Below are 56,226 nucleotides of genomic sequence, written 5' to 3'. Positions count from 1 at the left end.
AGATGGGCAGCACGATGCCGTTGGCGACCAGATAGCTGGTGAGCACCCAGGTCGATTCGTCGTAGCTGGCCGAGAGCGAACCGGCCACGTGCGGGAGCGCCACGTTGACGATGGTGGTGTCGAGGATCTCCATAAACACCGCCAGCGTGACGACAATCGCCACCGCCCAGGGATTACTGGCGGGCCGCCAGTTTTCGTGGCTGTGGTCCGTCATTCCAGTGTGACCTTCGGCGCAACGGAGAGCCCCAGCGGCAGAGGCATGTTCGGGTCCAGTCCTTTGTCGATGACGATTTTGACCGGAACGCGCTGCACGATTTTCACAAAGTTGCCGGTGGCGTTTTCCGCCGGGAAGGCCGAGAAGCGCGAGCCGCTCCCCTGCTGGATACTGTCGATGTGGCCTTCGAGTTTTATGTTCGGCCAGGCATCGACGGTGATCGCCACCTTATTACCGGGGCGCATGCGCTCAAGCTGAGACTCTTTGAAGTTGGCCACCACCCAGATGTCCGGCGACACCAGCGAAAACAGCGCCGTACCGGCCTGCACCAGGGTGCCCGTCTGAACGTTACGCTTGGTGACAAACCCATCGAACGGGGCGCGCACTTTGGTATAGGAGAGATTCAGGTTGGCGGTTTCGAGCTGGGCTTTCGCCTGATCGACCTGACGTTCACGCGCTTCGACGTTGGTCTCCTGCTGGCGGATCTGGAGCTGAACTTGCTCCGCTACTTCCAGCTGAGCCTGCGCACTGGCAAGCCCGGCCTGCGCGCTGCGCAGCTGGGCATTCGCGGAATCAATACTTTGTTGGGTGGTGGCGCGGGGATCGACACCGCGCTGGCGGCGATACTCGGCCTGCGCATTCGCCATATCCGCCTGCGCTTTCAGGACCTGAGCTTTGGCTTCATCGCGCTGGGCGGGATATTGCACCTTCGACAGCGCCAGCTGGGCCTGCGCCTGATGCAGCTGTGCCACGGCCAGGCCTAACTGCGCCTGGGCCTGATCGCGCTGAGCGGTAGTATCACGCGGATCGATGACTACCAGCAGATCGCCCTTCCTGACCCGCTGGTTATCGCGCACCCGCAGATCCGTGACGTAGCCTGCCGCTTTCGGGGCAATAGTCACCACGTTGGCATCGGTAAAGGCGTCATCCGTCGTCTCTTCGTTGCGGGTGAGAAACCACCACACCAGCGCCGCGACGACCATCACCACCACCACGATCCCAAGAATGATTAACGGTTTTTTCCCGGGACCTTTGCGCTCTGGTTTTTCGTTTTGTTCTGAGGTTTCGTTTTCGTCTGCCATATGCCAACAACGTTCCTGTCAGTGAACGGCATCACATTTATGCCGTTCACTAAAGTTAGGACGTTGCTATACATTTGCCAGGAAAACCTGACAATTAGCGCACTATATGAGAAGGAATAATCCGAAACCGACGGCGGCCGCCCAGACCAGCATTGGCAGGGACCAGAGGTGGAATCGCCACCAGATCCGGCGGTTGTTTGCCATGCGCAGAGCGATCAGATTGGCGAGCGATCCCGGCAGTAAGCCGAATCCGCCCACGTTCACAGCCCAGGCCAGCAGCGCGGTTGGCGGGACGTAGTTGATCAGCAGGATAGTCGACGGGACGTTGCTGATAAATTGCGACAGGCCAATTGCCGTCAGCCACAGGCCGAGCGGAGACAGTCCGCTGACGCTGTGCAGGGAATTCTGCAGGGCGGGAAGTTGAATCAGCAGATGCACGTCGATAAACATCGCCATGAATACCAGCAGCAGCGTCCAGTCAACGCTGATCAGCACCCGGCGCGCCAGGAGTAAAAAACCGCCCGCCACCAGCAGGGCGCCCCACAGCGCCAGCTTCAGTTCCAGCGCCGTCAGGAAAACGATATACAGGGCCAGACAACCCCACACCAGCCGCGGATTCCATGACGAGGCCTGGGTTCCGGTGTGGTAGTTGAGCGCTTTATTCGGAAAGGCGAACCAGCACACCGCCAGCAGGGAGAGCATCATCACCAGCGCCAGAGGCGCCATTTGCCAGGTGAACGCCGTGAACGACAGCCCGGAGCGCCCCCAGAGGAGTATGTTTTGCGGGTTGCCGATCGGCGTCAGCAGCGATCCGGCGTTAACCGCCAGCGCTTCGAAGATAATCAGCCGATTGACCGGGATCTCACACAGCTTGCGCAGCGTCAGAGTCAAAGGCACGACGATAAACAGCGCCACGTCGTTGGTCAGAAAGGTGGAGAGCAGCGCGGCGGCCAGCACCATAAACAGCGACAGCTTTCGCTCGGTGGCAAAGCGGCGCACCATTTTGCGCCCGATGACGTCGAAATAGCCGCTCTGCTCCACCCCTTTGGTAAGCATCATCAGCCCGCTCAGGGTAATGATGGTGTGCCAGTCGATAGCCGCCGGCCAGGCGGCGGGCGCAAAGGGCACGAAAAAGCTCAGCCCGACGCCAATCAGTAACAGAAGATGCAAAAAGCGATCGCGGGCGAGCGCCCGCAGCCCCGGAATGTTCATTCAGCAGCCGATCCGAATTTGAGCGTGAACTCGCGGAATTTCTCCAGCGTCTCTTCGCTGACGTGGTGTTCAATCCCTTCCGAATCGCGGCGAGCGATGTCTTCGCTCACGCCCAGCACCAGCAGGAAGTTTTCGACGATCTGATGGCGCTCGCGACTTTCCTGCGCCAGTTTTTCCCCTTCCGGCGTCAGGAACACCCCGCGCCACGGGATCATTTCAATCAGCCCGACCGAGGCCAGGCGTTTTAACATTTTGGCAACCGTGGGCTGCGACACGCCCAGGCGGGCAGCCATATCCACCTGACGCGCTTCCCCGACCTCGCGAAAGAGATCGGAAATCAGCTCAACGTAGTCATCAATCAGCTCGCGACGGTGCGCCTCACGCACCTGACGAAACCCTTCAACATGCTCTTCAACATTCACCAGTTGCGTCTTTTTTTTTGTAGTTGGCTTACCTGCGCGACGGTTCATTGCACTTCCTCAGTGGGTTGACGCCCCTGGCGTCCTGTAACGAGAGCGCACAGTGTAAACCATCCCTCTACAAGCACAAAAAATTAACGAATTAGCCATAGCTATACAATATAGCCTGTGCTATATCTGTATGTAATGCAGTCACCCTTCACGGATCGAAGGGATCCGAAATCAGGAGGTCACATGAACGAATTCAAGAGGTGTATGAAAGTGTTTAGCCACTCCCCCTTTAAAGTACGCTTAATGCTGCTGAACATGCTGTGCGATATGATCAACGGCAAACCACAGCAGAACGACAAGCCATCCCACTAAGCGGCGTCGCGGTACGCCGCTTTCATTTTTTCGTCACAATTCCCGCGCAAACTGCCCTGTTAGCCCCCAATTCCCGATCTTTTTTACGGATTTGTAATCCCTCTCGCAAAACATCTTCTTAGCAACTGTTGACCTGAATGCCGACTGGCTCTATCTTCTTGCAGCCCTGCACCATTTGCGGCTCGCTGAAGCGGACCCTCATTCCCTCTCCACGCACTGTCAGGCAGGCTTTGCCCTCGACGCCAGGGTGAGCACATGGCGTTTTCACGATAGTGACCTATGAATTTAACCCTGAAAGAAACATTAATTACCCGCAGTCGGGCCTTAAGCCCGTGGACGGGATTCTACTTTCTGCAATCGCTGCTCATTAACTTTGCGCTGGGCTATCCCTTTAGTCTGCTTTACGCCGTGGCCTTTACCTGTCTGCTGCATTTGATGTGGCGCAGCGCGCCGCGTGCACAAAAAGTGGTGGTCGGCATCTGCTCTGTCGTGGCGGCGATGTACTACCCCTTTGGTCAGGCCTATGGCGCGCCCAACTTCAACACCCTGCTGGCGCTGCACTCCACCAATATGGAAGAGTCCACGGAGATCCTGACGATCTTCCCGTGGTACAGCTACGTCATCGGCCTGTTTATTTTTGCGCTCGGCGTGATTGCCGTGCGCCGTAAGCCGCAAGAGAAAAAGCCGTGGAGCATGATTGAAAACCTGTGCCTGGTCATCGGCGTGGCGACATTCTTTGTCGCACCGGTACAAAACCTGGCCTGGGGCGGCGTGTTCAAGCTGAAAGACACCGGCTATCCGGTGTTCCGCTTCGTCAAAGATATTGTGGTCAACAATAAAGAAGTGCTCGACGAGCAGACGCGTATGGCTGAGCTTTCGAATATGAAAGACACCTGGAACGTGCTGGCCGTGAAACCGAAATATCACACCTACGTGGTGGTGATCGGCGAGAGCGCGCGTCGCGATGCGCTGGGCGCATTCGGCGGTCACTGGAATAACACGCCGTTTGCCAGCTCGGTGAACGGCACCCTGTTTACGGATTACGTGGCGGCAAGCGGCTCGACGCAGAAATCGCTCGGCCTGACGCTCAGCCGCGTCGTGGACGGTAAACCGCAGTATCAGGATAACTTTGTCACTCTGGCTAACCGCGCCGGTTTCCAGACCTGGTGGTTCTCGAATCAGGGACAAATCGGCGAGTACGATACGGCCATAGCCAGTATCGCCAAGCGTGCGGACGAAGCGCAGTTCCTGAAAAACGGAGATTTTGAGGCGGATAAAAATACCAAAGACGAAGCGTTGCTCAAGATGACGTCGCAGGTATTTGCCAGCCAGCGCACCCAGCCGCAGCTAATTGTCCTGCATCTAATGGGTTCTCACCCGCAGGCCTGCGATCGTACGCAGGGGAAATACGCGGAGTTTGTGCAGTCGAAAGAGACCTCCTGCTATCTCTATACCATGACCCAGACCGACGATCTGCTGAACAAGCTCTATACCCAGCTGCGTAATACCGGCGATAGCTTCTCGATGGTCTACTTCTCGGATCACGGTCTGGCATTCAAAGAGCGCGGCAAAGAGGTGCAGTACCTGGCCCACGACGATAAGTTCCAGCAGAACTTCCAGGTGCCGTTTATGGTGCTGTCGAGCGATGATAAAACCCATCGCATCATCAAAGCGCGCCGTTCCGCGAATGATTTCCTGAGCTTCTTCTCGCAGTGGACGGGAATTTCTGCCAAAGAGATCGCTAACAGCTACCCTTTCATGTCCAACAAGAAAGCGCCGCCGGTCTACATTACTAACTTCAAGCTACAGAAAGTGGAGTATACCCATTTGGGTACAGATCTTTTTGAGGTGAAAAGCAGATAGGTAAGGTGCGGCCTGATGCCCTCTCCCCATGGGAGAGGGTAAAAACATAAAAAAAAATCCGCCACATTGGGCGGATTTTTTACTGGCTCACCGAAGTGATTAGAAGCGGTAACCCACGCCTGCGATCCAGGTGCCAACGTCAACGTTGCGGATACGGCTCTGCTCATAGGAGAAGTCCAGAGCAACGTTTTCGATTGGGTTGAACTGCATACCTGCGCCGTAAGAGAAACCGTAGTCGCTGGTAGATGCAGTGCGGTTCAGACCCTGGTTTTCAGTCTGCTGGAATTTACCGTAGCCAACACCTACAACACCGTAGATGCTTGCCCAGTCGTTCAGGCGGTAAGCAGGACCAGCGGTCACACCGTAGTACTGAGCTTTGTTATAAGCGCCATCTTCAGTACGATCTTTCTCGGTGTAAGTGAAAGAACCGATCACGCCCAGCGGGTTGTTGTCCTGCTCGTAGCGGTACTTCAGGTTGAAACCGTTAGCTTTGTTTACTACGCCCTGCATATCGCTCTGAGCGTAACCACCGGTAACAGTGGAAGTAGCAGCTACAGCGGTACCTGCGGAAACAGCCAGAACAGCGGCCAGTGCTGAAAGACATGCAATTTTTTTCATAACCACCTCAAATGTGCTTCAAGTAAATCCGTAAGTTTTAAATATATCAAAAAATCTTGTGAAACTCTTTGTGATTCGTATTGTCTAACCCAGCCTTTGATGTAACAGAACATTTCAAGGCGCAGCTATCTCATTCAAAAAACGCGGAATTTCTACATTAATACGCTGATTCTGCGCGCCAATGGCGTTACATTCATCCAGATTAATCCTAATCTGTTAGCTGAATAAACCATCAATAAAGAGTCATTTTACGGATTTTCTGGCTTTTTTTTTCAACAAAGTCTCAACCGCTCGTCGTTTATTTCAATTACACTGCGAACCTTACGCCATTTGACAAAAATTGACAGGAGAAAGGATGCCGGGGATGTCTCGCAAGGCGCCAGTCTGGTTGCCCATCGTCGTAATACTCATCGCTATGTTGTCCATTCAGAGTGGCGCATCACTGGCTAAATCCCTCTTTCCGCTGGTCGGCGCGCCGGGTGTGACTGCCCTGCGTATTGCGCTGGGCACTCTGATTCTGGTGGTCATCTTTAAACCGTGGCGTCTGAGATTCAAAAAAGAGCAACGCCTGCCGCTGCTGTTTTACGGGCTGTCACTGGGCGGCATGAACTATCTCTTTTATCTGTCGATTCAGACTGTGCCGCTGGGCATTGCCGTCGCGCTGGAGTTCACCGGCCCGCTGGCCGTGGCCCTTTTCTCTTCTCGTCGCCCCGTGGATTTTGTCTGGGTGGTGCTGGCCGTTCTCGGTCTGTGGTTCCTGCTGCCGCTGGGGCAGAACATCTCTCACGTCGATTTAACCGGTGCCGCGCTGGCGCTGGGCGCTGGAGCCTGCTGGGCAGTATACATCCTCACCGGGCAGCGTGCGGGAGAAGAGCACGGCCCGGCCACCGTGGCGCTCGGCTCGCTGATTGCAGCCATCATCTTTGTGCCAATCGGCATGGCACAAGCGACGGAATCCATCTGGCAGTGGTCCATTTTGCCGATTGGTCTGGCGGTTGCGGTACTCTCCACCGCGCTGCCCTACTCTCTCGAAATGATCGCCCTGACGCGATTACCGACCCGTATCTTCGGCACCCTGATGAGTATGGAACCGGCGCTCGCCGCTATGTCCGGCATGGTTTTCCTCGGCGAAAGCCTGACCTTAACTCAGACGCTGGCGCTGTGCTCCATTATTGCCGCGTCGATGGGATCGACGCTCACCATGCGGCCTGAAACCAAAATCAAGAAAGTCGACGTCAATTAATGCTCTCTATTCTGCATGGTTTATTCAGCCATGCAGAATAGAGGCCAACTTGTCCATATTGTTATTTTCTTACATTTTTTGTCATCGATGTGAAATATCCCCTCACGTTCATAAAAAGATGAAGTAATTAAGACTCATCCGCATAAAATAAAATACAACCCTTCAATATCAACGAGTTACTAAAACTCACTCCATTGCACTATTAAACCGATAGGCACAGCCATTCCGGCAGATTATAAAAGCGGTGCTATACTTATTTCCGGTAATTACCTGGAACATAAAACATCAAGAGGATATGAGATTATGAGTACCGCTAAACTGGTTAAAACGAAAGCGTCTAATCTGCTTTATACCCGTAACGATGTCTCGGATAGCGATAAGAAAGCAACGATTGAGCTGCTGAATCGCCAGGTGATCCAGTTCATTGACCTGTCATTGATCACTAAACAGGCCCACTGGAATATGCGCGGCGCAAACTTTATTGCCGTTCATGAAATGCTGGATGGATTCCGAACCGCGTTAGTGACTCACCTGGACACCATGGCAGAACGTGCCGTGCAGCTGGGCGGCGTTGCACTGGGTACCACGCAGGTGATTAACAGCAAAACCCCGCTGAAAAGCTACCCGCTGGACATTCATACCGTGCAGGATCACCTGAAAGAGCTGGCGGATCGTTATGCGGTTGTCGCCAACGACGTGCGTAAAGCGATCGGTGAAACCAAAGACGAAGACACCGCAGATATCTTAACCGCGGCTTCCCGCGATCTGGATCAATTCCTGTGGTTTATCGAATCTAACATCGAATAATCCATACGAATTATCGATTAAACCCTCGCCACCCGGCGGGGGTTTTGCACGTTTATGGTGCACGCTTTGGCTCTCCCCTCCCGCAAAAGTAAATTAGTTGTAATAATCACCTCACAAAATCGTTAACGAAAGATTGTTTTATCGCCGTTATTTGCGCTTAATAGCCACCCGTCGGCTGTGCAAACCCGACTGCACCAAAACAGCGCTCCATTATGGTGCATCAAAAGGGGTTTGCATCGTTTATTGTGCAACACATGACATCATCCTCTTTGCAAAACAATGAGTTGCAATGTTGGCACGATTTTTTCATGTAGCCGTTTGTTCTCGCAGGGGATCGCCCCGTGGATATAAAAGGAAATGCTATGAAGTCTGTATTAAAAGTTTCACTGGCTGCACTTACCCTGGCTTTTGCCATGTCCTCTCACGCTGCAGATAAAAAACTGATTGTCGCGACCGACACCGCGTTCGTCCCGTTTGAATTCAAACAGGGCGACCAGTACGTTGGTTTTGACGTGGATCTGTGGGCGGCTATCGCGAAGGAACTGAAACTGGACTACACCCTGAAGCCGATGGACTTCAGCGGCATTGTCCCGGCACTGCAAACCAAAAACGTTGACGTGGCGCTGGCGGGTATCACTATCACTGACGCACGTAAAAAAGCGATCGACTTCTCCGATGGCTACTACAAAAGCGGCCTGCTGGTGATGGTGAAAGCGGACAACAACGACGTAAAAAGCGTGAAAGATCTCGACGGTAAAGTGGTTGCAGTGAAAAGCGGCACCGGCTCTGTTGATTACGCCAAAGCAAACATCAAAACCAAAGACCTGCGTCAGTTCCCGAACATCGACAACGCTTACATGGAACTGGGCACCAACCGCGCTGACGCGGTACTGCACGACACACCAAACATCCTGTACTTCATCAAAACTGCGGGCAACGGCAAGTTCAAAGCCGTGGGCGACTCTTTAGAAGCGCAGCAGTACGGCATCGCCTTCCCGAAAGGCAGCGACGATCTGCGTACCAAAGTGAACGGCGCGCTGAAAACCCTGCGTGAGAACGGCACGTACAACGAAATCTACAAAAAATGGTTCGGCACTGAGCCAAAATAATTATTCTTAAAACAAGAAGTACGCTCAGGGGCGACCTTTCGCCCCTGCACTTTTAGAACCACGGTAACAGGAAATTATCATGCAGTTTGACTGGAGCGCCATCTGGCCTGCCATTCCTCTCTTGCTTGAAGGCGCCAAAATGACCCTGTGGATTTCGGTCCTCGGTCTGGTTGGCGGGTTGTTTATCGGCCTCGTGGCTGGTTTCGCTCGCACCTACGGCGGCTGGATTGCTAACCACATCGCACTGATTTTCATCGAAGTGATCCGCGGGACGCCTATCGTCGTGCAGGTCATGTTCATCTACTTTGCCCTGCCAATGGCCTTCACCGATCTGCGCATTGACCCGTTCAGTGCCGCCGTGGTGACCATTATGATCAACTCCGGCGCCTACATCGCGGAAATCACGCGCGGCGCGGTGCTGTCGATTCATAAAGGCTTTAGCGAAGCGGGTCTGGCGCTGGGTCTGTCTCGTCGTGAGACCATCCGCCACGTGATCCTGCCGCTGGCGCTGCGCCGCATGCTGCCACCGCTCGGTAACCAGTGGATTATCAGTATCAAGGATACCTCGCTGTTTATCGTTATCGGCGTGGCCGAATTGACCCGTCAGGGCCAGGAGATCATTGCCGGTAACTTCCGCGCACTGGAAATCTGGAGTGCCGTGGCGGTGGTTTATCTGATTATTACGCTGCTGCTGAGCTTTGTTCTGCGTCGCCTTGAAAGAAGGATGAAAATCCTGTGATTGAATTTAAAAACGTCTCCAAGCACTTTGGTCCAACCCAGGTGCTGCACAATATCGATCTGGATATCAAACAGGGCGAAGTGGTCGTGATTATCGGGCCGTCAGGCTCGGGTAAATCGACCCTGCTGCGCTGCATCAACAAGCTCGAAGAGATCACCAGCGGCGATCTGATCGTCGATGGCCTGAAGGTCAATGACCCGAAAGTGGACGAGCGCCTGATTCGTCAGGAAGCTGGCATGGTGTTCCAGCAGTTTTATCTCTTCCCGCACCTGACGGCGCTGGAAAACGTGATGTTCGGTCCTCTGCGCGTGCGCGGAGCCAACAAAGCGGCGGCTGAGAAGCTGGCGAAAGAGCTGCTGGCGAAAGTCGGCCTTGCCGAGCGTTCTCACCACTACCCGTCTGAGCTGTCCGGCGGCCAGCAGCAGCGCGTAGCTATCGCCCGTGCGCTGGCCGTGAAACCGAAAATGATGCTGTTCGATGAACCTACCTCCGCGCTCGACCCGGAACTGCGTCACGAAGTATTAAAGGTTATGCAGGACCTGGCGGAAGAAGGGATGACGATGGTCATCGTGACCCACGAAATCGGCTTTGCCGAGAAAGTGGCCTCCCGACTGATCTTCATCGACAAAGGGCGTATTGCGGAAGATGGTAATCCGCAGGAGCTGATTGCGAACCCGCCAAGCCAGCGCTTGCAGGAGTTCTTGCAGCACGTCTCCTGATCATCGCTTTGCTTGCTACCTGCCGGGCCTCTCAATGGCCCGGCTTTTTTATGCCGGATTGTTCCCAAAAACTTCCCTCCCCCGCCTGCCATCTATACTTATCATTTTGCTGAACATTTTCTTCACCGGAGGAAGCCGTGCCGTGGATCCTGCTGCTTTTGCTTTGCCTGTTCGGTGCGCCCGCCCAGGCAGTCACCATCCCTGGCGTCACCACCAGCGCGTCCTCCTCTCAGCCGCCAGCCACCGCGCCGGAACCTGACGTTGAGCAAAAGAAAGCGGCCTATGGCGCGCTGGCGGATGTGCTGGAGAATGATACCTCGCGCAAAGAGCTGATCGATCAGCTACGAACCGTGGCGAAAACACCGCCGCAGGAGCCAGTCCCAAGTATTACGCCGCCGGAAGTGACCAGCGACAAAACCGTGCTGGAGAACGTCACTGACGTCAGCCGCCACTACGGCGAAGCCCTCTCCGCCCGCTTCGCGCAGCTCTACCGCAATCTGATTGGCTCTCCGCATAAAGCCTTTAATCCGCAAACCTTCGGCAATGCCGCCAGCCATTTTCTGATGCTGGCTGGGGCGATCTTCGCTTTTTACTGGCTGGCGCGGCTGTGTGCCTGGCCGCTGTATCGCAAGATGGGGGAGTGGGGGCGCAGAAAAAATCGGGAAAAAAGCAGCTGGCTGCATCTGCCGCTGATGATTGCAGGCGCCTTTGTGATTGATTTACTCCTGCTGGCACTGACGCTGTTTGTCGGTCAGCTCCTGAGCGACAACCTGAACGCCGGAAGTAAAACTATCGCCTTCCAGCAAAGCCTGTTCCTTAACGCCTTCGCGCTGATCGAGTTTTTCAAAGCCCTTTTACGTCTGATCTTCAGCCCACGCGTGCCGGATTTGCGTCCGTTTTCGGTCAATGATCAGAGCGCAAAATACTGGGCGCTGCGCCTCAGCATTCTGAGCGGGTTGATTGGCTACGGCCTGCTGGTCGCGGTACCCATTATCTCGAATCAGGTCAACGTGCAGATCGGCGCACTCGCCAACGTGCTGATTATGCTCTGTATTACCGTCTGGGCGCTGTATCTGATTTTCCACAATAAGAAAGCCATCACCGCCGGGCTGCTGCATCTGGCCGACCGCTCCCTCTCCTTCTTTAGTTTGTTTATCCGCGCCTTCGCGCTGGTCTGGCACTGGCTCGCCAGCGCCTATTTTATCGTGCTGTGCTTCTTCTCCCTGTTCGATCCGGGTAACAGCCTGAAGTTTATGATGGGCGCCACCTTCCACAGTCTGGCGATCATTGGCATCGCGGCTTTTGTCTCCGGCCTGCTCTCGCGCTGGATTTCAAAAACCATCACCCTTTCGCCGCAGGTGCAGCGCAATTATCCCGAGCTGCAAAAACGGGTGAACGGCTGGATCTCCGCCTCGCTGAAAGTGGCGCGCATCCTGACCGTCTGCATCGCTATTATGCTGCTCCTCAGCGCCTGGAGCCTATTTGATTTCTGGAACTGGATGCACAACGGCGCTGGCGAGAAGACGGTGGATATTCTGATCCGCATCGCGCTGATCCTCTTCTTCTCGGCCATCGGCTGGACGCTACTCGCCAGCCTGATCGAAAACCGTCTGGTCTCCGATATTCACGGACGCCCGCTCCCCAGCGCTCGCGCCCGCACGCTGTTAACCCTGTTTCGCAACGCGCTGGCAGTCATTATCAGCACCATCACCATCATGATTGTGCTCTCGGAAATCGGCGTGAATATCGCCCCGCTGCTGGCGGGGGCCGGTGCCCTGGGTCTGGCCATCTCCTTCGGGTCGCAAACCCTGGTGAAAGATATTATTACCGGGATCTTTATCCAGTTTGAGAACGGGATGAATACGGGCGATCTGGTGACGATTGGGCCATTAACCGGCACGGTCGAACGGATGTCGATTCGGTCGGTCGGCGTGCGCCAGGATACCGGGGCGTATCACATCATCCCGTGGTCATCGATTACGACCTTTGCGAACTTCGTGCGCGGGATTGGTTCAGTAGTGGCGAATTATGACGTGGATCGTCATGAGGATGCGGATAAAGCGAAACAGGCGCTGAGAGCAGCGGTTGAGGAGCTGATGGAGATGGAAGATATCCGCGGGCTGGTGATCGGCGAACCGTCGTTCGCCGGGATTGTCGGGCTGACGAATACCGCCTTTACCCTGCGCGTGTCGTTCACCACGCAGCCGCTCAAACAGTGGACGGTGCGATTTGCGCTCGACAGCATGGTGAAAAAACATTTCGATCTCGCCGATGTACGGCCGCCGGTGCAAACCTACCAGGTGCTGCCTGCGCCAGGGTCACCGCCGCCGCTGCAAGAACCTACGCTATAAGCCCGGTAAGCGCAGCGCCACCGGGCAAAACCTGTCAGAACGGACGGCGGCGTTTCGCATCATCCATAAAGGACCACGCGATAAAGCGGCTCTGTTTCTGCCCCTGGGCCATCTCTTTTTTCACCACTTTCACTGCGCCGACGTTCGTCAGTGCGCGGTAAAGAGGCGGCAAATTATCCCCGCGAGAGACCAGGGTCGTAAACCACTTCACCTGACGGCCAAACTGCTGGCTTTCAGCGATCATCTTCTCGATGAAAGCCACTTCGCCGCCTTCGCACCACAGTTCGTGCTGCTGGCCGCCAAAGTTGAGCGCGCCATCTTCTGCCTGACCGAGGTTACGGCGCTTGCGCTCGCTCCCCGCGCGGGCAGTGGCTGCTGAATCATGGAACGGCGGATTGCACATCGTGGCATCGTAGTTTTCATTCTTATGAATGATGCCGTTGAAAATCAGGGAGGCATCTTTCTGACGACGCAAACGGATGGCGCGGGTTAACCCCACGTTGCCGTTGATAATCGCCTGCGCGCTGGCGAATGCTTCCGGGCCCGTTTCGCTGCCGGTAAAGCGCCAGCCATATTCATGTGCGCCAATCAGGGGATAAATCAGGTTCGCGCCGGTGCCGATATCCAGCACCGTGGCCTGTTTCGGGATCTCTCCGCCATTGCTTTCCGCCAGTAAATCAGCCAGATGGTGGATATAATCCGCACGCCCCGGCACCGGTGGACAGAGAAAACCTTCCGGAATGTCCCAGTGCGCCACGCCATAAAAATGGGCCAAAAGCGCCTTGTTCAGCGCTTTTACCGCCAGCGGATCGGCAAAATTAACTGAGGGTTCACCCGCGGGGGTCTGCACGATAAATTCCTGCAGTTGCGGGCAGCTTTGACACAAGGCATTCATGTCGTAGCAGCTACGGTGGCGGTTACGCGGGTGTAATCCCGGCTTTTGGGCAGTCATGGCATTCTCCTTTTCACAGCGGCGTAAGATACCCTCTGGGGGCCCAACGGTAAATAACTCTCTTACCACCGCAACAAATCACTAAAAATCAGCAACCTGTATGTCTATGATCTGTCAATCATTTGTCAGTTTATATCGTTCAAAAAATAAGCAGATCACCATCAAATTTTTGCGCTAAATCACACTCTTTAACCTTCTAAACTTAATCTGAATCACCCATTGTCATTCAAACTCAGAGGATGTGATTATGAAAAAATACCTGACTCTCATCGTTGCCGCTGGCGCCCTGGCCGCTGCATCGTTTCCCGCATGGTCCGTTCAGTCCCTGACGGCCGAAAACGACACCAGCCAGCTTCGCCCTGCCGGAACCGTCTCCGCCACCGGGGCCGCCAATCTGGATGATCTCCAGCATAAGCTGGCAGAAAAAGCCCGTGAACAAGGGGCAAAAGGGTTCGTTGTTGAATCCGCGAGCGGCGACAATCATATGTTCGGCACAGCCACCATCTACAAATAGTTCCCCGCACACCCGCTGCATCTGCCCAACAGGTGCAGTGCTTTATCCCCCCCTCTTCTTGACTGTGCGTTTTTTAACCCCATATTCATACTATGTGCTTCTACTTATCAGGAGACGGATATGGCATCCGGTTGGGCTAATGACGATGCAGTGAACGAACAGATCAACAGTACGATTGAAGATGCTGTTGCACGCGTTCGCAGCGATTTACCGCAGGGTGAAAGTTTGGTCGAGTGCGAAGAGTGTGGCGAGCCTATCCCTGAGGCACGACGTAAAGCCATGCCAGGCGTGCGGCTTTGCATTACCTGTCAGCAGAATAAAGATTCAAAAAATACTTCACACTCAGGATATAATCGCAGAGGATCTAAAGACAGCCAGCTACGTTGACTCTTCTTTACCTAAACCGAAGCGGCAAGCAGTTAGCTTTACGCTCACGCTTTTTTCAACATCGCGTGGCAAAACGTGCCCTCTTCACCTCGTCTGTAAAGCGAAGCGACAAGAACTGTAAAACGGTTCTCTGAATTTATTAATAATCAATAAGTTATTTGTCATTCAATTTTTTTGAGCAACGCTGTCAATTCTCTTCGATTTTATCTTTCGCGAAAAACCGTGATACTTATCACATCGACGGAACATCGTCCCCTTAACAGAATAACCTGCGAGAGATTAACTATGAAAACCATCAAATATGCTGTTGCCGCTGTTGCCCTGTCTGCTCTGTCATTTGGCGCATTCGCTGCGGAATCTGTAACTTCTGCTCAGGCGCAGAATATGAATAAAATCGGTGTGGTGAGTGCAGAAGGCGCGACCACGCTGGACGGTCTGGAAGCAAAACTGGCTGAGAAAGCGTCAGCTGCGGGTGCAAGCGGATACACCATCACCTCTGCTAACACCAACAACAAACTTAGCGGTACTGCGGTTATCTACAAATAACCCAACGGATTATGCTCCATCGCTCGCTACACCCTCTGGCGAGTTGCTCCAACCCTCATTGACCCTGTTGTTGTTACCCTTTGTTTGCCCGTCCTCACCGGACGGGCTTTTTTTTATCTAAAAATACTGCGCTACGCGCGCCAGCCCCGCCTCAACGGAATCCGTCTCCCCTGTCGCCATCAGACAGCACGCCATCTGTAGCTTCAGTGAATGCGGTACCGGCTCAATTCCGGCGAGACAGCGCTCGGTCCAGCGGGCGGTGGTTTCAGCATCTTTCGCCGTCGGGAGCACCAATTCGCCCTGCGGCTCTTCACCGCGCTCGAGCACCACACGAGTGCCCTGCTTGTCGATCAGCGTCATCTGCGGACAGCGCTGCGGATTGGCGTAGGCTTCGCCTTCGGTGCCGTGCATCAGCAGCCCTTTACCGCCAATATCGGCGAAGAAACCCGCCACGCGAGTGACATATTCAGGGTGTGAAACGCTCGACAGACGCAGCGCAGCATCTTCCGCAAACGGCGTCGCCAGTTTTGCCAGAGTATGCGCACTGTTACGCACGCCCATCCGCCAGCGCATATCCAGCTGTTTTTCGAGCGGCGGACAGAGTGCGCTGACCGGAATATAGACCGGGTGATGACCTTCGAGTTTGGCCTGTGCCTGACCGGCATGGAGAGTGGGCGCAATGCCCATTAATTCAAATATGGTTTCTGTCAGTACGCGCGTCGGATCGGCGCTGACGCCGTGCACCACCACCGGAAAGCCCAGCTTGTTGAGCAGTACCGCCAGCAACGGCGTGAGATTCGCCTGTTTGCGCGCTCCGTTATAGGTCGGGATCACAATCGGCATCGGCTTTGCGACGGGCGGTGTCAGTTGCAGGGTTTGCGCCTGCATCGCCTCGTAAAACCCGCGCATCTCCGCTTCGCCTTCGCCTTTAATGCGCAGGGCAATTAAGATGCCGCCCATCTCCAGCTCCGGCACATCGCCGTTCAGCATGTGGGTGTACAGCGCGCGGGCGGTTTCCTGATCCAGATCGCGGGCGTGATTTTTCCCACGTCCTACCTCTTTGATAATTTTGCGATAATCCACGACATTTCTCCTGGCAACATCATAGACACACTATAGCCCTGATAAAGCCATCAACGATAGTGTTGCTTATTTTCTGCCGGGACTACGCCGTCTCGCGCCGGGCGCTTTTTTCCGCGCCGCCACCACTTTCGTCGGACGCTTTGTCACTTCCGGCACGTCGGGCTGCTCGATCGGGAATACCGGCAGCGCGTTGAGCAGGCGCTGGCCGTAGTTTTTGGTCAGCAGACGTCGATCATAAATGACGATTTCGCCCCAGCAACCGTGGCTACGGATCAGTCGCCCCACCTGCTGAATCAGGTTGAATGACGCCGCGGGCAGGCTTTGCACTTCGAACGGATAGCGGTTGAGGCTTTTGAGCCACTCGCCTTCGGTGATCACCACCGGGCTGTCGATCGGCGGGAAGGCGATTTTATGGATATGCACCTGCGTCAGGTAATCGCCCTTCAGATCCAGACCTTCTGCAAAAGACTGCAAGCCGACGAGCACGCTGCGCTCGCCGCCGTCGATGCGCTTGCGATGGGTTTCCACCAGTCGATAGCGCGGCTGATCGCCCTGCACGAGCAGCAACAGACGCAGGTCAGTGACATAGGTTAAAAACAGCTGCATCGCGCGGTTGCTGGCGAACAGCACCAGCATGCCGGGATATTTTTTGCTCTCGACCTGCTCGCGGAAATAGGCGGCCATTTCGGCAATGTGCTGCTCTTCGTGCTCCATCAGCGGCTCGTGCTGCATTTTTGGGATCACCAGTTTGCCCTGCTCGCAGTGGTTAAACGGCGAATCCAGTGAGACAAAACGGTCGCCCGCTTTCTCTTTCAGACCGCTCATCTCCTGCAAACGCGAGAAGCTGTTCAGGGAGCGCAACGTCGCGGAGGTGACGATCACGTGCGGCACGCTGCGCCAGATGAGCTTCTCCAGCTGATCGCTGACGCGAATGCCCACGCAGTGGAAGTAGAGATGAATTTGTCCGTCTTTGGCGTCCCGCGTCGCCCATTTGGTGACCGGCGCGCCGGAGGCCTGAGCCATCGACGCCAGCCGCCACAGCTTGCTTTGGCTCTCAAACATGCTCAGTGCGCGGTTCATCTGCAGCAGCACGCGATGCACGCGCACCACGTCATGGGTGCCGGTTTTTTCGCTGAGATCGTTGAGGAACATCTCAGCCAGCCCGCGCAGTTTTTCCAGATGCTTCGCCAGCTGTTTGCAGATCTCCATGATCTCCTCCGGCAGTTCGCCCATCGCAAAACGATGTTCGGCCTCCTGAGTCGCAGGCAGATAGAGATCGAGAATGGTGTTCAGCGAGGCGATTAACGCGTAGATCTCTTCGCAATGGGCACTCAATCGCTCAGGCACCGCCAGCGGCGGCGTGGTTTTGGGGCGGAACTGTTCCATGCAGGTGGCAATGAGTTTGCAGAACAGATCGAGCTGCAGACGAAACCACGGGGCGGTGATCTCCGCGCTCATTTCTAAGGCATCGCGCGCCACGTCCGGCAGATGGTGTCCTTCATCGAGGACCAGTAAGAGATTTTTCGGGTCCGGCAGGACCGATTCGCTCTCGAGCGCCGCCATTACCAGCGCGTGGTTAGCCACCACCACTTCCGCTTCCTGAATTTCACGACGCGCGACGAAGAACGGACATTCGCGGTAGTAATGGCAGTTGCGGTTCAGACAGCTGGCTTTATCGGTGCTCAGTCGTCGCCACAGGTCATCGCTGATGGCTTTGTCCGTGTGATCGCGCAGGCCGTCCCACTTGTAGCCGTCGAGATCGACTTTAAGCTTCGCGCACAGCTCCTGCTCGGCTTTGTTGTTTGGCGTGAGGTCATCGTCGAGGAACGCCAGCAGATCCTGCTGGGTCGCTTCGGTGCTGGCAAGCCCCGCCAGATTGCGCGGGCAGACGTAACGCCCGCGCCCAAACGCGGCGGTGAAGCGCAGCTCAGGGATGATTTTGCGCAGCAGCGGCAGGTCTTTGCTGTAGATCTGATCCTGCAAGGCCACGTTGGCGGTGCTGACCACCAGCGTTTTTTGCTCTTCGCGAGCAATCGCAATGCCAGGAATTAAATAGGAGAGGGTTTTCCCGACGCCGGTCGGGGCTTCAATCGCCAGATGCCGTCCGTCGTCCCCGGCGAGCGTCTTCGCCACATCGGCAATCATCTGCCGCTGCGGGGCTCGGGGAATAAAGTCGGGGATCTGCTGTTGCAACGCCTTATACCAGGCGGCAATTTGCGCTTTGAGCGCAGCGGTTAAAGCCATCGGGGAACCTGAAATACTGTATAAACAGCCACTATTGTGGCACGTTCGCGGGGTTGTCGCAAAAAGAAAAGCCCGGCTTTACGGCCGGGCTTCCAGATTACTGCGCTGAAGCAGGTTTACGCGGGCGGCGTCGGCGTTGGCCTTCACCTGCGGGTTTCGCTTCCCCGCTGCGCCATGGGTTTTCCCCGGCGGGTTTGGCATCACCGGTGCGACGCGGCGGTTTGGCTGCGGCTTTCGGTGCGCCACCTTCTGAACGGCGCGGCTGTTGGCTACGACCGCCTGCGCCCTGTCCACGACCACCGCCGCCGCCACGCTGCTGGCGACCATTCTGGATCGGCTCCGCTTTGATGGAAGCATCCACTTCATAGCCTTCGAGGGCAATGCGTGGGATCTCTTTTTTCAGCAGACGTTCGATGTCGTGCAGCAGTTTGTGTTCATCGACGCAAACCAGAGAGAGCGCTTCACCGGTGGCCGCCGCACGGCCAGTACGACCGATACGGTGAACGTAATCTTCCGGGACGTTCGGCAGCTCGTAGTTCACCACGTGCGGCAGCTCTTCAATGTCGAGACCGCGCGCGGCGATATCCGTCGCCACCAGCACGCGAATGTCGCCCGATTTGAAATCAGCCAGCGCACGGGTACGTGCCCCCTGGCTCTTGTTGCCGTGGATGGCCGCACTGCGGATGCCATCTTTGTTCAGCTGTTCTGCCAGGTGGTTAGCGCCGTGTTTGGTACGGGTAAAGACCAGCACCTGCTGCCAGTTGCCTTCGCCAATCATCTGGGAGAGCAGTTCCCGCTTACGCTTCTTATCAACGAAGTGAACGTGCTGGGTGATTTGCTCAGAGGCGGTGTTGCGACGCGCCACTTCGATTTCCAGCGGGTTACGCAGCAGTTTTTCCGCCAGGCCTTTGATCTCATCAGAGAAGGTGGCGGAGAACAGCAGATTCTGACGACGCGCAGGCAGTTTTGCCAGCACGCGACGAATATCATGGATAAAGCCCATGTCCAGCATACGGTCCGCTTCATCCAGCACCAGGATTTCAACCTGATCCAGTTTGACCGCATTCTGATGTTCCAGATCCAGCAGACGGCCCGGCGTGGCGACTAAAACGTCAACGCCGCTGCGCAGCTTCATCATCTGTGGATTAATGCTCACGCCGCCGAAAACCACCAGCGAGCGGATGTCGAGATAACGGCTGTATTCACGCACGTTCTCGCCGATCTGCGCGGCAAGTTCACGGGTGGGGGTCAGGATCAGCGCGCGTACCGGGCGACGGCCTTTGGCGTGCGGCTCTTTCTGAACCAGACGCTGCAGCAGCGGCAGCGTGAAGCCTGCGGTTTTACCGGTGCCGGTCTGGGCACTGGCCATCAGGTCACGGCCTTCCAGCACCGCAGGGATCGCCTGCTGCTGGATTGGGGTTGGCTCAACGTAGCCCTGCTCTGCAACAGCGCGCAGAATTTCAGGGTTCAGGCCAAGGGTATCAAAAGACATAAAAACTCCGAACCGCCCCGACCGTCACAGGTGTAGTTTTCAGGGAGATAAGACGAAACGAGTAGGACAAAAACCACAATGTCGCGAAGCAGCGGAGTGTAGCAGGTTTTGTGACATGGCGCATAAAATATCCCTCTGCGATTCATCAGCGAAATATTGCTCCACCCCGACTGGACAAGGTGAAAATTTAATCATAATCTTAATCAATCGATTGATTAATTTTTAATGACGCCATGAATCCAACTCCGACGACTACCAAAGGTGAACAGGCGAAAAGCCAGCTGATTGCCGCCGCACTGGCCCAGTTCGGCGAGTATGGCCTGCACGCCACCACCCGGGATATCGCCGCGCAGGCCGGGCAGAACATCGCCGCCATCACCTACTATTTTGGCTCGAAGGAAGATTTGTATCTCGCCTGCGCCCAGTGGATCGCCGATTTCATCGGCAGTCGTTTTCACGATCAGGTAGCCGCCGCCACCGCGCTGCTGAGCGAGCCGTCACCGGATCGCGCCGCCATCCGCCAGCTTATCCTGAACGCCTGCAACAACATGATCGCCCTGCTCACCCACGACGATACGCTGAACCTGAGTAAGTTTATCTCACGCGAGCAACTCTCGCCGACCGCCGCCTATCAGCGAGTCCACGATCAGGTAATTGCCCCGATGCACACCCATCTGACGCACCTGATTGCGGCCTACACCGGGCGCGACGCGAACGACACACAGACCATTTTGCATACCCATGCGCTGCTCGGCGAAGTGCTTGCTTTTCGTCTGGGCCGGGAGACCATCCTGCTGCGCACGGGCTGGACACAATTCGATGAGGAAAAATCCGCGCAGATTAGTCAGGTCATCACCTGTCATCTCGACCTGATCCTGCAAGGTTTAACGCAAAGGAGCCTGGAGTCATGAAAAAACCTGTCGTCGCCATCCTGGCGGTGGTTGTTGTGCTGGCAGCCGGGATCGGCGGCTGGCTGTGGTATCAGAGCCAGCAGGATCGCGGCCTGACGCTCTACGGTAACGTGGATATTCGCACGCTGAATATGAGCTTCCGCGTCGGCGGGCGGCTGGAGTCCCTTACCGTGGACGAAGGCGATACGATCAACGCCGGTCAGACCTTAGGCCAGTTGGATCAAGCCCCGTATAAAAATGCGCTGATGCAGGCCAAAGCCAGCGTGTCGGTTGCTCAGGCGCAGTATGACCTGATGCTGGCAGGCTATCGCGACGAGGAAGTGGCGCAAGCCGCCGCCGCGGTGAAACAGGCGCAGGCTGCATTCGATTACGCGCAGAACTTCTACAACCGCCAGCAGGGGCTGTGGAAAAGCCGCACCATCTCGGCGAACGACCTGGAAAACGCCCGCTCCTCGCGCGATCAGGCTCAGGCGACGCTGAAATCAGCCCAGGATAAGTTAAGCCAGTACCGCACCGGGAACCGTCCGCAGGATATCGCCCAGGCGAAAGCGAATCTTGAACAGGCTCAGGCGCAGCTGGCACAGGCCGAGCTGGATCTGCACGACACGACGCTGGTCGCCCCGTCCAACGGCACGCTGATGACCCGCGCGGTTGAACCCGGCAGCATGCTGAGCGCAGGCAGCACCGTGCTGACGCTCTCCCTCACCCGCCCGGTGTGGGTGCGCGCATACATTGATGAACCGAATCTGAATCAGGCCCAGCCGGGACGCGAGCTACTGCTCTACACCGACGGACGGCCCGATAAGCCGTACCACGGGAAAGTCGGGTTTGTCTCCCCGACCGCCGAGTTCACGCCAAAAACCGTTGAAACGCCGGATCTGCGCACCGACCTCGTCTATCGCCTGCGCATTATCGTCACCGACGCCGATGACGCGCTGCGTCAGGGGATGCCGATTACCGTGAAATTCAACGATGGGGACCGACATGAATGATGCGGTTATCCAGCTCAATAATCTGGTGAAACGCTTTGCGGGCATGGATAAACCCGCCGTCGCACCGCTGAACTGTACATTGCAAAAAGGCTACGTCACCGGCCTGGTCGGGCCCGATGGCGCAGGCAAAACCACGCTGATGCGCATGCTCGCCGGATTGCTCAAACCTGATGAAGGCACGGCCAGCGTGCTGGGGCTTGATCCGATCAAAAACGACAGCGAGCTGCACGCCATGCTCGGTTACATGCCGCAGAAATTTGGCCTGTACGAAGATCTGACGGTGATGGAAAACCTGACGCTGTACGCCGATCTGCGCAGCGTCACCGGCGAAGTCCGCGAGAAAACCTTTGCCCGACTGCTGGAATTTACCTCGCTCGGGCCGTTCACCGACCGGCTGGCGGGTAAGCTCTCCGGCGGGATGAAGCAAAAGCTGGGCCTGGCCTGCACGCTGGTCGGCGAGCCGAAAGTGCTGCTGCTGGATGAGCCCGGCGTCGGCGTCGACCCGATCTCTCGCCGCGAACTGTGGCAGATGGTCCACGAGCTGGCCGGGGACGGAATGCTGATCCTCTGGAGCACCTCCTATCTCGACGAGGCCGAACAGTGCCGCGACGTGCTGCTGATGAACGAAGGTGAGCTGCTCTATCAGGGCGAACCGACGGCGCTGACGCAGCAGATGGCCGGGCGCTGTTTCCTGCTGCACAGCCCGGATGAGACCAACCGCAAGCTGTTACAGCGGGTACTGAAACTCACGCAGGTCAGCGACGGGATGATTCAGGGGCGTTCGGTGCGCGTGATCCTCAAAAAAGAGGCCACCGCGGAAGACATTCGCCAGGCGCAGGGCATGCCTCAGATTGAGATCGACGAGACCGCCCCGCGCTTCGAAGATGCCTTTATCGACCTGCTCGGCGGGGCGAGTACCTCCGAATCGCCGCTGGGCGCGATTTTGCACACCGTAGAAGGCACGCCCGGTGAAACGGTAATCGAGGCCAAATCCTTAACCAAAAAGTTCGGGGATTTTGCGGCGACGGACAACGTCAATTTTGCGGTGAAACGCGGAGAGATTTTTGGTCTGCTGGGCCCGAACGGCGCCGGGAAATCGACCACCTTTAAAATGATGTGCGGCCTGCTGGTGCCGACATCCGGCAAAGCGCTGGTACTGGATATGGATCTGAAAGTCAGCTCCGGCAAAGCGCGCCAGCATCTGGGTTATATGGCGCAGAAGTTTTCCCTCTACAGCAACCTGACCGTTGAGCAGAACCTGCGCTTTTTCTCCGGCGTCTACGGCCTGCGCGGGCGGGCGCAGAGCGAGAAAATCGCCCGCATGAGCGATGCTTTTGGCCTGACCCATATCGCCTCACACGCCACCGACGAACTGCCGCTCGGCTTTAAGCAGCGTCTGGCGCTGGCCTGCTCTCTGATGCACGAGCCAGATATTCTGTTTCTCGACGAACCGACTTCCGGCGTCGATCCCCTCACCCGCCGGGAGTTTTGGCTGCACATCAATAGCATGGTCGAGAAAGGCGTCACCGTAATGGTCACCACCCACTTTATGGATGAGGCGGAGTATTGCGACCGCATCGGGCTGGTCTATCGTGGGAAGCTCATCGCCCACGGCACGCCGGACGATTTAAAAGCCCAGGCCGCCGACGAGGAGCAGCCCGATCCGACCATGGAGCAGGCGTTTATCACCCTGATTAACGACTGGGATAAGGAGCACGCCCATGAGCATTAAGGCGATTTCCTGGCGGCGAGTGCGCGCCCTGTGCATCAAAGAGACGCGGCAAATCGTGCGCGACCCGAGCAGTTGGCTGATTGCAGTGGTCATCCCCCTACTGCTGCTGTTTATCTTTGGCTACGGGATTAACCTCGACTCCAGCAAGCTGCGGGTCGGGATTTTACTGGAACAGCAGAGCGAGGAAGCGCTCGATTTCACCCACGCCATGACCGGCTCGCCCTACATTGACGCCACGATCAGCGATAACCGCCAGGAGCTGATTCAGAAGATGCAGGCCGGGAAGATTCGCGGCCTGGTGGTGATCCCCGTTGATTTCGCCGCCAACATGGCGCGCGCCAGTACCGATGCGCCGATTCAGGTGATCACCGACGGCAGCGAGCCGAACACCGCGAACTTTGTGCAGGGGTACGTCGAGGGGATCTGGCAGCTGTGGCAGATGCAGCGGGCGGAAGACAGAGGCGAGGAGTTTGAGCCGCTGATCGACGTGCAAACCCGCTACTGGTTTAACCCCGCCGCCATCAGCCAGCACTTTATCATTCCCGGCGCGATAACCATTATCATGACCGTAATTGGGGCGATCCTCACCTCGCTGGTGATCGCCCGCGAATGGGAGCGCGGCACCATGGAAGCGCTGCTCTCCACGGAGGTGACGCGCGTCGAGCTGCTGCTGTGCAAGCTTATCCCCTACTACTTCCTCGGGATGCTGGCGATGCTGCTCTGCATGCTGGTGTCGGTGTTTATTCTTGGTGTGCCCTATCGCGGCTCGCTGATTTTGCTGTTTTTCATCACCAGCCTGTTTTTACTCAGCACCCTGGGGATGGGCCTGCTGATTTCGACCATCACCCGCAACCAGTTTAACGCCGCGCAGGTGGCGCTGAACGCCGCGTTTCTGCCGTCGATTATGCTGTCCGGGTTTATTTTCCAGATCGACAGTATGCCCGCCATTATCCGCGCGGTGACTTACATCATCCCGGCGCGCTACTTTGTGAACACGCTGCAAAGCCTGTTCCTGGCGGGGAATATTCCGTCGGTATTGATAATCAATATTCTGTTTTTGATGGCGTCGGCGGTGATGTTTATCGGCCTGACGTGGATGAAAACGAAACGGCGTTTAGATTAATACCGTTTTTTGTAGGTCGGGTCAGCGAATCGCCACCCGACGCGAGGACGACACCATGTTTCACCGTTTATGGACATTAATTCGCAAAGAGCTGCAATCCTTGCTGCGTGAGCCGCAAACCCGCGCGATCCTGATCCTGCCGGTGCTCATCCAGGTTCTGCTGTTTCCGTTTGCCGCCACGCTGGAAGTGACCAACGCCACTATCGCCGTCTACAACGAGGACAACGGCAAACACTCCGTGGAGCTGACCCAGCGCTTCGCCCGCGCCAAAGCCTTTACTCACGTGCTGCTGCTGAAAAGCCCGCAGGAGATCCAGCCGACCATCGACCAGCAAAAGGCGCTGCTGCTGGTGCGATTCCCGGCGGATTTCTCGCGCAATCTGGATACCTTCCAGACCGCGCCGATGCAGCTGATCCTCGACGGACGCAACTCCAACAGCGCGCAAATCGCCGCCAACTATCTGCAGCAGGTGGTGAAAAATTATCAGCAGGAGCTGATGGAAGGGAAACCTAAACCGAACAACAGCGAGCTGGTGGTGCGCAACTGGTACAACCCAAATCTGGATTACAAATGGTTTGTGGTGCCGTCGCTGATCGCCATGATCACCACCATCGGGGTGATGATTGTGACGTCGCTCTCCGTCGCTCGTGAGCGCGAGCAAGGGACGCTGGATCAGCTGCTGGTTTCCCCGCTCGCCACCTGGCAGATTTTCGTCGGCAAAGCGGTGCCTGCGCTGATCGTCGCCACCTTCCAGGCCAGTATCGTGCTGGGGATCGGCATCTGGGCGTATCAAATTCCGTTTGCCGGATCGCTGGGGCTGTTTTACTTCACGATGCTGATTTACGGGCTGTCGCTGGTGGGATTCGGGCTGTTGATTTCGGCGCTGTGCTCAACGCAGCAGCAGGCGTTTATCGGCGTGTTTGTCTTTATGATGCCGGCGATTCTGCTCTCGGGGTATGTGTCGCCCGTGGAAAACATGCCGGTCTGGCTTCAGGATTTAACCTGGGTGAACCCGATTCGGCACTTCACCGATATCACCAAGCAAATCTATCTGAAGGATGCGAGTCTGGATATTGTGTGGGGAAGTTTGTGGCCGCTACTAATCATAGCGGCCACGACGGGCTCAGTGGCGTACGCGATGTTTAGACGCAATATCGCCTGAGTTTTTCTCTTTGGTCAGCAATGAGACCACCGCGGGTCCTGCCAGAATCACCAGGCCCGCCAGGGCCAGCAGCAGGTTGTTTTGCAGCACGCGTGACAACAGCCACAGGACGATTAATGCTGCACCAAAATACCAGGTGGTGGTGAGCTCTTCGAGCACATCACCCACTTCACGCCAGCGCGCCTCGTGGTGACGCTGTAAAAACAGCATCGACAGCACGGTCACGCCATACATCGCGCATAATCCTAAGCCGACGTGCACCAGTGTGCCGCTCTTCCAGCCCATTACCAGTACCGCCACGACCAGTAAATGCAACATTATCTGCCAGCAACTGAGGCCAGTTGCGACACGAACGCGTTGTTGCCACTTCATGGCTTCTCTCCTGAAGGATATTTCTCTGCTAGTTCAGAGTACCGCACTTTACGGAAAATTCCGTAACGCCGCATCTTTTTGTGACGCCGACTACACTTTATTTTCATCAGGATAGTGACGCTGGCAGGAGCATATGACGCAAAAAACCCGGCATTTTTCGCTAAAAATTTTGACGATTAACACACACAAAGGCTTCACGGCATTTAATCGCCGCTTCATTTTACCCGAGCTGCGTGACGCGGTACGCACCGTCGGCGCGGATATTGTCTGCCTGCAGGAAGTGATGGGCGCACATGATATTCACCCGCTGCACGTCGAGAACTGGCCGGACACGTCACACTATGAATTTCTGGCCGATACCATGTGGAGCGACTACGCCTACGGGCGCAACGCGGTTTACCCGGAAGGCCACCACGGCAACGCGGTGCTGTCGCGTTTTCCCATCGAACATTATGAGAATCACGACGTCTCGGTGGGCGAAAGCGAAAAACGCGGGCTGTTGTACTGTCGGATCACCCCGCCCGACCTGGCCTTTCCGGTTCACGTGGGGTGCGTGCATCTGGGGCTGCGGGAGGCACACCGCCAGGCGCAATTAGCGATGATGGCGCGCTGGGTCAACTCCCTGCCGGAAAACGATCCGGTGGTGATCGCGGGGGATTTCAACGACTGGCAACAGCGCGCCAGTCGTCCGCTGAAAGCCGACGCCGGGCTGGATGAGATTTTCACCCGCGCCCATGGCCGTCCGGCGCGCACCTTCCCGGTGAGTTTCCCCCTGCTGCGCCTTGACCGGATTTACGTCAAGAACGCCCACGCCAGTCAACCGAGCGCGCTGGCGCTGAAGAGCTGGCGTCACCTGTCTGACCATGCCCCGTTAAGTGCGGAGATCCACTTATGAAATGTTCATGGCGAGAAGGTAATCAAATCACGCTGCTGGAAAATGGCGATGAGTACTATCCGGCGGTGTTTGCCGCGCTCGATGCGGCAGAGCAAAAAGTGATCCTCGAAACCTTTATCTGGTTTGAGGACGGCGTCGGCCGTCAGCTGCACGAGGCGGTGCTGCGCGCGGCTCAGCGCGGGGTCAAAGTGGAAGTGCTGCTCGACGGCTACGGCTCGCCGGACCTCAGCGATAACTTTGTCAACGAGCTGACCGCAGCGGGCGTGGTGTTCCGCTATTACGACCCGCGCCCGCCGCTGCTCGGGATGCGGACCAACGTTTTTCGCCGGATGCACCGCAAAATTGTGGTGGTGGATGGCACTGTCGCCTTCGTCGGCGGAATTAACTACTCCGACGAGCACATGTCCGACTACGGCCCGGAGGCGAAGCAGGATTATGCGGTGAAAGTCGAAGGCCCGGTGGTGCAGGACATTTTGCTGTTTGAGCTGGAAAACCTGCCGGGGCAATCAGCCGTTCGCCGCTGGTGGAAGCGCCATCATCGCCCGGAGGAGAACCACCAGCCCGGCGAGGCGCAGGCACTGTTTATCTGGCGCGACAACGGCGAGCATCGGGACGACATCGAGCGGCACTACCTGAAGATGCTCGCCAATGCGAAACGCGAGGTGATCATCGCCAACGCCTATTTCTTCCCCGGCTACCGTCTCCTGCACGCCATGCGTAATGCCGCGCGACGCGGGGTACGCGTCAAACTGATCGTGCAGGGCGAGCCAGATATGCCGATCGTTACCGTCGGCGCGCGGCTGCTCTACAACTACCTGGTCAAAGGCGGCGTGCAGATTTACGAATACCGCCGTCGACCGCTGCACGGGAAAGTGGCGCTGATGGACGATCACTGGGCGACGGTTGGATCGAGCAATCTCGATCCTTTAAGCCTGTCTCTCAATCTGGAAGCGAACCTGATTATTCACGATCGCACCTTCAATCAGACCCTGCGCGATAACCTGACCGGCATTATCGACCGTGACTGCGTGCGGGTGGATGATTCGATGGTGCCGAAACGCACCTGGTGGAACCTGAGCAAAAGCGTGGTGGTGTTCCACTTCCTGCGCCACTTCCCGGCGCTGGTGGGCTGGCTCCCGGCCCACACGCCGAAACTCGCGCAGGTGCCCGCTCCGGTTCAACCGGAAATGGAAACCCAGGATCGCGTTGAAACCGAAAACTCAGGGGTGAAACCGTAATGAGCAAATCACATCCCCGCTGGCGACTGGCGAAGCGCATCCTTACCTGGCTGTTTTTCATTGCCGTCGCCGTGCTGCTGGTGGTTTACGCGCAAAAAATTGACTGGGAAGAGGTGTGGAAAGTTATCCGCAACTACAACCGGATGGTGCTGCTCAGCGCGCTGGGTTTAGTGGTCGTCAGCTATCTGATCTACGGCTGTTACGACCTGCTGGGCCGCGCGTACTGCGGGCATAAGCTGGCAAAGCGCCAGGTGATGCTGGTGTCATTTATCTGCTACGCCTTTAACCTGACCCTCAGCACCTGGGTAGGCGGCATCGGGATGCGCTACCGCCTGTACTCGCGCCTTGGGCTGCCAGGGAGCACCATTACGCGTATTTTCTCACTCAGCATTACCACCAACTGGCTGGGGTATATTCTGCTCGGCGGGGTGATTTTCAGTTTCGGCGTGGTTCAGTTGCCTGCCCACTGGTACATAGATGAATCGACGCTGCAGATGTTGGGCATCGTCCTGCTGCTGATTATTGCAGTATATCTGTGGGGCTGTGCGTTCGCCAAACGCCGTCACATGACCGTCAAAGGGCAAAAGCTGGTGCTGCCGTCATGGAAATTTGCGCTGGTGCAGATGGTGGTCTCCAGCGCTAACTGGATGGTGATGGGGGCGATTATCTGGCTGCTGATTGGCGAAGAGGTGAACTATTTCTTCGTGCTCGGCGTGCTGCTGGTGAGCAGTATTGCGGGGGTGATTGTCCACATTCCAGCGGGCATTGGGGTGCTGGAAGCGGTGTTTATCGCCCTGCTGGCGGGGGAGCATGTCTCTCACGGCAAGATTATCGCGGCGCTGCTGGCCTATCGCATGCTCTATTACTTCCTGCCGCTGGCACTGGCGACGGTGGGATATTTGGTTCTGGAAAGTCGGGCGAAAAAGCTGCGGGCGAAGAACGAGAAGGCGATGGCGAAGTGACGAAAGTCGGGTGGCGCTGCGCTTACCCGACCTACAGATCGTAGGCCCGGTAAGCGCTAGCGCCACCGGGCAACGAGGTTAGCGACGGTTGCCGAAAATCCGCAGCAGCATCAGGAACAGGTTGATGAAGTCCAGATACAGCGTCAGTGCGCCAAGAATCGCGTATTTGCGCAGGTTCGAGCTGTCACGCACGTCAATCTGCTCGCCGATGTTTTTCAGCTTCTGCGTGTCATAGGCCGTCAGGCCGACAAACACGATCACCCCGATATAGGTCACCGCCCACATCAGCGCCTCGCTTTTCAGCCAGAAGTTCACCAGCGACGCCAGCACAATCCCGATCAGCGCCATAAACAGCATATTGCCGAAGCCACTTAAATCGCGTTTGGTGGTGTAGCCGTACAGGCTCATGGCACCAAACATCCCGCCCGCGACCACAAAGGTGCTGGCGATGGACGAATAGGTGTAGACGATAAAAATGCTGGAGAGCGTCAGCCCGGTGAGCGCCGAATAGAGCATAAACAGCGTCGTCGCCATCCCTGCGCTGAGCTTTTGCACCAGACCGGAGAGCACGAAGACCAGCGCCAGCTGGGCGATAATCAGCCCGAAGAAGGTGATTTTGCTGGAGAAGATAAACATCATCAGCTCAGGTGTATTCGCTGCATACCACGCGATAAACGCGGTGAGCAGCAGGCCGCAGGTCATCCAGCCGTACACCTGCGCCATGTAGGTTTGCAGGCCGCTACGCGTCTGCTGAACGATTGAATCCGAACGTGGAAATCGGTCCATGATAACTCCTGATTAAGTGGGCACACTTGTTAAGATTAACACATCTGCGCCAACCGGTTACCAGCGGCTGGCAGCCTGTTTGTCGCTGTCGCGCGACTCCACCCAGCGCTCCCCTTCGGGCGTGGCTTCACGCTTCCAGAATGGCGCGCGGGTTTTGAGATAATCCATAATAAATTCACCCGCTTCGAACGCACTGCTGCGATGCGAACTGGTGACGCCGACAAAGACAATCTCTTCGCCTGGCCACATTTCGCCGACGCGGTGGATCACCGTGACGCGACCGAGCGGCCAGCGCTGACGGGCCTCTTCCACGATAGTGGCAAGCGACTTCTCCGTCATGCCCGGATAATACTCGAGCGTCAGCGCTTTCACACTATCACCAAGATTATGGTTACGGACTTTGCCGGTAAAGGTCACCACCGCGCCGTCTTCGTCGCGCTCGGCGAGCCAGCTGTACTCCGTGCCGACGTTAAAGCGCTCCGGCCCGACAACAATACGCGTATCAGACATGATTAACCCCCTGTGACCGGCGGGAAAAACGCCACTTCATCACCGGCGTTGAGCGGATGGGAAAATTCCACCAGCGTCTGATTCACCGCCGCCAGCAGCTTGCCCTCTTCCAGCGCCAGCGCCCAGCGGTCGCTTTGCGCCGCCAGATGGGCGCGCAGGGCTTCGACGTTTTCGAAAGGGGTATCGAGGGTCAGGCTGTCGGTATTGACCAGCTCGCGAACCTGAGCAAAAAAGAGCACGTTAATCATGAGTGTCCACCCTGAAATCGCCGGATTTGCCGCCGCTTTTCGCCAGCAGACGAACCGGGCCAATCACCATATCTTTCTGTACCGCTTTGCACATATCGTAAATGGTCAGCGCCGCCACGGAGGCCGCCGTTAAGGCTTCCATTTCGACGCCCGTTTTACCGGTCAGACGGCACAGCGTCTCAATGCGCACACGGTTGTGCTCCGGCTCGGCCTGCAGGTTCACTTCGACCTTACTGAGCATCAGCGGATGGCAGAGAGGAATCAGATCCCAGGTGCGTTTTGCGGCCTGAATTCCGGCGATACGCGCAGTCGCGAAGACGTCACCCTTGTGGTGGCTGCCGTCGATAATCATCGCCAGAGTTTCCGGCAACATGGTCACGAAGGCTTCGGCGCGCGCTTCGCGCACCGTTTCGGCCTTGGCGGAAACATCCACCATATGGGCTTCGCCCGCGGCGTTAATGTGGGTCAATTGGGACATAGCTTACTTCTTCAAATGAGGATGAAAATTACACGGACGGGTGCGGGCATCAAGCTGCGGGGCAATGATGTTTTCCCACGCCGTGCGGCAGGCTTTGGTCGAGCCCGGCATGGCAAAAATCAGCGTTTTGTTGGCGATCCCGGCCACCGCGCGCGACTGCAATGTCGAGGTGCCGATCTCTTCAAAGGAGAGCATGCGGAACACTTCGCCAAAGCCTTCGACTTCACGGTCAAACAGCGGGAGCAGCGCTTCTGGCGCCTGATCGCCTGCGGTAAAACCGGTGCCGCCGGTGATGAGAACCACCTGCACCTCGTCGCTGGCGATCCACTGAGAGACCTGGGCGCGAATGGCGTAGCGGTTCTCTTTAACAATCGCTTTATCAACAATGCTGTGCCCCGCTTCGTGGGCAGCATCGCGCAGCCAGTGACCAGAGGTGTCGTCCTCTTCGCCACGGCGCTCAGAAACGGTAAGAATAGCAATACGCGTCGGAATAAATTCAGCGCTGACCTGACTCATTTTCTGGTTCCTTTTAAGCCGATTACCCGCCGATGTAGGACAGGTTTTGTGTAATCCCGGTGTCGCCCTGATGCAGGAAATGGGTCTGTTTTTTATGCGTCAGAGCCGCAGAAATGCGTGCTTCGAGGGCGTCCTGTTGGGCATCGTCTTCCAGCAAATCGCGAAGATCCACGCCGCCGTCGCCGAACAGGCACAGATGCAGTTTGCCGACAGAGGAGACGCGCAAACGGTTGCAGGTGGCGCAGAAATCTTTCTCATAAGGCATGATAAGCCCTATTTCCCCTTCGTAGTCCGGGTGACAAAAGACCTGCGCCGGGCCGTCGCTGCGCTGGCGGATCTGGTGGATCCAGCCGCGTTTGAGCAGTTCATCGCGCAGCACCATGCCGGAGATATGATGACGGCGGAACAGATCGCTGCCCTCGCCGGTTTCCATCAGCTCAATAAAACGCAGTTGAATGCGGCGGGGTTTGACCCACGCGAGGAAGGTGTCGAGCTGGTGATGATTCACATCGCGCATCAACACCGTGTTGACTTTGACCTTGTCGAAACCGGCTTCAAACGCAGCGTCGATGCCTTCCATCACCTGGCGGAATTTATCCTGCCCGGTAATGGCGTGAAACTGGCGCGCGTCGAGGCTGTCGACGCTGACGTTGATGGCCGTGAGACCGGCATCGCGCCACTGGGTGACATCGCGGGCTAAGCGATAGCCATTGGTGGTGACGGCGATTTGATGAATGCTGGCATTTTCGCGAACGGCGGCGATGATGTCGGGGAAATCACGACGCAGGGAGGGTTCGCCACCCGTGAGACGCACTTTTTCCGTGCCGAGCTCAGAGAAGGCGCGCGTCACGCGGCGCACTTCGTCGACGGAGAGAAATCCGTTGTTGGTGACGCTGCCCGGCTTGTAGCCGTTCGGCAGGCAATAGGTGCAACGAAAATTGCACACATCGGTAATCGACAGACGTAAATAGAAAAACTTACGCGCGAAAGCATCTGTGAGTTGAGAAGCCATGTACACCTTTCCAGTACGGGAGGCACAGTCATTTCTTTCTGTACCCTGGTAGCGTTTCCGCTACGGCCAGGGCGCCATATCAAGTGACACAGGCGCCAGGGCTAGAGTGTATGTTTTCATTTTCGAAAACGTGGGTTATGCCGATAGTAGCGCGGAAATGGCACTTTCGCCATTGGCCGCTTTCGCTATATAATTATATATATAGCGACCAGATCGCGCACTTTCACTACAGAATACGTAAAAATCACAGTTTCGCATTGATATACGTCATTTTGCCGGGGGTCGGGCATCGTCTTTTAGGGGTAGTTGGGTTACTGTTACGCGGATCGAATGTGATAAGGAATGTGTATGCGCAATCGCACTTTTGCGGATCTTGACCGTGTGGTCGCTCTCGGCGGAGGGCATGGGCTGGGGCGGGTGATGTCGTCATTATCCTCGCTGGGCTCCAGGCTCACCGGGATCGTAACCACCACCGATAACGGGGGCTCTACAGGTCGTATCCGTCGTTCCGAAGGCGGCATCGCCTGGGGCGATATGCGTAACTGTCTTAACCAGTTAATTACCGAACAAAGCGTCGCTTCGGCGATGTTTGAGTATCGTTTTAGCGGGAATGGTGAGCTTTCCGGGCATAACCTCGGAAATCTGATGTTAAAGGCGCTGGATCACCTGAGCGTGCGCCCACTTGAGGCGATTAATTTAATCCGAAACCTGCTGAAAGTGGATGCATTCCTGATCCCTATGTCAGAACAACCGGTCGATTTAATGGCGATCGACACCGAAGGCCATGAAGTCTATGGCGAGGTGAATATTGACCAGCTGATTTTGCCGCCTCAGGAGCTGATGACCTACCCTTCCGTTCCGGCCACGCGTGAAGCGGTGGAAGCGATCGGCGAAGCGGATTTGATTCTTATCGGGCCGGGCAGTTTTTACACCAGCCTGATGCCGCTGCTGCTGGTGAAAGAGCTGGCGCAGGCGCTGCGCAGGACGCCAGCCCCGATGGTCTACATCGGCAATCTGGGGAAAGAGCTCAGCCCTGCCGCTGCCAGCCTGTCGCTTGCGGATAAACTGAATCTGATGGAGCAGTACGTCGGTAAAAAAATTATCGACGGTGTGGTCGTTGGGCCGAAGGTGGATGTTTCAGGGATGGAAGGCCGGGTAGTGGTGCAGGAGGAGCTGGAAGCGAGCGATATTAAGTATCGCCACGACCGGCATCTGTTGCGTCTGGCGCTGGAGAAAGCGATTCAGGCGCTGGGGTAACAACCGAACAGCGCCCGATGGCGCTACGCTTATCGGGCCTACAAGGACCGTACAACGGCTCGAATCGTAGGCCGGGTAAGGCGAAGCCGCCACCCGGCAAAAGCCGCTACGACGCCGCAATAAACAAATCCCGCAACTTATGCAACTGGTCGCGGATCTGCGCCGCCTCTTCAAACTCCAGATTCTGCGCGTGCTGCATCATCTGCCCTTCCAGCTCATGGATTTTCTGCTGCAGCGCCTTCGGCGTCAGCAGCAGTTCAACCGGATCGGCTTCCACCGGATGACGCGCTTTGCCGCGCCCTTTGGTTTTCGCGATCCCCTGACCCAGCGCCAGAATATCCACCACTTTCTTGTTCAGACCCTGTGGCGTAATGCCGTTCTCTTCGTTGTACTGCTGCTGCTTCTCACGACGACGCTCCGTTTCGCCAATCGCTTTCGCCATCGACGCCGTAATCTTATCGCCGTAAAGAATCGCTTTGCCGTTGATGTTTCGTGCCGCACGACCAATGGTCTGAATCAGCGATCGCTCTGAACGCAGGAAGCCCTCTTTATCGGCGTCCAGAATCGCTACCAGCGACACTTCCGGCATGTCGAGACCTTCTCGCAACAGGTTAATCCCCACCAGCACATCAAACTCGCCGAGACGCAAATCGCGGATGATCTCCATACGCTCAACGGTATCGATATCCGAGTGCAGATAGCGCACGCGCTCCCCGTGCTCTTCCAGGTACTCGGTCAAATCTTCCGCCATGCGTTTGGTCAGCGTGGTGACCAGCACGCGTTCGTTGACCGATGCGCGAGCACGGATCTCTGAGAGCAGATCGTCCACCTGAGTTCCCACCGGACGCACTTCGATAATCGGATCCAGCAGGCCGGTTGGACGCACCACCTGATCGATCACCTCGTCACCGGATTTCTCCAGCTCGTAGGTACCAGGCGTGGCCGAGACGTAGATCGTTTGTGGGGCCAGCGCTTCAAACTCTTCAAATTTCATCGGGCGGTTATCGAGAGCCGACGGCAGACGGAAACCGTACTCCACCAGCGTCTCTTTACGCGCGCGGTCACCGCGATACATCCCGCCGATTTGTGGAATGGTGACGTGGGATTCGTCCACCACCAGCAGCCCGTCAGCCGGAAGATAATCGAACAGCGTCGGCGGCGCCTCGCCAGGGCCGCGCCCCGAGAGATAGCGCGAGTAGTTTTCGATCCCCGAGCAGTAGCCCAGCTCGTTCATCATCTCGAGATCGAACTGCGTACGCTGGCTCAGGCGCTGCTCTTCGAGCAGTTTGTTATTCGCCAGCAGCACTTTCCGGCGGTCCGCCAGCTCGACTTTGATCTCTTCCATCGCCTGCACGATACGCTCGCGCGGGGTGACGTAGTGGGTTTTCGGGTAGATGGTGAAGCGCTGGATCACCGACTCGACGTGCCCGGTCAGCGGGTCAAACAGGGACAGACGTTCCACCTCTTCGTCGAACAGCTCAACGCGCAGAGCCAGATCGTCAGATTCCGCCGGGAAGATATCGATCACTTCGCCGCGCACACGGAAGGTGCCGCGCTGGAAGGCCTGATCATTACGCGCGTATTGCAGCTCCGCCAGACGACGGACAATCGCGCGCTGATCGATGATCATTCCGTTGGTCAGGTGCAGCATCATCTTGAGATAAAGGTCCGGATCGCCCAGACCGTAGATCGCAGAAACAGAAGCCACCACGATCACATCCCGGCGCTCAAGCAGCGCTTTGGTCGCCGAGAGACGCATCTGCTCGATGTGTTCGTTCACCGAGGCGTCCTTCTCGATGAAGGTGTCAGAACTCGGTACGTAGGCTTCTGGCTGGTAGTAATCGTAGTAAGAGACGAAATACTCGACGGCGTTATCCGGGAAGAACTCTTTCATCTCGCCGTACAGCTGCGCCGCCAGGGTTTTGTTGGGGGCCAGCACCATCGTCGGGCGCTGCAAATCCGCAATCACGTTGGCGACGGTAAAGGTCTTGCCTGAGCCGGTCACGCCCAGCAGAGTCTGGTGCGCCAGCCCGTCTTCCAGCCCCTCTTTCAGGCGGCGGATCGCCTCCGGCTGATCGCCAGAAGGACGGAAGGCAGAATTCAGTTTGAACAATTTACTCATGGGCGACAACCTGGTGACGGAAAAAGCGGCAGTGAGTAATTTTACTCGCGGCTGGTAAATTTGCCAGTAATAAATACTGGATGTAAAACCAGTGGCGTGTAAGGATATCTGGATTAGCATCCGACTCATGAGCACGAAACGGGTCAAAATTTAGGCTGTGACAAGATAAAACACCAGCGATGGGCGGTTATCCCCAGAACATTTCTATTTTTAACATTTGTCAAGCTACGTAATGATAGTTTTATGGCAGCAGGTGACACTTTCATGACGATGATTGCTTTTGTCTAACTCGTTAATTCATAGAAGATATTTCTTAAAGCCGCGTTTCGCATCAATTCAGGCGCAGGCCGCGTCTTCTCTCGCTTGCCTAAGGTTTTCTAACTCTAATGCACATGGTTATCCACAGGAATAGTGGATAACTGCTTCCAGCCCATATAGAGCGCCCCTCGGCAAATTCCCGGTTTTTCCCATGGGCATGTCCGTAAAAAATATTTATCACTCATTTTTGATGATAATCAGTCCCACGGCGCATAAGCCACTGGCGAGATCTTAATCACAATTCAGTCATTCTGTGCCCTGTAGCCACGCTTAACCTTTGTGAGCCTAATCTTAAAACTGCCGTTTATTTGACCGGATTGCGGTTTATGGCAGGGGTTTTGCACATTCCTGATGACGTCTTATCCCTCACGCGTTTACAGGAGAGCATTATGTTAAGTCTGCGCGCTGTTAATCAGTTCTATGGAAGCCAGCACACGCTGTGGAATGTGGATTTGGATTTGCCGCCGGGGATGTGCACGGGCGTTATCGGGCTGCCGGGAATGGGCAAAACGACGCTGATCAACTGCATCACCGGTCAGTTACCGATAGAAAGTGGCACCATTATCTGGCATGAAGCGGGCGCACCACCGTGCGATTTGCGCAACGCTGCACCGACGCAGTGCGCGATGCCGGGGATTGGCTATGTTTCGCAGGACAGGCGGATTTTCTCGCAGCTCACCGTCGAGGAGAACCTGCACGTGGCAATGCGCGCCAAAGGCGTACCGGATGCCGGTGCGAGCAGTGAAATTTACGCCCTGTTCCCACAGCTCTGGCCGCTGCGGCACGCGCGTGCGACGGGCATGTCGCCCGAGGAGCAGTACCAGCTCGCTCTCGCCAATGCGCTTATCACTCGCCCTCGCCTGCTGATTCTGGATGAGCCGCTGCACGGTACGGGAAACACGTTTGCCCACAAGCTGGCGCAGCTGCTGATGCGTTTAAGTCGCGAACTGGGGATGACGGTGCTATTAGCGGAGCAGCAGCTGACGTTTATCCGCCGGGTCGCGGATCGTTTTTGCGTGCTGTATCGCGGCCGTAACGTGGCCCAGGGCCACGTTAACGAGCTGGATGAGGCGCTTATTGCGCACTGGATGTCGCGGGGTGCAAGGCGCTGAGATCCAGATACTGGCCGGTCTCGGCCTGTTCAGCGCCGTCAGCCAGCCACGGAATTTCTCCGAGGAACGGCGCGGGAAGGACGCGTTGCAGCGTGGCGAGATACTCCTGATGACGTTTTCCCGGCGCGACCACGTCGTTAGCAATCCAGCCTGCGAAGCGCAGTCCGGCCTGGGTGATCGCCTGTGCCGTGAGCATGGCGTGATTAATACAGCCCAGTTTGACGCCGACGACGAGGATCACCGGCAACTGTTCGTCCTGCACCCAGTCGGCGAAGGTCTGACAGTCTGAGAGCGGCGTAAACCAGCCGCCCGCCCCTTCGACCAGTACCCATTCCGCTTTCTGCTCCAGCGCACGCAGGCCCGCAGAGAGCACCGGGAATTCAATCGGGCGCTGCTCGTCGGCGCTGATGATGTGCGGCGAGGTCGGCTCGGCGAAGGTGTATGGATTCACCTCTTCATAAGCCAGCGTAAGCGTGCTGTGGCGCTGCAGCGCCAGCGCGTCCGAGTTGCGCAGGCCTTCCGCCGTCATCTCGCTGCCGGACGCTACCGGTTTGTACCCGGCGGTGGTGAATCCCTGCAAACGCGCCGTCTGCAGCAGCGCCGAGCTGGCGACGGTTTTACCGACTTCGGTGTCGGTCCCGGTGACAAAATAACGTTCAGTCACGTTCGATAATCCCATGAAAAAGTTGATAAGAGAGCGCAAACTCGCCCCGCTCGCGCGGCCACGCCAGTTCGAGGCGCGTGAGTTCTCCGCGCGTCAGCGGTTTGCGCCCCCGTCCGCCGTGCAGATGGGTGGCACCAATGCCTTTCAGGGAGCGCATGGCGCTCAGGGCATCGCTGAAGGAAAGCGTGATGACCTCCGTGGTGGCCCGGTAGCGCCCCCCCGCCAGAGCATCATTCACCGCCTGCTCAGATAAAAAACGGTTGGCGTGCGGGTGTTCATCCACCGCGCGCCAGGCCTGATTCAGCTCCGGCAGCGAGTTATCCAGCAGCGTGGTAAAGGCGACGGTTCCGCCGGGGCGCGTCACCCGACAGAGTTCGCGCAGCGCCTGCGGGAGACTGGCGCACCACTGCACCGCCAGATGACTCCAGACGAGGTCAAACTGCGCATCCGGGAGCGGAATGGCTTCGATATCGCCCACCAGATAGTCGTCCGCCGCCTGCTGATAGCGCGCCTGTTCCAGCATCTGCGGCGAGAGATCGAGGGCCGTCACATGGCTGCCCGCTTCGCGCCAGGCACGGCTGTTCGCGCCAGGGCCGCAGCCCGCATCCAGCACGGCGTTAAATCGTCCTTCGCCAAGAAACGTTTTCAGCCCCCGGGCGCTGCGGCGCTGCAACTCATCGTGCTTTGAGTAACTCTGCGCCGCGCGCCCGAAGGCCGAGGCGATGGCCTGCTTATTCACCGGCGTCATGCAGCGCCTCCAGTAAGTCGTCGATATCCTGAGTGAGATGCGCGGCGGTCAGAGTCAGACGCAGACGCGCGGTGCCCGCAGGAACCGTCGGCGGACGAATCGCCGTGACCCACATACCGCGATCGCGAAGCTGCTGCGCCAGGCGCAACGCGCGGCTGTTCTCGCCGACGATCAGCGGCTGAATGGCGCTTTGCGAGTCGGTCATCCGCCAGGGCAGCTCACGAACGCCTGCCCGGAAGCGTTGAATATGCGCCGCCAGGGTTTGCCGACGATCTTCCCCCTCGTCGCTGCGAATAACTTGCAGCGCGGCCTGCAGCGACAACGCCTGGGCGGGCGGCATGCTGGTGCTGTAGATCAGATGCCGGGCGAACTGCAGCAGGTAATCTGCGACGGATTCGCTGCACAGCACCGCCGCCCCGCTGATACCAAACCCTTTGCCAAAGGTCACAATCAGCAGCTCCGGTTTGACACCCTGGTTGGCGGCACTCCCGCGCCCTTCCTCGCCGAGCACGCCGATGCCGTGGGCGTCATCCACCAGCAGCCAGGCGTTGTGCTCCCGCGCGGCGGCGTGCAACTCTGCCAGCGGCGCACTGTCGCCGTCCATGCTGAACACCCCTTCGGTCACCACCAGCTGTTGCCCGTCGCAGGATTTCGCCAGCAACGTAGTAAGCTGAGTGGCGTCGTTGTGGGCAAACCGACGCAGCTGCGCCGGGCTAAGACTGGCGGCTTCGAGCAGCGAGGCGTGGCTCAAGCGGTCAGCCACAATCCGATCCTCTTTGCCCATCAGGGCGGCAATGAGCGCCTGATTGGCGGCAAAACCGGAGATAAAGAGCAGCGCGCGCGGGTAGCCGAGCCAGTCGGCAAGCTGCTCCTCCAGCGCCTGATGCGCGGTGGTATAGCCCGTCACATGCCCCGACCCGCCGCTGCCGACGCCCCAGCTTTCCGCTCCCTGCTGCCAGGCGCGAATAACCACCGGATGCTGGCTCAAACCCAGATAATCGTTGCTCGAAAAATTGCAGAACCGACGCGTATCGCGGATCAGAATGCGACCGCCGCCTTCAACCGCCGTGCGGGTGCGAAACGCGTCCGCCGCCCGGCGTTCTTCAAGGGCGGCGTCAATGCGCTGCTGCCAGGTCATACGGCTGCCGCGTTGTAATACTGTTCGGTGTCGGCGTTGAAAAGCTGCTGTTCCAGCTCGTTATCACCTGTTAATACCTCGGTCTGATGCGGATTCAGCCCCAGCTTGCGGAACAGCTGGACGTCTTTGTCCTCTTCCGGGTTTGGCGTGGTCAGCAGTTTGCAGCCGTAGAAAATCGAGTTCGCGCCCGCCATGAAGCACATCGCCTGGGTCTGCTCGCTCATCTGCTCGCGGCCAGCGGAGAGGCGCACGAACGAGGTTGGCATCATGATGCGCGCCACGGCGATGGTGCGGATAAAATCAAACGCATCCACGTCGTCGTTATCCGCCATCGGCGTGCCTTTGACCTTCACCAGCATGTTGATCGGCACGCTTTCCGGCGGCGTCGGCAGGTTCGCCAGCTGCAACAGTAGGCCCGCGCGATCTTTCACCGTTTCGCCTAAGCCCACGATCCCGCCGGAACAGACTTTAATTCCCGCATCGCGCACCTTGTCGAGGGTGTCCAGGCGCTCCTGATAGGTTCGGGTGGTGATGATGTTGCCGTAGAACTCCGGCGATGTATCGAGGTTGTGGTTGTAGTAGTCCAGACCCGCCGCCGACAGGCGCTGCGCCTGAGTTTCGTTCAGCGTGCCGAGAGTCATGCAGGCTTCAAGACCCATGGCTTTCACGCCCTGCACCATTTGCTCGAGATACGGCATGTCGCGATCGTGCGGATTTTTCCACGCTGCGCCCATGCAGAAACGGGTCGAACCGGCGTTTTTCGCCTTCCGCGCCGAGTCGAGGACCTGCTCCACTTCCATCAGACGTTCGGCTTCAAGCCCGGTTTTATAGCGCGCACTTTGTGGGCAATATTTGCAGTCTTCCGGGCAGGCACCGGTTTTGATCGACAGCAACGTACTGACCTGCACGTGGCGCGGATCGAAGTGCTGGCGGTGGATTTGCTGGGCTTCGAACATCAGTTCGAGGAAAGGTTTGTTAAATAATTCGGTGACTTGCGACATTGTCCAGCGCGGGTGATTAGCCATCGGGCTTCTCCAAAAGGGGTTTAGTTCATTGTGGGTTCGGTTTATACTTGTAAACCTAAAACTTTTCAAAATGGTTTACAAGTCGATTATGACCCCGGACGATCTCGCCTTCGACAAGCAGCATATCTGGCACCCCTACACCTCCATGACTCAGCCGTTACCCGTCTATCCGGTCGCCTCGGCGCGCGGGTGCGAACTGCATCTGGCGACCGGCGAAACGCTGGTCGACGGGATGTCCTCCTGGTGGGCGACCATCCACGGGTACAACCATCCGCGCCTGAATGCGGCGATGAAAACGCAAATTGACCAGATGTCCCACGTGATGTTTGGCGGGATCACCCATCAGCCGGCGATTGACCTGTGTCGTCGTCTGGTCTCCATGACTCCGGCATCGCTGGAATGCGTTTTCCTCGCCGATTCGGGTTCGGTGGCGGTGGAAGTGGCGATGAAAATGGCGCTGCAGTACTGGCAGGCGAAAGGCGATCCGCGCCAGCGTTTCCTGACCTTCCGCAACGGCTACCACGGCGACACCTTCGGGGCGATGTCGGTCTGCGATCCGGACAACTCGATGCACAGTCTGTGGCAGGGCTATCTGCCGGAAAACCTGTTTGCTCCGGCCCCGCAAAGTCGTTTTGACGGCGAGTGGAACGAGATGGACATGGTCGGCTTTGCCCGACTGATGGCAGCCCATCGCCACGAGATCGCCGCCGTGATTCTGGAGCCGGTGGTTCAGGGCGCGGGCGGGATGCGCATGTACCACCCGGAGTGGCTAAAACGCATTCGTAAGATGTGTGACCGCGAAGGTATCCTGCTGATCGCCGACGAAATCGCGACCGGGTTTGGTCGCACCGGTAAGCTGTTTGCCTGTGAACACGCGGGCATCGCGCCGGATATTTTGTGTCTCGGCAAAGCCCTGACGGGCGGCACCATGACGCTTTCTGCCACGCTGACCACGCGTCACGTGGCCGACACCATCAGCGACGGGGAAGCGGGTTGCTTTATGCACGGCCCGACCTTTATGGGGAATCCGCTGGCCTGCGCGGTCGCCAGCGAAAGTCTGGCGATTCTGGAGAGCGGCGAATGGCAGGCGCAGGTGGCGGCGATCGAATCACAGCTCACCCGCGAACTGGCGAGCGCGGCAAATTCTGAATTTGTTGCCGATGTGCGTGTGCTGGGGGCGATTGGCGTCGTCGAAACGACACACCCGGTCAACATGGCGGCATTGCAGCGTTTCTTTGTAGAGCGCGGCGTGTGGGTGCGCCCGTTCGGCAAACTGATCTACCTGATGCCGCCGTACATCATTACCCAACAGCAGTTGCAGAAACTGACCCGCGCGGTGATCGAGGCCGTTAACATTCCCGCACATTTTGCGATTTAACCCAACACCTTAGCCTCGGTATGCTGTGGATGGTTTACACTTTTTGCACCGCTACCGAGGAGAAATCGTATGAAGATTTTCAGTCAGGATCTGCGCGACGGCGAGAAATTGCCCGAGCGTCACGTGTTTAACGGTATGGGCTATCAGGGCGATAATATTTCGCCGCACCTGGCCTGGGACGAGGTTCCGCCGGGAACCAAGAGTTTTGTCGTGACCTGCTATGACCCGGACGCACCGACCGGTTCCGGCTGGTGGCACTGGATCGTCGCTAACCTCCCGGCCGACACGCGCGTGCTGCCGCAGGGCTCCGGCTCCGATCTGGTGGCGCTGCCAGACGCGGCTATTCAAACCCGCACCGATTTCGGCAAAGCGGGATACGGCGGCGCAGCACCGCCAAAAGGCGAAACCCACCGCTATATTTTCACCGTGCACGCGCTGGACGTTGAGAAGATTGACGTGGATGAAGGCGCGAGCGGCGCGATGGTGGGCTTTAACGTGCATTTCCATACGCTGGGCAGTGCGTCGATTACGGCGATGTATTCGTGAAAAAAGCCGGGTGGCGGCTTTGCCTTACCCGGCCTACCGTCGTGCTTTTGTAGGCCCGGTAAGCGCAGCGCCACCGGGCGTTTTTTACAATATCGCAGGCAATAATCCGACCAGACTCCCCTTACTCAGCAGTTCCATCGCCTTATCAATATCCGGTGCAAAGAAACGGTCGTCGTCATAGTGCGTCACGTGTTCACGCAAGTTTTGCCGCGCCTGCTCCAGCAGCGGACTGGATTTAAGGCCTTCGCGCAGATCGATCCCCTGCACTGCCGCCAGCCACTCGACCGCAATCACGCCGCGCGTGTTGTACGCCATCTCCCAAAGACGACGCCCGGCGGCAGGCGCCATCGACACATGGTCTTCCTGATTGGCAGACGTCGGCAGGCTATCCACGCTGTGCGGATGCGACAGGGCTTTGTTCTCGCTCGCCAGCGCGGCGGCGGTCACCTGGGCAATCATAAACCCGGAGTTGACTCCGCCGTTGCGCACCAGGAACGGCGGCAGCTGCGACATGTGTTTATCCATCATCAGGGCAATACGACGCTCGGAAAGTGCGCCGATTTCGGCAATCGCCAGCGCCAGATTATCGGCGGCCATCGCCACCGGCTCCGCGTGGAAATTCCCGCCGGAGACCACTTCGTTCTGCTCGGCGAAGACCAGCGGATTATCGGAAACCGCGTTCGCTTCCACCAGCAGCACTTCGGCGGCCTGACGGATTTGCGTCAGACACGCGCCCATCACCTGCGGCTGACAGCGCAGGGAATACGGGTCCTGCACCTTCTCGCAGTTGTGATGCGAGTCGGCAATCGCGCTAGTGTCGGTAAGCACGTGGCGGTACATCGCCGCCGCGTCAATTTGCCCGCGCTGACCGCGAACCTCGTGAATACGCGCATCAAACGGACGACGCGAGCCGAGCACCGCTTCAGTGGTCAGCGCACCGCACACCACCGCCGAGGCAAACAGATCTTCGGCTTCGAACAGACCGCGCAGGGCAAACGCCGTGGACGCCTGAGTGCCGTTCAGCAGGGCCAGCCCCTCTTTCGCCGCGAGCGTAATCGGCTCTAATCCGGCCTTTTGCAGCGCCTCTTTGGCAGGCAGCCATTGCCCCTGCCAGCGCGCTTTGCCTTCGCCCAGCAGCAGAAGCGACATATGCGCCAGCGGCGCCAGATCGCCCGATGCGCCAACGGAGCCTTTGGCCGGGATCCACGGATAGACCTGCGCATTGACCAGGGCGATCAGCGCCTGAATCACGCTCAGGCGGATGCCGGAAAAACCGCGCGCCAGGCTGTTAATTTTCAGCACCATCATCAGACGCACGATCTCGTCATCCAACGGTTCGCCCACGCCCGCCGCGTGCGACAGCACCAGCGAGCGCTGCAAGTTTTCCAGATCGTGAGTGGCGATGCGGGTCTGGGCCAGCAGGCCGAAACCGGTGTTGATCCCGTAGGCCGTGCGGTCTTCGGCGACAATGGCCTCGACGCAGGCGACGCTGTCATTGATCGCCTGGTGGGCGTTTTCATCCAGTTTTAGCGTCACCGGCTGACGCCAGGCGCTGCGCAGGTGAGCAAAAGTCAGCGCGCCGGGGGTGATAGTCAGTGAATTCATCAGTGTTTTCCTTGTGTGGCGGCGACCATCGGCAGGTTCAGTCCCTGCTCTTTCGCACAGTCAATCGCGATGTCATACCCCGCATCGGCATGGCGCATCACGCCTGTCGCCGGGTCGTTGTGCAGTACGCGGGCAATGCGCGCGGCGGCTTCGTCGGTGCCGTCGCAGACAATCACCATCCCCGCATGCTGCGAGAAGCCCATCCCAACGCCGCCGCCGTGGTGCAGTGACACCCAGGTCGCGCCGCTGGCGGTATTCAGTAAGGCGTTGAGTAACGGCCAGTCGGAGACCGCGTCGGAGCCGTCCTGCATAGCTTCGGTTTCACGGTTCGGGCTGGCAACCGAGCCGGAATCTAAGTGGTCGCGGCCAATGACAATCGGCGCAGAGACTTCACCGCTGCGCACCATTTCGTTGAACGCCAGGCCGAGTTTTTGTCGCCACTCGAGGCCCACCCAGCAGATACGCGCCGGCAGCCCCTGGAAATTAATGCGTTCGCGGGCCATGTCGAGCCAGTGGTGCAGATGCGCGTCGTCGGCGACGATCTCTTTCACCTTAGCGTCGGTTTTGTAGATATCTTCCGGGTCGCCGGAGAGCGCCACCCAACGGAACGGGCCGATACCGCGACAGAACAGCGGGCGGATATAGGCCGGGACAAAACCGGGGAAGTCGAAGGCGTTTTCCACGCCCATCTCTTTCGCCATCTGGCGAATGTTGTTCCCGTAGTCGAAGGTCGGCACGCCCATCTTGCTGAAGGCCAGCATCGCCGACACATGCTCCGCCATCGAGCGTTTGGCGGCCAGCACCGTCCCTTCCGGGTCGCTCTGGGATTTTTGCTGGTACTCTTCCCACGTCCAGCCTTTCGGCAGATAGCCGTGGAGCGGATCGTGGGCGCTGGTCTGGTCAGTAACCATATCCGGGCGAACGCCGCGCGCCACCAGTTCCGGGACGATATCCGCCGCGTTGCCGCACAGGGCGATCGACACGGTTTTACCTTCGGAGGTGTACTTCTGAATGCGCGCCAGAGCGTCGTCCAGATTGTCGGCCTGTTCATCGACATAGCGGGTGCGCAGGCGGAAATCGATGCGGCTTTGTTGGCATTCGATGTTGAGTGAGCAAGCGCCTGCGAGCGTGGCCGCCAGCGGCTGCGCGCCGCCCATCCCGCCCAGCCCGGCGGTCAGAACCCAGCGCCCTTTCAGGGAGCCGTTGTAATGCTGACGCCCGGCTTCGACGAAGGTTTCATAGGTGCCCTGCACGATGCCCTGGCTGCCGATATAGATCCAACTGCCCGCGGTCATCTGGCCGTACATCGCCAGCCCTTTGGCGTCCAGTTCGTTGAAGTGCTCCCAGTTTGCCCAGTGCGGGACGAGGTTCGAGTTGGCGATCAGCACGCGCGGCGCATTCTTATGGGTTTTAAACACTCCGACCGGTTTACCGGATTGCACCAGCAGGGTTTCGTCGATTTCGAGATTAGTGAGCGCTTCCACAATGGCGTCGTAGCATTCCCAGTTACGCGCTGCGCGACCGATGCCGCCATACACCACAAGCTCGTGCGGGTTCTCGGCAACTTCGGGATCGAGGTTGTTCATCAACATGCGCAGCGGCGCTTCGGTGAGCCAGCTTTTGGCGGTGAGCGTGGTGCCGCGCGGGGCGCGGACATCCTGCTGACGGTATTTACCTGACGACATTATGTGGTCCTCATACGGGATGGAATATACAAACAGATATACTTGTATAGACAACCCCGCACAAGGTCGGATTTAACAATAAAGATACAATTTTGTTATATTGTGTTAGCTATCACGCTTTCAAAACTTATGACATGAAGTGGCCTTGCAGGCGGTATCGGCTGCCAGGGAATAACAGTCTGGCGTGCGAGACAATCTGCCCGGAAGACCAGGTGCGGCGGCGGATCAGCAGGCACGGATCGTGCTCTTTAATGCGCAGCAGTTCGCACTCCTGCGGCGTGGCGCGCACCGCTTCGACGATATGCTCCCCCTCCGTCAGCGGCGCGACCTGCGACAGCCAGGCGTGGGGCGTGGTCTGGGTGTAATCCTGCTGCAGATAATCGGGCACCCGGTCGGCGTTGACGCAGCGATCCTCAATTTGCACCGGAATGTCGTTCTCAAAATGCACCATCACCGAGTGAAAAATCCGCGCCCCCTCTTTGACGTTCAGCTCGACCGCCTGCTCGGCGCTGGCCTGGGTCTCTTCCAGCACCAGCACTTCGCAGTGGTGCTGATGATTGCGCGCGGCGATCTCGTCGGCGATGCTGCGAATTTCAAACAGCGCCGACTGCCCTTTCGGCTCGGCAACAAAGGTCCCGACGCCCTGCAAACGCACCAGCAGACCCTCGTCCGTGAGTTCGCGCAGGGCGCGGTTGATGGTCATGCGGCTAAAGCCAAACTGCGCCACCAGCTCGGCCTCGGAGGGAATACGGTCATGCGGCTGCCAGACGCCGGTGGCGATCTTCTCGCTGATAGCCAGTTTCACCTTTTCATAGAAAGGTGCGGGTGCGCCGGAGGGCGGATTCGGTGAGCGTGAAAACATCGTAACTCCTTAGATTTTTATGCCCACCAGTGAGCAATTTGCCAGGCCAGACGCGCGGCAAGCCGTGCGCCCTGTCCGTCGCGATCGTAGGTTGGGTTAAATTCGACTAAATCGACCGCCTGGAGTTTTCCGCTGCGGCAGATTTCACCGATGACCGGCAGCAGATCCAGGGCCGGAACGCCGAGCGCCGCCGGGGCGGAAACGGCCGGCATTTCTCCCGCAGGCAGGACGTCCAGATCGATAGTCAGGTAGACCCGATCGGCTTGCGCCAGCACCTTTTCCAGCGCGGGTAACGCCTCGCGGCGAAAATCGAGATCTTCCACCAGGGTGACGTGCAGACGGGCCGCCTCATCCCACAGCGCCTGGGTGTTCGCCGCCCGGCTGACGCCAAAACAGGCGTACTGAAATTCACGGTTTTGCTCTTCGCAGTAGAACGCCAACTGGCGGAACGGCGTGCCCGACGAGGCGTGCTCTGCCTTGCGCAGATCGAGGTGCGCGTCGAGATTGATGATTAACACCCGCTCTTGCGCAAAGGCATCCAGCACCCCGCGACCGTGCGCCCAGGCCGTTTCGTGCCCGCCGCCGAAGACCAGGGTGCGCATGCCCGACTGCTGGCAGGCTTGCACCGCGTCACTTAGCGCGCGCTGGGCAGCTTCCAGCTGGTCGCCTTCAACGGTGATGGTGCCCATATCGGTAATATTGTCGTGCCCGCTGTGGCTTGCCATATTGGCCAGCGCTTTGCGCAGCACATCCGGGGCTTGTGCCGCGCCGGTCCTGCCGTGGTTGCGTTTCACACCGGCATCGCATTCGAATCCTATCAGCGCAATGCCTGACTGTTTGGGGGCAAAATGCCCGGTCTGAGCAAGGGTCTGGTAGAGGCGCAGCGCGTTGCGGGCCTCAGCGCTGTCGTCACGCCCTTGCCAGATGTCAGGCGAAGTGGGCCGCCAGAGTTTCATGAGACTTTCCCTCTAAATACGCGCTGATACAGCGGATTACGCCCCGGCTCATACACCATCTCCACCGGGCGTTCGGCGTCCCAGACAATGAAATCGGCGACGAAACCTTCCTTTAACTGACCGTGAGTAGCCCCGCGCCCCAGCGCCTGTGCGGCGTGACGCGTCACGCCCGCCCACGCCTCCTCCGGCGTGAGACCAAACTGCACGCAGGCCATGTTCATCGCCAGATGCAGGCTGGCAAACGGGCTGGTGCCAGGGTTGTAATCCGTGGCGACAGCCATCGGCACGCCCTGCTTTCGCAGCTGTTCAACCGGCGGGCACTGACGTTCCTGTAAGAAGTAGTACGCGCCGGGCAGCAATACCGCCACCGTGCCGCTGTGTGCCATCGTACTCACGCCCGCATCATCGAGATACTCAATATGATCGGCAGACCAGCCGTGGTATCGACTCACCAACGCCGCACCGCCCAGATTGGACAGCTGCTCGACGTGGCCTTTAACGGGAATGCCGAGCGCAGCGGCGGCCTGAAACACCCGCTCGGTTTGTGACGGCGTAAAGCCGACGTTTTCGCAGAACACGTCCACGGCTTCAAACAGCCCTTTGCGCCAGAGAGTCGGCATTATCTGTTCGCAGACCAGTGTGATGTACGCATCCGGATCCTGACGATACTCTTTCGGCACGGCGTGGGCGGCGAGCAGCGTCGGGCTGATCTCCACCGGATGGTTGTGCGCGAGCGTTTGCGCGACGCGCAGCATTTTCTCTTCGCTCTGCGCGTTGAGTCCGTAACCCGATTTAATCTCCAGCGTCGTCACGCCTTCCTGCATCAGGCGATGCAGGCGCTGTTCCGCTCGTTTCAGCAGCGTTTGCGACTCGCTTTCACGCGTGGCGGAAACAGTGGAATTGATCCCGCCGCCCTGGGCGCTAATGGTTTGATAGGAGACGCCGTTCAGACGCTGCTCCCACTCCGCCGCGCGGTCGCCGCCAAACACCAGATGGGTGTGGCAATCAATCAGGCCCGGCGTGACCAGACGTCCCTCGAGATCGACCTGATGCGCATGCGTCGCCGGGAGCTCCGATTCAGGGACGATCGCTACAATCGTCTCGCCGCGCACAATCAGCGCCACCTTTTCGCGCAGCCCGTAAGGTGCTGGCTCCTCAGGGTTCATGGTCGCCAGCCGTGCGTTACGCCAAAGGACATCGTCGGGATAAAGCTGCTGCATAGGAGTTCCGCTTGTCATGGGTTGTATAGACATTTATTTTCATTCGTTTGCCTGTGTCAACCCGCTTTACGGAAATTGTTATTTATTTGTGACGACTTCCCCGCCGGGCGCGGGTGAAATATGCAACTTTTTAGCTTTTCATCTTCCCGTTTCGCTCAACTTAGTATAAAAAAGCAGGCTATTTCGATCATCCCGTTAAGACTCGTGAAGCAAGGAGCTTTCCCTTGAACATTTCCAGGATTTCTCGTCTGGCGTTGGCACTCGCCTTTGGCGTGACATTGTCCGCGTGCAGCTCAACTCCACCTGACCAGCTGCCATCCGAGCAGGCTGCGCCAGGCACCGGCTCTCGCCCAATTTTGTCTGCGGGTGAAGCGAAGAACTTCACCGCGGCACATTATTACTCTGCCATGGACCCGAACGCCGCTCCGTGGACACCGTCTTCTATTAGCATCCCTGCGCAGCCTAACTTCGTGGTTGGCCCGGCAGGCACCCAGGGCGTGACGCACACCAGCATTCAGGCGGCCGTTGACGCCGCTATCACTAAACACAGCGCATCGCGCCAGTACATCGCGATCCTACCAGGCGAGTATGAAGGGACGGTCTACGTTCCTGCCGCACCGGGCAGCATCACCCTTTACGGTACCGGTGAAAAAGCGATCGACGTGAAAATTGGTCTGGCGATCGACTCTGAAATCGACCGTAATACCTGGCGTCATCTGGTGAACCCGGCCGGGAAATATATGCCAGGCAAACCGGCGTGGTACATGTTCGACAACTGCCAGAGCAAGCAGACCGCAACGGTCGGCATGATGTGCTCGGCAGTATTCTGGTCGCAGAACAACGGCCTGCAGCTGCAGAACCTGACCATCCAGAACACCCTGGGTGACAGCGTGGATGCGGGTAACCATCAGGCGGTTGCCCTGCGTACTGACGGCGATAAAGTGCAGATCAACAACGTGAACATTCTCGGTCGCCAGAACACCTTCTTCGTGACCAACAGCGGCGTGCAGAATGCCCTGCAGAATAACCGTCTGACCCGTACGCAGGTCACCAACAGCTATATCGAAGGTGATGTGGATATCGTCTCCGGTCGTGGCGCGGTGGTGTTTGATAACACCGAGTTCCGCGTGGTGAACTCCCGCACGCAGCAGGAAGGTTACGTGTTTGCGCCGGCAACCCTGTCCAACATGTTCTACGGCTTCCTGGCCGTGAACAGCCGCTTTACCGCTTCCGGTGACGGCGTGGCACAGCTGGGCCGTTCGCTGGATATCGACTCTGCCACCAACGGGCAGGTCGTGATCCGCGACAGCGTGATCAATGAAGGCTTCAACATGGCTAAACCATGGGCCGACGCGGCGATCTCCAAACGTCCGTACTCTGGCAACACCGGTGCGATGGATGATAAAGGGAACGTGCAGCGCAATCTGAACGACGCAAACTTCAACCGCATGTGGGAATACAACAACCGCGGTCTGGGTAGCAAAGTGGTTGCTGAGCCGAAGCAGTAAGAGATAAGCAAAAGGGGGATAATTATCCCCCTTTTTGCTGCGACTGAATGCGTCAGGCTCTTAGTTTAAGATACGCATCCAGCAGTTGCATAATCGCAACCATGAGTTGCAGGAACAGGATCGTCCATTCCACACCGCTCATACGCCACGAAGTATACCCGCTAAAAACTGTATATAAACCCAGTTAAGGTTAATTAGGAATTTATAAAGGTTTTGCCTTTCCAGCGCTTAAAATCAGACAGATAGATTTCTGAGGCCGGCACAATGTCCTGAGTTATTAATCAATCGATTTTACATACCGGGCAGCAAGGATTAATATCGTCGTGTTGGTAATAATTGACGTGCTTTCCGGCTACCACCGGGCATAAAAAAACCTCGCATCCGCGAGGTTTTTTTGCTTTTACGCCACTTAGTGCGCGTTAAACACCACCCACATTGGCCCCTGGCCGACGGCATAGCGTCCTTTCTCTTCCAGCAGCCCCTGCTCGCCTTTGATTTCATACAGCGCGATGTGGTGGGATTTCTGCCCCGCCGCCACCAGGAATTTGCCGCTGTTGTCGATATTAAAGCCGCGCGGCTGGGTTTCGGTCGGCTGGAAGCCTTCGATGGCCAGCACGCTGCCATCTTCCGAGACGCTGAAAATGGTGATCAGGCTGGAAGTACGATCGCAGGCGTAGAGATGGCGACCGTCTGGGGTGATATGAATATCCGCCGCCCAGCGGGTGTCGGTGAAGTCAGACGGCATCATGTCCAGCGTCTGAACGCGTTCAATCTGGCCTTTCGGATCCTTCAGTTCCCACACGTCGACAGAGCTGTTTAGCTCGTTCACCACGTAGGCGTACTGCTGATTCGGGTGGAACACCATGTGACGCGGACCTGCGCCTTCCACGGTGGTAATCTCTGCCGGAGTCTGCGCGGCCAGATGACCGTCGTCGCTCAGGGTGAACAGGCAGATACGATCCTGTTTCAGCGCCGGAACCCACAGGGTGCGGTTGTCCGGGGAGATATTCGCCGAGTGGCAGCCTTCCAGCCCTTCGACGACATCCACGGTCCCCTGCGGAAGACCATCGACCAGAGGCGTAACGCTCACGCAGCCGGAATTGTAAGAGCCGCTGAAGATGAACTGGCCTTTGCGATCCGTAGAGATGTGCGTCGGGCTGCCCGGCAGCGGCGCTTCGGCGGTATAGGTCAATGCGCCATCGTCCGGCGCAATGCGGTAGGCCAGCACGCGAAACTCAGGGCGCACGCCGACATACAGAAAACGTTTATCCGGGCTGACCACCATCGGTTGCACCTGTCCCGGCACATCAACCACCTGCACCAGCGTGAGCGAGCCTTCCGCATTCAAACGCCAGACGTGGATCTGCTGGCTCTCAGGACTGGCGGTATAAACGGTTTGTTTCATGACTACTCCTCTCCACTGCGCGTAAATTTAACGGTGAATGCTGAATTTTAGCCTGGTATTTTGTGGGGCACGTCTCTCGGTGTACCATCCCCTAAGACCTTAAATTCAATATTAACCCGGAAGAACAAATGACCTCGCGTGTGATTGCTCTGGATTTAGACGGTACGCTGTTAACCCCGCAAAAAACCCTGCTCCCCTCCTCCCTCGAAGCACTCAAGCGTGCTCAGGAAGCGGGATATCAACTCTTGATCGTTACCGGTCGACATCACGTTGCCATTCATCCTTTTTATCAGGCACTGGCGTTAGATACACCTGCAATTTGTTGTAATGGCACTTATTTGTATGATTATCATGCAAAAAAGGTTCTGGAGTCCGATCCGCTGCCCTCGACTCAGGCGCTGCAATTGATCGATCTGCTCGATGAACACGCCATTCACGGCCTGATGTATGTGGATGATGCGATGATGTATGAGCGCCCAACCGGCCACGTGACCCGCACCAGCAACTGGGCGCTCTCTCTGCCCGAAGCGCAGCGTCCGGTCTTTACCCAGGTTGCCTCTCTGCGTCAGGCTGCAACTGATGTGAAGGCCATCTGGAAATTTGCCCTGACCGACGAAGATACCGGCAAACTGAACGCGTTCGCGAAACACGTTGAACAGACGTTGGGCCTTGAGTGTGAATGGTCATGGCACGATCAGGTGGATATCGCGCGCAAAGGCAACAGCAAAGGCAAGCGCCTGACGCAGTTTGTCGAATCTCAGGGCGGGTCGATGAAAGACGTGATCGCCTTCGGGGATAACTACAACGACATCAGCATGCTCGAAGCCGCCGGAACCGGCGTGGCGATGGGCAATGCCGACGATGCGGTGAAAGCGCGCGCCAACGTGGTGATTGGTGACAACACCACCGACAGCATCGCGCAGTACATTTATACCCACCTGCTGTGATCAGGTGGTGATCGAGACGCTCTTGATCTGCGCGTAAAGCCACAGGCCAGGTTTGATGCCCAGCTCATCCCTGGCCCACGGGCTGATGCGCGCCCACAGCTTTCTGCTGCCCACTTCCAGCTGCACTTCCACCTGCCCGTTATCGTCCAGACATTGCGCCACTTTCGCGCGCAGAATGTTGCGGATACTGGTTTGCAGCGGTGGCTGGAGCACCAGAGAAACGTCAGACGCCTGAATGCGGATGCGCAGCGCGGATTGCAGCGGCTTATCGATCTTATTGACCCACAGATGCTGATCGCCCAGCGCCAGCGCGGTCATGGCGTAGTGCGGATGATGCTCCAGCACGCTGACCTTCAGAATGCTGCTCTGCTGCTCTTTCGGCAGCCACGGATGCATGACGCTGCTGCCCCACACCTCTTCCAGCGGCCCAAACGCTTTGACGCTGCCGTTTTCCAGCACCAGCACGTTGTCCGCCAGATGCAGGATCTCATCCAGCGAATGGCTGACGTAGAGCATCGGAATGTTGATTTCGCGCGCCAGACGCTGCAGATAAGGCAACAGCTCGCGTTTACGCGGCAGATCCAGCGAGGCCAGGGGTTCATCCAGCAGCAGCAATTCCGGCGCGGTTAACAGCGCGCGGCCAATCGCGACACGCTGTTTTTCACCGCCCGAGAGTGACGACGGAAGGCGCTCCAGCAATGGCTCAATGCCGAGTAGATTGACCAGATTATCAAACTGCCCGGCCATGCTTTTCGCCATGCCGTAGCGCAGATTGCCGCGCACTTTGTAGTGCGGGAACAGCCGCGCATCCTGGAAAACATAGCCGACGCGGCGTTTTTCAGGCGCCAGGTAAATCTTCTTTTCAACGTCATGCAGCACGCGGTCGTTGAGCACAATCCGGCCCGTCTGCGGACGCGTCAGCCCGCTGATGGCATTGATGAGCGAGGTTTTCCCCGCGCCCGACACGCCAAAGACGGCGGTGATCCCGGATGCAGGCAGCGTTTCGTTGAGCGTCAGGCAGTGGTTGCCCAGCGTCTGGCTAAAGTTGAGTTCCAGCATGATTATTTCCCCATCCGCTCGCGGCTCAGACGCGCCAGCCATTCAGAAATCAGCAGCGACACCAGCGCCAGCACGATGGAGATAATGCACAGCCGCGCGGCAGCCCCTTCCCCGCCCGGCGTCTGAATCAGGGTATACATCGCCGACGGAATGGTGCGAGTTTCGCCGGGAATGTTGGAGACGAAGGTAATGGTGGCGCCGAATTCGCCAAGGGAACGGGCAAATGCCAGCACCGTGCCGACGATAATGCCCGGCAGCGTAAGAGGCAGCGTGATGGTGAAAAACACCCGCCAGCGCCCGGCACCCAGGGTGCGCGCCGCCTGCTCGAGCTTAATGTCGACGCCTTCCAGCGCCAGACGAATGGCCCGCACCATCAGCGGGAAGGACATCACCGCCGCCGCCAGTACCGCGCCGCGCCAGCTAAAGGCAAACGTCAGGCCGAACCAGTCATACAAATACTGGCCGATAAAACCGCGTCGCCCCATCGCAATCAGCAATAAGTAACCGACCACTACCGGCGGCAACACGAGAGGAAGATGAAGAATACTGTCGAGCAGGGCTTTGCCCGGAAACTGGCAGCGAACCAGCAGCCAGGCAAAGAAGATCCCAAAGGGCAAACTAAAGGCAACTGCCAGGGAAGAGACTTTCAGGCTCAGCAGCACGGCCTGCCATTCGGGATCGGTCAATATCATTAGTGAGTCGTAAATCCGTAACGTTTAAAGATGGCTGACGCTTCAGGTCCTTTCAGATAGTCGTAAAAGGCGCTGACCGTCGCATTTTTATGTCCATCAACAATGGCGATCGGGTATTCCACTTTCTTGTGCGAGTCTTCCGGGAAGGTCCCGACCACTTTCACACCTTTACCGGCAACCGCATCGGAACCGTACACAATGCCCAGCGGGGCTTCGTTGCGCTCCACCAGCGCCAGAGCGCCGCGCACGTCTTCAGCCGGAGCCAGTTTCGGTGACAATGTATCCCACGCACCCAGTTTTTGCAGCGCTTCTTTCGCGTAGATACCCGCCGGAACGTGATCCGGATCACCAACCGCCAGACGGCCGTCTTTCAGCAGGCTGGTCCAGTTGGTCTCTTTGTTGATGGTGAACTCGCCCTGCGCGCTGGCTTTTGGCGCGACCACCACCAGGCTGTTACCCAGCAGGGTTTCACGGGTGGCCGTGTCGATCGATTTTTTCTCTACCGCATAATCCATCCATTTCTGATCGGCAGAAATAAACAGATCCGCAGGCGCACCGGCTTCAATCTGGCGAGCCAGGGTTGAAGACGAGGCGAAGGAAGAGACAACATCGACGTTTTTCTCTTTTTTGTACTGCGCCGCAATGTCCTGCATCGCGTTGGTCAGCGACGCCGCCGCAAAGACCGTGATTTTACCTTCGTCAGCCAGTGCATGTCCGGCGACGGAGAGTGTCAGTGTTGCCCCTGCGAAAAGGCGTAACCATGTGCGTGCCATTTGTAGCTCCTGTGAGTGTCGTTATATATTTATAAATATAACGATAACTGTAAGGATAACCTAGCGTTAAATCGTACCGTTTAAGGGGTAAACAAAGCTGATTCTGAGAATACTATCGGCGGGAGAAGCAGAAACTTGAGAGCAAAACGCCCGGGCTATGGACTGCACCCCAAAAGTTGGACACCCAACTGATTAAGGTGCAGTTTTTTATGGCAAAGCCAAAATATTCCCTCGAAACCAGATTAGCTGTCGTCAATCACTACCTTGCCGGAAAAGATGGAACACATCGTACCGCTGAACGTTTTGGGGTTG

General features: G+C 57.4%; 56 protein-coding genes and 1 riboswitch (1 of these 57 only partly in view). Of the genes, 25 read left to right on the top strand and 31 right to left on the bottom strand.

Annotation, left to right across the window (positions count from 1 at the left end; genetic code table 11):
• The 4 genes from QQF33_RS18240 to mntR all read right to left on the bottom strand — a co-directional run.
• A protein-coding gene (locus QQF33_RS18240; protein WP_285149086.1) for a DHA2 family efflux MFS transporter permease subunit crosses the window boundary here: on the bottom strand, positions 1-214 show its 5' end (the start). It extends 1,358 nt beyond the left edge of the window; the window shows 214 of its 1,572 coding nt (coding positions 1-214); the start codon lies at positions 212-214; its stop codon lies beyond the left edge, outside the window.
• Positions 211-1,296 (bottom strand): HlyD family secretion protein, encoded by a 1,086-nt coding sequence (locus tag QQF33_RS18235; RefSeq protein WP_285149085.1) that lies wholly within the window; start codon positions 1,294-1,296, stop codon positions 211-213. The genes QQF33_RS18240 and QQF33_RS18235 overlap by 4 nt, the downstream gene beginning before the upstream one ends.
• A gap of 102 nt (positions 1,297-1,398) precedes the next feature.
• Complete coding sequence (locus tag QQF33_RS18230) at positions 1,399-2,508, bottom strand: SLC13 family permease (protein ID WP_285149084.1); 1,110 nt, start codon at positions 2,506-2,508, stop codon at positions 1,399-1,401.
• On the bottom strand, positions 2,505-2,978 hold the full coding sequence (gene mntR, locus QQF33_RS18225; protein WP_282492280.1) for a manganese-binding transcriptional regulator MntR: 474 nt from the start codon (positions 2,976-2,978) through the stop codon (positions 2,505-2,507). The genes QQF33_RS18230 and mntR overlap by 4 nt, the downstream gene beginning before the upstream one ends.
• A 183-nt stretch (positions 2,979-3,161) precedes the next feature.
• On the opposite strand from mntR, the gene mntS reads away from it, so the two are divergent.
• Positions 3,162-3,290 (top strand): manganase accumulation protein MntS, encoded by a 129-nt coding sequence (mntS, locus tag QQF33_RS18220; protein WP_282492279.1) that lies wholly within the window; start codon positions 3,162-3,164, stop codon positions 3,288-3,290.
• A gap of 279 nt (positions 3,291-3,569) precedes the next feature.
• Positions 3,570-5,153 carry a phosphoethanolamine transferase gene (locus tag QQF33_RS18215; RefSeq protein ID WP_285145497.1) on the top strand — a complete coding sequence of 528 codons (1,584 nt, stop codon included), beginning with the start codon at positions 3,570-3,572 and terminating at the stop codon, positions 5,151-5,153.
• A 99-nt stretch (positions 5,154-5,252) separates the two neighbouring features.
• Here the strand turns inward: QQF33_RS18215 and ompX are convergent, their stop codons facing one another.
• The gene (ompX, locus tag QQF33_RS18210) at positions 5,253-5,771 is read right to left on the bottom strand and encodes an outer membrane protein OmpX (protein WP_282492277.1); all 519 of its coding nucleotides are present in this window, start codon (positions 5,769-5,771) and stop codon (positions 5,253-5,255) included.
• Positions 5,772-6,126: 355 nt separating this feature from the next.
• On the opposite strand from ompX, the gene rhtA reads away from it, so the two are divergent.
• The 6 genes from rhtA (at position 6,127) to ybiO (ending at position 12,739) form a co-directional block, all read left to right on the top strand.
• The gene (gene rhtA, locus QQF33_RS18205) at positions 6,127-7,014 is read left to right on the top strand and encodes a threonine/homoserine exporter RhtA (RefSeq protein WP_282492276.1); all 888 of its coding nucleotides are present in this window, start codon (positions 6,127-6,129) and stop codon (positions 7,012-7,014) included.
• Positions 7,015-7,317: 303 nt separating this feature from the next.
• A complete protein-coding gene (gene dps / locus QQF33_RS18200; RefSeq protein WP_095281343.1) occupies positions 7,318-7,821 on the top strand; it encodes a DNA starvation/stationary phase protection protein Dps in 504 nt (167 codons plus the stop codon).
• Between the two features lie 362 nt (positions 7,822-8,183).
• Positions 8,184-8,930 carry a glutamine ABC transporter substrate-binding protein GlnH gene (gene glnH, locus QQF33_RS18195; protein ID WP_095281342.1) on the top strand — a complete coding sequence of 249 codons (747 nt, stop codon included), beginning with the start codon at positions 8,184-8,186 and terminating at the stop codon, positions 8,928-8,930.
• 79 nt (positions 8,931-9,009) lie between these two features.
• Positions 9,010-9,669: a glutamine ABC transporter permease GlnP gene (glnP, locus tag QQF33_RS18190; RefSeq protein ID WP_285158385.1), complete on the top strand. Its 660-nt coding sequence runs from the start codon at positions 9,010-9,012 to the stop codon at positions 9,667-9,669.
• On the top strand, positions 9,666-10,388 hold the full coding sequence (gene glnQ / locus QQF33_RS18185) for a glutamine ABC transporter ATP-binding protein GlnQ (protein WP_095281340.1): 723 nt from the start codon (positions 9,666-9,668) through the stop codon (positions 10,386-10,388). Before glnP ends, glnQ begins: the two co-directional genes overlap by 4 nt.
• Before the next feature lie 137 nt (positions 10,389-10,525).
• Positions 10,526-12,739, top strand: a complete 2,214-nt coding sequence (gene ybiO, locus QQF33_RS18180) for a mechanosensitive channel protein (protein ID WP_285158384.1) — start codon at positions 10,526-10,528, stop codon at positions 12,737-12,739.
• Positions 12,740-12,773: 34 nt separating this feature from the next.
• Here ybiO and rlmF read toward each other — a convergent pair whose 3' ends face one another.
• Entirely contained in the window at positions 12,774-13,691 is a 918-nt protein-coding gene (gene rlmF / locus QQF33_RS18175; RefSeq protein WP_285158383.1) for a 23S rRNA (adenine(1618)-N(6))-methyltransferase RlmF, read from the bottom strand.
• 247 nt (positions 13,692-13,938) lie between these two features.
• Here rlmF and mcbA point away from each other — a divergent pair, with 247 nt between their 5' ends.
• The 3 genes from mcbA to ybiJ all read left to right on the top strand — a co-directional run bounded on the left by mcbA (position 13,939) and on the right by ybiJ (position 15,138).
• The gene (mcbA, locus tag QQF33_RS18170) at positions 13,939-14,205 is read left to right on the top strand and encodes a DUF1471 family periplasmic protein McbA (protein ID WP_285158382.1); all 267 of its coding nucleotides are present in this window, start codon (positions 13,939-13,941) and stop codon (positions 14,203-14,205) included.
• A gap of 120 nt (positions 14,206-14,325) precedes the next feature.
• Positions 14,326-14,592 (top strand): DksA/TraR family C4-type zinc finger protein, encoded by a 267-nt coding sequence (locus QQF33_RS18165; protein ID WP_282492272.1) that lies wholly within the window; start codon positions 14,326-14,328, stop codon positions 14,590-14,592.
• A 285-nt stretch (positions 14,593-14,877) separates the two neighbouring features.
• Positions 14,878-15,138: a DUF1471 family protein YbiJ gene (gene ybiJ, locus QQF33_RS18160; RefSeq protein ID WP_100777112.1), complete on the top strand. Its 261-nt coding sequence runs from the start codon at positions 14,878-14,880 to the stop codon at positions 15,136-15,138.
• 117 nt (positions 15,139-15,255) lie between these two features.
• Here ybiJ and ybiB read toward each other — a convergent pair whose 3' ends face one another.
• From ybiB to rhlE, 3 genes are all read right to left on the bottom strand, one after another.
• On the bottom strand, positions 15,256-16,221 hold the full coding sequence (gene ybiB, locus QQF33_RS18155; RefSeq protein WP_285158381.1) for a DNA-binding protein YbiB: 966 nt from the start codon (positions 16,219-16,221) through the stop codon (positions 15,256-15,258).
• Between the two features lie 66 nt (positions 16,222-16,287).
• Positions 16,288-18,465: an ATP-dependent DNA helicase DinG gene (gene dinG / locus QQF33_RS18150; protein WP_285158380.1), complete on the bottom strand. Its 2,178-nt coding sequence runs from the start codon at positions 18,463-18,465 to the stop codon at positions 16,288-16,290.
• A 97-nt stretch (positions 18,466-18,562) separates the two neighbouring features.
• Positions 18,563-19,957 (bottom strand): ATP-dependent RNA helicase RhlE, encoded by a 1,395-nt coding sequence (gene rhlE / locus QQF33_RS18145; protein ID WP_285158379.1) that lies wholly within the window; start codon positions 19,955-19,957, stop codon positions 18,563-18,565.
• 233 nt (positions 19,958-20,190) lie between these two features.
• Between rhlE and cecR the strand changes: the two genes are divergently transcribed.
• The 5 genes from cecR to QQF33_RS18120 are packed head-to-tail and all read left to right on the top strand — an operon-like array spanning position 20,191 to position 25,877.
• Positions 20,191-20,868, top strand: coding sequence for a transcriptional regulator CecR (gene cecR / locus QQF33_RS18140; RefSeq protein ID WP_282492266.1), 678 nt, complete (start codon positions 20,191-20,193; stop codon positions 20,866-20,868).
• Positions 20,865-21,860 (top strand): secretion protein HlyD, encoded by a 996-nt coding sequence (gene hlyD / locus QQF33_RS18135; protein ID WP_285155147.1) that lies wholly within the window; start codon positions 20,865-20,867, stop codon positions 21,858-21,860. Before cecR ends, hlyD begins: the two co-directional genes overlap by 4 nt.
• The gene (locus QQF33_RS18130; RefSeq protein ID WP_285158378.1) at positions 21,853-23,592 is read left to right on the top strand and encodes an ATP-binding cassette domain-containing protein; all 1,740 of its coding nucleotides are present in this window, start codon (positions 21,853-21,855) and stop codon (positions 23,590-23,592) included. Before hlyD ends, QQF33_RS18130 begins: the two co-directional genes overlap by 8 nt.
• The gene (locus QQF33_RS18125; protein ID WP_285158377.1) at positions 23,582-24,715 is read left to right on the top strand and encodes an ABC transporter permease; all 1,134 of its coding nucleotides are present in this window, start codon (positions 23,582-23,584) and stop codon (positions 24,713-24,715) included. Before QQF33_RS18130 ends, QQF33_RS18125 begins: the two co-directional genes overlap by 11 nt.
• Before the next feature lie 55 nt (positions 24,716-24,770).
• Entirely contained in the window at positions 24,771-25,877 is a 1,107-nt protein-coding gene (locus tag QQF33_RS18120; protein ID WP_285158376.1) for an ABC transporter permease, read from the top strand.
• On the opposite strand, the gene QQF33_RS18115 is transcribed toward QQF33_RS18120, so the two are convergent.
• Complete coding sequence (locus tag QQF33_RS18115) at positions 25,839-26,249, bottom strand: YbhQ family protein (RefSeq protein WP_282492262.1); 411 nt, start codon at positions 26,247-26,249, stop codon at positions 25,839-25,841. The genes QQF33_RS18120 and QQF33_RS18115 overlap by 39 nt on opposite strands.
• 133 nt (positions 26,250-26,382) lie before the next feature.
• Between QQF33_RS18115 and QQF33_RS18110 the strand changes: the two genes are divergently transcribed.
• Genes QQF33_RS18110 through QQF33_RS18100 form a run of 3 tightly spaced genes read left to right on the top strand, consistent with a single transcriptional unit; the run spans position 26,383 to position 29,344 of the window.
• Positions 26,383-27,144: an endonuclease/exonuclease/phosphatase family protein gene (locus QQF33_RS18110; RefSeq protein ID WP_282492261.1), complete on the top strand. Its 762-nt coding sequence runs from the start codon at positions 26,383-26,385 to the stop codon at positions 27,142-27,144.
• Positions 27,141-28,382, top strand: coding sequence for a cardiolipin synthase ClsB (gene clsB, locus QQF33_RS18105; RefSeq protein ID WP_285157116.1), 1,242 nt, complete (start codon positions 27,141-27,143; stop codon positions 28,380-28,382). Before QQF33_RS18110 ends, clsB begins: the two co-directional genes overlap by 4 nt.
• Positions 28,382-29,344, top strand: coding sequence for a lysylphosphatidylglycerol synthase domain-containing protein (locus QQF33_RS18100; RefSeq protein ID WP_282492259.1), 963 nt, complete (start codon positions 28,382-28,384; stop codon positions 29,342-29,344). The genes clsB and QQF33_RS18100 overlap by 1 nt, the downstream gene beginning before the upstream one ends.
• 78 nt (positions 29,345-29,422) lie before the next feature.
• Here the strand turns inward: QQF33_RS18100 and QQF33_RS18095 are convergent, their stop codons facing one another.
• The 6 genes from QQF33_RS18095 to moaA form a co-directional block, all read right to left on the bottom strand.
• The gene (locus tag QQF33_RS18095) at positions 29,423-30,130 is read right to left on the bottom strand and encodes a Bax inhibitor-1/YccA family protein (RefSeq protein ID WP_285146558.1); all 708 of its coding nucleotides are present in this window, start codon (positions 30,128-30,130) and stop codon (positions 29,423-29,425) included.
• 57 nt (positions 30,131-30,187) lie between these two features.
• The gene (gene moaE, locus QQF33_RS18090; protein ID WP_285146559.1) at positions 30,188-30,640 is read right to left on the bottom strand and encodes a molybdopterin synthase catalytic subunit MoaE; all 453 of its coding nucleotides are present in this window, start codon (positions 30,638-30,640) and stop codon (positions 30,188-30,190) included.
• A gap of 2 nt (positions 30,641-30,642) precedes the next feature.
• A complete protein-coding gene (moaD, locus tag QQF33_RS18085) occupies positions 30,643-30,888 on the bottom strand; it encodes a molybdopterin synthase sulfur carrier subunit (RefSeq protein ID WP_282492257.1) in 246 nt (81 codons plus the stop codon).
• Complete coding sequence (gene moaC, locus QQF33_RS18080; protein WP_282492256.1) at positions 30,881-31,366, bottom strand: cyclic pyranopterin monophosphate synthase MoaC; 486 nt, start codon at positions 31,364-31,366, stop codon at positions 30,881-30,883. The genes moaD and moaC overlap by 8 nt, the downstream gene beginning before the upstream one ends.
• 3 nt (positions 31,367-31,369) lie before the next feature.
• The gene (moaB, locus tag QQF33_RS18075; protein ID WP_095281318.1) at positions 31,370-31,882 is read right to left on the bottom strand and encodes a molybdenum cofactor biosynthesis protein B; all 513 of its coding nucleotides are present in this window, start codon (positions 31,880-31,882) and stop codon (positions 31,370-31,372) included.
• Positions 31,883-31,904: 22 nt separating this feature from the next.
• A complete protein-coding gene (gene moaA, locus QQF33_RS18070) occupies positions 31,905-32,894 on the bottom strand; it encodes a GTP 3',8-cyclase MoaA (RefSeq protein WP_285158375.1) in 990 nt (329 codons plus the stop codon).
• Positions 32,882-33,015, bottom strand: a riboswitch (molybdenum cofactor riboswitch). (Overlaps the previous gene by 13 nt.)
• A 227-nt stretch (positions 33,016-33,242) precedes the next feature.
• Here moaA and yvcK point away from each other — a divergent pair.
• Entirely contained in the window at positions 33,243-34,151 is a 909-nt protein-coding gene (gene yvcK / locus QQF33_RS18065) for a uridine diphosphate-N-acetylglucosamine-binding protein YvcK (protein ID WP_282492254.1), read from the top strand.
• A gap of 106 nt (positions 34,152-34,257) precedes the next feature.
• Here yvcK and uvrB read toward each other — a convergent pair whose 3' ends face one another.
• Positions 34,258-36,273, bottom strand: coding sequence for an excinuclease ABC subunit UvrB (uvrB, locus tag QQF33_RS18060; protein WP_285158374.1), 2,016 nt, complete (start codon positions 36,271-36,273; stop codon positions 34,258-34,260).
• A gap of 707 nt (positions 36,274-36,980) precedes the next feature.
• On the opposite strand from uvrB, the gene QQF33_RS18055 reads away from it, so the two are divergent.
• Positions 36,981-37,703 carry an ABC transporter ATP-binding protein gene (locus tag QQF33_RS18055; RefSeq protein ID WP_285158373.1) on the top strand — a complete coding sequence of 241 codons (723 nt, stop codon included), beginning with the start codon at positions 36,981-36,983 and terminating at the stop codon, positions 37,701-37,703.
• Here the strand turns inward: QQF33_RS18055 and bioD are convergent.
• Genes bioD through bioB form a run of 4 tightly spaced genes read right to left on the bottom strand, consistent with a single transcriptional unit; the run spans position 37,666 to position 41,278 of the window.
• The gene (bioD, locus tag QQF33_RS18050) at positions 37,666-38,367 is read right to left on the bottom strand and encodes a dethiobiotin synthase (RefSeq protein WP_285158372.1); all 702 of its coding nucleotides are present in this window, start codon (positions 38,365-38,367) and stop codon (positions 37,666-37,668) included. The two genes, QQF33_RS18055 and bioD, sit on opposite strands and share 38 nt — an antisense overlap.
• The gene (gene bioC, locus QQF33_RS18045) at positions 38,360-39,115 is read right to left on the bottom strand and encodes a malonyl-ACP O-methyltransferase BioC (RefSeq protein ID WP_285158371.1); all 756 of its coding nucleotides are present in this window, start codon (positions 39,113-39,115) and stop codon (positions 38,360-38,362) included. The genes bioD and bioC overlap by 8 nt, the downstream gene beginning before the upstream one ends.
• Positions 39,099-40,253, bottom strand: coding sequence for an 8-amino-7-oxononanoate synthase (bioF, locus tag QQF33_RS18040; protein WP_285158370.1), 1,155 nt, complete (start codon positions 40,251-40,253; stop codon positions 39,099-39,101). Before bioF ends, bioC begins: the two co-directional genes overlap by 17 nt.
• Positions 40,250-41,278 (bottom strand): biotin synthase BioB, encoded by a 1,029-nt coding sequence (bioB, locus tag QQF33_RS18035; RefSeq protein WP_285158369.1) that lies wholly within the window; start codon positions 41,276-41,278, stop codon positions 40,250-40,252. Before bioB ends, bioF begins: the two co-directional genes overlap by 4 nt.
• Positions 41,279-41,366: 88 nt before the next feature.
• Between bioB and bioA the strand changes: the two genes are divergently transcribed.
• Positions 41,367-42,656 carry an adenosylmethionine--8-amino-7-oxononanoate transaminase gene (gene bioA / locus QQF33_RS18030; RefSeq protein WP_390888484.1) on the top strand — a complete coding sequence of 430 codons (1,290 nt, stop codon included), beginning with the start codon at positions 41,367-41,369 and terminating at the stop codon, positions 42,654-42,656.
• Positions 42,657-42,725: 69 nt separating this feature from the next.
• Positions 42,726-43,202 carry a kinase inhibitor gene (locus QQF33_RS18025; RefSeq protein WP_282492244.1) on the top strand — a complete coding sequence of 159 codons (477 nt, stop codon included), beginning with the start codon at positions 42,726-42,728 and terminating at the stop codon, positions 43,200-43,202.
• An 84-nt stretch (positions 43,203-43,286) separates the two neighbouring features.
• On the opposite strand, the gene hutH is transcribed toward QQF33_RS18025, so the two are convergent.
• The 5 genes from hutH to hutI all read right to left on the bottom strand — a co-directional run bounded on the left by hutH (position 43,287) and on the right by hutI (position 49,530).
• Complete coding sequence (hutH, locus tag QQF33_RS18020) at positions 43,287-44,807, bottom strand: histidine ammonia-lyase (protein WP_285146569.1); 1,521 nt, start codon at positions 44,805-44,807, stop codon at positions 43,287-43,289.
• Positions 44,807-46,492: a urocanate hydratase gene (hutU, locus tag QQF33_RS18015; RefSeq protein WP_285158367.1), complete on the bottom strand. Its 1,686-nt coding sequence runs from the start codon at positions 46,490-46,492 to the stop codon at positions 44,807-44,809. The genes hutH and hutU overlap by 1 nt, the downstream gene beginning before the upstream one ends.
• 127 nt (positions 46,493-46,619) lie before the next feature.
• Positions 46,620-47,354, bottom strand: coding sequence for a histidine utilization repressor (locus tag QQF33_RS18010; RefSeq protein WP_285158366.1), 735 nt, complete (start codon positions 47,352-47,354; stop codon positions 46,620-46,622).
• 17 nt (positions 47,355-47,371) lie between these two features.
• The gene (hutG, locus tag QQF33_RS18005; RefSeq protein ID WP_285158365.1) at positions 47,372-48,310 is read right to left on the bottom strand and encodes a formimidoylglutamase; all 939 of its coding nucleotides are present in this window, start codon (positions 48,308-48,310) and stop codon (positions 47,372-47,374) included.
• Complete coding sequence (gene hutI, locus QQF33_RS18000) at positions 48,307-49,530, bottom strand: imidazolonepropionase (RefSeq protein WP_285158364.1); 1,224 nt, start codon at positions 49,528-49,530, stop codon at positions 48,307-48,309. Before hutI ends, hutG begins: the two co-directional genes overlap by 4 nt.
• 224 nt (positions 49,531-49,754) lie before the next feature.
• Here hutI and QQF33_RS17995 point away from each other — a divergent pair, with 224 nt between their 5' ends.
• Positions 49,755-51,038 (top strand): putative acyl-CoA thioester hydrolase, encoded by a 1,284-nt coding sequence (locus QQF33_RS17995; RefSeq protein ID WP_285146573.1) that lies wholly within the window; start codon positions 49,755-49,757, stop codon positions 51,036-51,038.
• Between the two features lie 52 nt (positions 51,039-51,090).
• Here QQF33_RS17995 and tisB read toward each other — a convergent pair whose 3' ends face one another.
• Both tisB and pgl read right to left on the bottom strand, forming a co-directional pair.
• Positions 51,091-51,180, bottom strand: coding sequence for a type I toxin-antitoxin system toxin TisB (tisB, locus tag QQF33_RS17990; RefSeq protein ID WP_282492235.1), 90 nt, complete (start codon positions 51,178-51,180; stop codon positions 51,091-51,093).
• 267 nt (positions 51,181-51,447) lie between these two features.
• Positions 51,448-52,443 (bottom strand): 6-phosphogluconolactonase, encoded by a 996-nt coding sequence (gene pgl, locus QQF33_RS17985; protein ID WP_285158363.1) that lies wholly within the window; start codon positions 52,441-52,443, stop codon positions 51,448-51,450.
• A gap of 128 nt (positions 52,444-52,571) precedes the next feature.
• Between pgl and QQF33_RS17980 the strand changes: the two genes are divergently transcribed.
• Positions 52,572-53,390 carry a pyridoxal phosphatase gene (locus QQF33_RS17980; protein ID WP_285158362.1) on the top strand — a complete coding sequence of 273 codons (819 nt, stop codon included), beginning with the start codon at positions 52,572-52,574 and terminating at the stop codon, positions 53,388-53,390.
• Here the strand turns inward: QQF33_RS17980 and modC are convergent, their stop codons facing one another.
• Genes modC through modA form a run of 3 tightly spaced genes read right to left on the bottom strand, consistent with a single transcriptional unit; the run spans position 53,391 to position 55,914 of the window.
• A complete protein-coding gene (gene modC, locus QQF33_RS17975; protein ID WP_282492232.1) occupies positions 53,391-54,449 on the bottom strand; it encodes a molybdenum ABC transporter ATP-binding protein ModC in 1,059 nt (352 codons plus the stop codon). It abuts the gene before it with no gap.
• A gap of 2 nt (positions 54,450-54,451) precedes the next feature.
• Positions 54,452-55,141 carry a molybdate ABC transporter permease subunit gene (modB, locus tag QQF33_RS17970; protein ID WP_282492231.1) on the bottom strand — a complete coding sequence of 230 codons (690 nt, stop codon included), beginning with the start codon at positions 55,139-55,141 and terminating at the stop codon, positions 54,452-54,454.
• Positions 55,141-55,914: a molybdate ABC transporter substrate-binding protein gene (gene modA, locus QQF33_RS17965; RefSeq protein ID WP_285158361.1), complete on the bottom strand. Its 774-nt coding sequence runs from the start codon at positions 55,912-55,914 to the stop codon at positions 55,141-55,143. The genes modB and modA overlap by 1 nt, the downstream gene beginning before the upstream one ends.
• Positions 55,915-56,226 lie beyond the last annotated feature (312 nt).

Origin of the sequence: Lelliottia wanjuensis (genome assembly GCF_030238365.1) — a bacterium.
GTDB classification, from domain to species: Bacteria; Pseudomonadota; Gammaproteobacteria; order Enterobacterales; family Enterobacteriaceae; genus Enterobacter; species Enterobacter wanjuensis.
The sequence above is the reverse complement of the archived record's forward strand: the minus strand, read 5'-3'. Positions and strand labels throughout refer to the sequence as shown.

Bases quoted from the DNA above. Each gene is read 5' to 3' on its own strand.
- bioB (WP_285158369.1), bottom strand. From the start codon at position 41,278: ATGGCTAATCACCCGCGCTGGACAATGTCGCAAGTCACCGAATTATTT.
- rhtA (WP_282492276.1), top strand. From the start codon at position 6,127: ATGCCGGGGATGTCTCGCAAGGCGCCAGTCTGGTTGCCCATCGTCGTA.
- ompX (WP_282492277.1), bottom strand. From the start codon at position 5,771: ATGAAAAAAATTGCATGTCTTTCAGCACTGGCCGCTGTTCTGGCTGTT.
- QQF33_RS18215 (WP_285145497.1), top strand. From the start codon at position 3,570: ATGAATTTAACCCTGAAAGAAACATTAATTACCCGCAGTCGGGCCTTA.
- hutI (WP_285158364.1), bottom strand. From the start codon at position 49,530: ATGCAGCAGCTTTATCCCGACGATGTCCTTTGGCGTAACGCACGGCTG.
- QQF33_RS18010 (WP_285158366.1), bottom strand. From the start codon at position 47,354: ATGTTTTCACGCTCACCGAATCCGCCCTCCGGCGCACCCGCACCTTTC.
- QQF33_RS18100 (WP_282492259.1), top strand. From the start codon at position 28,382: ATGAGCAAATCACATCCCCGCTGGCGACTGGCGAAGCGCATCCTTACC.
- QQF33_RS18120 (WP_285158376.1), top strand. From the start codon at position 24,771: ATGTTTCACCGTTTATGGACATTAATTCGCAAAGAGCTGCAATCCTTG.
- glnH (WP_095281342.1), top strand. From the start codon at position 8,184: ATGAAGTCTGTATTAAAAGTTTCACTGGCTGCACTTACCCTGGCTTTT.
- QQF33_RS18165 (WP_282492272.1), top strand. From the start codon at position 14,326: ATGGCATCCGGTTGGGCTAATGACGATGCAGTGAACGAACAGATCAAC.
- QQF33_RS18235 (WP_285149085.1), bottom strand. From the start codon at position 1,296: ATGGCAGACGAAAACGAAACCTCAGAACAAAACGAAAAACCAGAGCGC.
- modC (WP_282492232.1), bottom strand. From the start codon at position 54,449: ATGCTGGAACTCAACTTTAGCCAGACGCTGGGCAACCACTGCCTGACG.
- pgl (WP_285158363.1), bottom strand. From the start codon at position 52,443: ATGAAACAAACCGTTTATACCGCCAGTCCTGAGAGCCAGCAGATCCAC.
- QQF33_RS18115 (WP_282492262.1), bottom strand. From the start codon at position 26,249: ATGAAGTGGCAACAACGCGTTCGTGTCGCAACTGGCCTCAGTTGCTGG.
- hutU (WP_285158367.1), bottom strand. From the start codon at position 46,492: ATGTCGTCAGGTAAATACCGTCAGCAGGATGTCCGCGCCCCGCGCGGC.
- moaA (WP_285158375.1), bottom strand. From the start codon at position 32,894: ATGGCTTCTCAACTCACAGATGCTTTCGCGCGTAAGTTTTTCTATTTA.
- rlmF (WP_285158383.1), bottom strand. From the start codon at position 13,691: ATGACTGCCCAAAAGCCGGGATTACACCCGCGTAACCGCCACCGTAGC.
- ybiJ (WP_100777112.1), top strand. From the start codon at position 14,878: ATGAAAACCATCAAATATGCTGTTGCCGCTGTTGCCCTGTCTGCTCTG.
- QQF33_RS18130 (WP_285158378.1), top strand. From the start codon at position 21,853: ATGAATGATGCGGTTATCCAGCTCAATAATCTGGTGAAACGCTTTGCG.
- tisB (WP_282492235.1), bottom strand. From the start codon at position 51,180: ATGAGCGGTGTGGAATGGACGATCCTGTTCCTGCAACTCATGGTTGCG.
- yvcK (WP_282492254.1), top strand. From the start codon at position 33,243: ATGCGCAATCGCACTTTTGCGGATCTTGACCGTGTGGTCGCTCTCGGC.
- modA (WP_285158361.1), bottom strand. From the start codon at position 55,914: ATGGCACGCACATGGTTACGCCTTTTCGCAGGGGCAACACTGACACTC.
- mntS (WP_282492279.1), top strand. From the start codon at position 3,162: ATGAACGAATTCAAGAGGTGTATGAAAGTGTTTAGCCACTCCCCCTTT.
- QQF33_RS18230 (WP_285149084.1), bottom strand. From the start codon at position 2,508: ATGAACATTCCGGGGCTGCGGGCGCTCGCCCGCGATCGCTTTTTGCAT.
- modB (WP_282492231.1), bottom strand. From the start codon at position 55,141: ATGATATTGACCGATCCCGAATGGCAGGCCGTGCTGCTGAGCCTGAAA.
- bioC (WP_285158371.1), bottom strand. From the start codon at position 39,115: ATGACGCCGGTGAATAAGCAGGCCATCGCCTCGGCCTTCGGGCGCGCG.
- QQF33_RS17980 (WP_285158362.1), top strand. From the start codon at position 52,572: ATGACCTCGCGTGTGATTGCTCTGGATTTAGACGGTACGCTGTTAACC.
- moaB (WP_095281318.1), bottom strand. From the start codon at position 31,882: ATGAGTCAGGTCAGCGCTGAATTTATTCCGACGCGTATTGCTATTCTT.
- moaE (WP_285146559.1), bottom strand. From the start codon at position 30,640: ATGTCTGATACGCGTATTGTTGTCGGGCCGGAGCGCTTTAACGTCGGC.
- QQF33_RS18125 (WP_285158377.1), top strand. From the start codon at position 23,582: ATGAGCATTAAGGCGATTTCCTGGCGGCGAGTGCGCGCCCTGTGCATC.
- clsB (WP_285157116.1), top strand. From the start codon at position 27,141: ATGAAATGTTCATGGCGAGAAGGTAATCAAATCACGCTGCTGGAAAAT.
- QQF33_RS18055 (WP_285158373.1), top strand. From the start codon at position 36,981: ATGTTAAGTCTGCGCGCTGTTAATCAGTTCTATGGAAGCCAGCACACG.
- hutH (WP_285146569.1), bottom strand. From the start codon at position 44,807: ATGAATTCACTGACTATCACCCCCGGCGCGCTGACTTTTGCTCACCTG.
- dps (WP_095281343.1), top strand. From the start codon at position 7,318: ATGAGTACCGCTAAACTGGTTAAAACGAAAGCGTCTAATCTGCTTTAT.
- bioA (WP_390888484.1), top strand. From the start codon at position 41,367: ATGACCCCGGACGATCTCGCCTTCGACAAGCAGCATATCTGGCACCCC.
- moaD (WP_282492257.1), bottom strand. From the start codon at position 30,888: ATGATTAACGTGCTCTTTTTTGCTCAGGTTCGCGAGCTGGTCAATACC.
- cecR (WP_282492266.1), top strand. From the start codon at position 20,191: ATGAATCCAACTCCGACGACTACCAAAGGTGAACAGGCGAAAAGCCAG.
- hlyD (WP_285155147.1), top strand. From the start codon at position 20,865: ATGAAAAAACCTGTCGTCGCCATCCTGGCGGTGGTTGTTGTGCTGGCA.
- hutG (WP_285158365.1), bottom strand. From the start codon at position 48,310: ATGAAACTCTGGCGGCCCACTTCGCCTGACATCTGGCAAGGGCGTGAC.
- QQF33_RS18095 (WP_285146558.1), bottom strand. From the start codon at position 30,130: ATGGACCGATTTCCACGTTCGGATTCAATCGTTCAGCAGACGCGTAGC.
- glnP (WP_285158385.1), top strand. From the start codon at position 9,010: ATGCAGTTTGACTGGAGCGCCATCTGGCCTGCCATTCCTCTCTTGCTT.
- moaC (WP_282492256.1), bottom strand. From the start codon at position 31,366: ATGTCCCAATTGACCCACATTAACGCCGCGGGCGAAGCCCATATGGTG.
- uvrB (WP_285158374.1), bottom strand. From the start codon at position 36,273: ATGAGTAAATTGTTCAAACTGAATTCTGCCTTCCGTCCTTCTGGCGAT.
- mntR (WP_282492280.1), bottom strand. From the start codon at position 2,978: ATGAACCGTCGCGCAGGTAAGCCAACTACAAAAAAAAAGACGCAACTG.
- QQF33_RS18025 (WP_282492244.1), top strand. From the start codon at position 42,726: ATGAAGATTTTCAGTCAGGATCTGCGCGACGGCGAGAAATTGCCCGAG.
- mcbA (WP_285158382.1), top strand. From the start codon at position 13,939: ATGAAAAAATACCTGACTCTCATCGTTGCCGCTGGCGCCCTGGCCGCT.
- bioF (WP_285158370.1), bottom strand. From the start codon at position 40,253: ATGACCTGGCAGCAGCGCATTGACGCCGCCCTTGAAGAACGCCGGGCG.
- rhlE (WP_285158379.1), bottom strand. From the start codon at position 19,957: ATGTCTTTTGATACCCTTGGCCTGAACCCTGAAATTCTGCGCGCTGTT.
- dinG (WP_285158380.1), bottom strand. From the start codon at position 18,465: ATGGCTTTAACCGCTGCGCTCAAAGCGCAAATTGCCGCCTGGTATAAG.
- QQF33_RS18110 (WP_282492261.1), top strand. From the start codon at position 26,383: ATGACGCAAAAAACCCGGCATTTTTCGCTAAAAATTTTGACGATTAAC.